This window comes from Serratia sp. AKBS12, from assembly GCF_024793895.1.
GTDB lineage: Bacteria > Pseudomonadota > Gammaproteobacteria > Enterobacterales > Enterobacteriaceae > Serratia_F.
On record NZ_JANUSB010000015.1, the window covers coordinates 1546608 to 1604278 of the forward strand.

The following is a 57671-nucleotide window of genomic DNA, read 5'->3' on the forward strand; positions in this document are numbered from 1 at the left end:
TACACGCTGGCGCATGACGACGGCATTTCGCTGCGCAACCTCGATCAGGCGCAGGTGATCCTGCTCGGCGTATCGCGCTGTGGCAAAACCCCGACCAGCCTCTATCTGGCCATGCAGTTTGGCATTCGCGCCGCCAATTACCCGTTTATCGCCGACGATATGGACAACCTGCATTTGCCCGCCGCGCTGAAGCCGTTTCAACATAAACTGTTTGGCCTGACGATTAACCCGGAACGTCTGGCGGCCATCCGTGAAGAGCGCCGTGAAAATAGCCGTTATGCTTCGTTGCGCCAGTGCCGGATGGAGATAGCCGAAGTCGAAGCATTGTTCCGAAAAAATCAAATCCGCTATCTGAACTCCACCAACTACTCTGTCGAGGAAATCTCCACCAAAATTCTCGATATCCTCGGTATGAGCCGCCGAATGTTTTAACCCTGTTCGGCAGCAAACGGCTGCCGAACATTCCTCTCCCGCCGTATTTGTCAACTTTTGTCGGTTTTGTACAACAGTTATCGCGTCGAACGGTTGAAATCGGCCGTTTTTGCGTTATTGTGATCGCCATCACTTCCCGGTACTCCTGCCGCAGCGAAGAAAAGATTCAGAGATAATCATGCATAAAACAGATGAATTGCGGACCGCGCGCATCGACAGCCTGGTTACGCCGCAAGCGCTGGCGGACAAGCTGCCAATTTCTGCGACGGTGGCGGATAACGTGACGGCGTCACGTAAACGTATTGAACGGATCCTGTCAGGCGAAGACTCCCGTCTGCTGGTAGTGATCGGCCCCTGCTCCATCCACGATCTGGATGCAGCCATGGATTACGCCGGCCGACTTAATGCATTGCGCGAACGTTATCAGCATCGCCTGGAAATCGTAATGCGCACCTATTTCGAGAAACCACGCACCGTGGTGGGCTGGAAGGGGCTGATTTCCGATCCCGATCTGGACGGCAGTTATCAGGTCAATCGCGGCATCGAAATGGCGCGTAAACTGTTGCTCGACGTTAATCAACTGGGGCTGCCGACCGCCACCGAATTTCTGGATATGGTGATCGGGCAATATATTGCCGACCTGATCAGCTGGGGTGCCATCGGTGCACGAACCACCGAAAGCCAAATCCACCGTGAAATGGCGTCTGCGCTGTCGTGCCCGGTCGGTTTCAAAAACGGTACCGACGGCAATACCCGCATTGCCATTGACGCCATCCGTGCCGCACGCGCCGGTCATATGTTCCTTTCGCCAGACAAAAGTGGCCAGATGACCATTTACCAGACCAGTGGCAACCCCTACGGCCATATCATCATGCGCGGCGGTAAAACGCCGAACTACCATGCGACGGACATCGTCGCCGCCTGCGATAGTCTGCGCGAGTTTGACCTGCCGGAACACTTGGTGATTGATTTCAGCCACGGCAACTGCCAGAAGCTGCATCGCCGCCAGCTGGACGTTGCCGAGAATATCTGCCAGCAGATCCGCGCCGGCTCTGCCGCCGTGGTGGGTGTGATGGCGGAAAGCTTCCTGGTGGAAGGCACGCAAAAAATCGTCGCCGGCCAACCGCTGACCTACGGCCAGTCGATTACCGATCCTTGCCTGAGCTGGTCCGACAGCGAGCAACTGCTGGCGATGCTGGCCGATGCGGTCGATAGCCGTTTCTAATCCGCCCTCATCGGGGCATACCTGCCCCGATGACGCTGTTTTCAATGCTCATCTATACTGGTAGCAACCGGCAAATCGCCTCCTCGCCCGAGCTACAGGATTTGGAGTTCCCTGCATGAGCCTTTCACTGTTGACCATCCCCTGCACTACGCTGCAAGGCGAAGCCAAAACCCTGTCCGACTACCCGGCACGCGCCTATCTGCTGGTCAATACCGCCAGCAAGTGCGGTTTTACACCGCAATACCGCGGCCTGGAAAATCTGTGGCAATACTATCGCCAGCGCGGTCTGGTGGTGATGGGCTTTCCATGCAATCAGTTCGGTGCACAGGAACCGGGTAATACCCTGGAGATTGCCAGTTTCTGTACCATGAACTATGGCGTCAGTTTTCCGCTGTTCAGCAAAATAGACGTCAACGGGCCGGGCGCGCATCCGTTGTTCAGTGAGTTGAAGCGCCGGGCGCCGGGGCTGTTCGGCATTCAGCGCATCAAATGGAATTTCACCAAATTCTTGCTGACCGCCGACGGTCAGCGTGTTACCCGCTTTGCGCCGATCACCAAGCCGGAAAAACTCTTCGATCGCATCGAAACCCTGCTGAAATAACCCCACGCCATATGGGCGACTGCGCGTCGCCCTCGCCGCCAGTTGCCATGTAAGCAAAAAGGTTCCAATGGTAAATAAATTTTCCTTGATGTAACTTAATGTTCACATGATAATGATTATCAATTTGATATTGATTACCATTTGTTATTTATATTTTAGGCCGCACCTATGGAAAAATCGAACCAGAATCCTGTGCCATCGGGCTCGTCAATCGCCATCCAGAGCGACCTGCCAAGGCCAAGTTACGACAGTCAGCAACTGCTGGGCGCAGACGGCATCGCCATTATTACGCATCAAGGCCAGCGCTATCAGCTGCGCCAGACCAAAGCAGGAAAATTGATCCTGACCAAGTAAAAATAAAAAACCTTCCCTGCGAGCCACCCCGATCTTTTGATCCAGGCAGCCAGCAAATCTATTGATATGTTTAACAGCATACGGAGAGTTGCCCATGCCTCTTATCTTTGCCACCAGACCGCGCTTTTCTGCCTTAAGCCTGGCTATCGCCTGTGCGCTGCCAGCGGTGGCGTTTGCCAACACCGCGGCACCCGCCAACGATGCGGCCACGAAACCCACCTCCAGTAAAGACGACACCCTCACCGTGGTCGCCACCGGCAATCAGCGCAGCAGTTTTGAAGCGCCGATGATGGTCACCGTCATTAACGGTGACAGCCCGGAAAGCCAGACCGCCTCCTCCGCCGCCGATATGCTGCGCAAGGTGCCTGGCATTACCGTCAGCGGTACTGGCCGCAGCAATGGGCAGGACGTTTCGATGCGCGGTTTCGGTAAAAACGGCATATTGACGCTGGTCGACGGTATCCGTCAGGGTACCGACACCGGTCACATCGGCGGGACTTTCCTTGATCCGGCGCTGGTGAAACGCATCGAAGTGGTGCGCGGCCCCGCGGCGCTGTTGTATGGCAGCGGCGCGCTGGGTGGTGTCATAGCCTATGAAACCGTCGACGCTGCCGATCTGTTGCTGCCGGGCCGTGACAGCGGCTACCGGGTCTTTGGCACCGCCGGCAGCGGCGATCACAGTCTGGGCATGGGTGCCAGCGCCTATGGGCGAACCGACACGCTTGACGGCCTGCTGTCATTCGGCACCCGCGACGTTGGTGACTTGCATCAGGGCAACGGTTTTGATGCACCTAATGACGAAACCATTAGCAATGTGTTGGCCAAGGGTACCTGGCATATCGACGAAAACCAGTCGCTGAGCGGCGATTTGCGCTACTACAACAACCGCGCCCGTGAGCCCAAAAACCCACAAGATGCAAACTATTCCAACACCAATCCCCTGACCGAGCGTTCGACTATCCAGCGCGATGCGGCATTGAGCTACAAGGTCAAGCCGCTGGATCAGGAATGGTTGAACGCCGTCGTCAAGGTGTACACCTCGGAAGTCAAAATCAATGCGCATAACGCCGCCTCTGCGGGCGAGTTCCGCAAGCAAACTACCAATGGTGTCAAACTGGAAAACCGCACTCGTCTGTTCGCCGATAGTTTCGCTTCGCATTTGCTGACCTATGGCACCGAAACCTATCAACAGAAACAAAGTCCGGGCGGCGCCACCACCAGTTTCCCTCAAGCGAAGATCAACTTCGCTTCAGGCTGGCTGCAAGATGAAATTACGCTACGTGATATCCCTGTAACGCTATTGGCTGGCACACGTTATGACGACTATAAAGGCAGCAGTCAGGGGCACGACGATGTTAACGCCGACAGATGGTCATCTCGTGGTGCGTTAACCTATTCGCCAACGGATTGGCTGATGCTGTTCAGTTCCTATTCGCAGGCGTTCCGCGCACCGACCATGGGCGAGATGTACAACGACTCACGCCATTTCCCCGGTAACTACTGGGTGCCTAACCCGGATCTACGACCTGAGACCACCAGTACCACCGAAACCGGGTTTGGCCTGCGCTTCGACGACCTGCTGATGGCGAATGACAGCCTGCAGTTCAAAGCCAGTTACTTTGATACCGACGCCAAGGATTACATCGATCTATATGTCACCCGTACACAAACCGCCTCGAAAAACATCTCACGGGCAAAAATCTGGGGATGGGATGCCTCCCTCAATTATCAGACCACGTGGTTCAACTGGGATGTAGCTTACAATCGCACCCGCGGTAAAGACAGGTCGCACAGCGGCGAATTGAATGGTCAAAGCGGCGACTGGCTCGCCAGCATCAACCCCGATACCGTCACCAGCTCGCTGGACATACCGATCGCCGATACCGGCCTGTCTACCGGCTGGGTTGCCACCTTTGCCGAGCGCGCCACACACGTGCCGAGCGGCAGCGCACAACAGGCCGGCTACGGCGTCAATGACTTCTACCTAAGTTATAAGGGGCGCGCCGAGTGGCAAGGCGTCACCACTACCGTGGTGCTGGGCAATGCCTTCGACAAAGAATATTACTCGCCACTGGGCATTCCGCAGGATGGCCGCAACGCCAAACTGCTGGTCAGCTACCAGTGGTAATCGCTTGATTATTCGGTGGGCCAACGCCCGCCGCTACCCCATTACGTCAGGAGATCACGAATGAACAACACGCTCTATGCCCGCTACCAGCAAGCGAAAATCGACCATCCCGGTAAATATGCCCGCGATCTGGCGGAGCTGCTCGGCGTTAGCGAGGCGGAACTGACCCATGCTCGCGTCGGTCATGATGCTCGCCGCCTGCACAGCGACGCCCGTAGCCTGCTCACACAGTTGGAACAGGTCGGCGTCACCAAGTCCATCACCCGCAACGCCTACGCCGTGCATGAACAGTTGGGGCGCTATCAGCACCAGCACCTGAGCGGTCACGCCGGGCTGATTCTCAATCCGCGTGAACTGGATCTGCGGCTATTCCTCAACCAGTGGGCCAGCGCCTTCAGCCTGAGTGAAACCAATAAACGCGGCGTGCGCCACAGCATTCAATTTTTCGATCATCAGGGAGATGCTCTGCATAAGGTGTATACCACCGAAGAAACCGACCTTGCTGCCTGGATGACGCTGGTAGAACGTCATGCCGGTGAGAGCAATCCACCGCTGGCGTTGCAGCCGGCAGCGGTAAAGGCAACCGACACCACGCCGGACAACGCACAAATCGACCGCGAATGGCGCGCCATGACCGACGTGCACCAATTCTTCGCGCTGCTAAACCGCCATCAACTGTCACGCCAGCAGGCGTTTCGAGCCGTGGGCGACGATCTGGCCTATCAGGTGGACAACCAGGCGCTGGCGCAGATCCTCGGTGCGGCACAGCAGGCGCAGAACGAAATCATGATCTTTGTCGGTAACCGCGGCTGCGTACAGATCTTCACCGGGCTAATTGAACGTCTAATGCCGCAAGATGGCTGGATTAACGTGTTCAACCGGCGTTTTACCCTGCATCTGATCGGCGGAGCCATTGCCGAAAGCTGGATCACGCGCAAGCCGACCAAAGACGGCATCGTCACCAGCCTGGAACTGTTTGCCGCCGACGGTACACAGATAGCCCAGCTATATGGTCAACGCACAGAAGGCCAGCCGGAACAGACTCAATGGCGTGAGCAGATTGCCGCTCTGCGCGCCAAGGACATCGCCGCATGAGAACCTCCATCATCCAGGCATTGGCGCTGTGCACGGCGCTACTGTCATTTGGTTCGTCGGCAACGCAACAGCGCATTGTTTCCATCGGCGGTGACGTCAGCGAAATCGTCTATGCGCTCGGCGCCGGCGATCGACTGGTCGCACGGGACAGCACCAGCCTATACCCCGCCGCGCTGCAACGGCTACCAGACATCGGCTATATGCGGCAGTTGAACACCGAAGGCATTCTGGCGCTGAAACCGACGCTGGTATTGACCAGCGAACTGGCTCAACCGGCCTTGGTGTTCAAGCAGCTCGAGGAAAGTAAGGTGCCGGTGGTACGTATTCCCGGCGATACCACGCTTGACGCAGTGCCGGAAAAAATCAACGCCGTCGCCACCGCGTTGAATCTCAGCGCCGAGGGGCAAAAGCTGACCGAACGCTATCGTCAGCAACTGGCGGCGGTCAACGCTCGACCGCTGCCGGTCAAAGTGATGTTCGTGATGAGCCACGGTGGTATCACGCCGATGGCGGCCGGCCAGCAGACCGCCGCCGACGCGGTGATCCGCGCCGCCGGCCTGACCAACGCCATGCAGGGCTTTAACCACTATCGACCGCTGTCGCAAGAGGGGGTCATTGCCAGCGCGCCCGATCTGCTGCTGGTCACCACCGACGGCGTGCAATCCCTCGGCGGGTTGCAGCAATTATGGCGCTTGCCAGGCATTGCCTTCACCCCGGCCGGCAAGCACCGTCGCGCGCTGATCGTTGACGACATGGCGTTACTCGGCTTTGGCCTGCAAACCCCGGCGGCGCTGGCCAAACTGCGTCACGCGGCGGAGCAGCGGTAATGCGCGCTCGGTCCTCGCCATGTCTGGCGATTGGCGGTCTGCTGCTGGTGCTGACGCTATTGGCGCTGGTCGCCGCCAATTACGGCGCCCTGACGCTGTCGTTCTCTACGCTATGGCGACAGCCGTTCAGCGATACTGCCTGGCACATCTGGTTCAATATCCGCCTGCCGCGCGTACTGCTGGCGGTGGTGATCGGTTGCGCTCTGGCGGTATCCGGCGCGGTAATGCAGGGATTGTTCCGCAACCCGCTGGCCGATCCAAGCCTGCTGGGCATCAGTAGTGGTGGCGCGCTGTGCGTGGCGCTGGCGATTGTCCTGCCGCTGACCCTGCCGGTGGCCATTGCCTTGTACGGCCAAATGCTGGCAGCGTTTATCGGTAGCCTGCTGGTGTCGTTATTGATCTACGGCATCAGTCGTAGCGGCCATGGCAGCCTGTCCCGCCTGCTGCTGGCGGGCATCGCCATCAATGCCCTGTGCATGGCGGCGATTGGCGTACTGTCTTACATCAGTAGCGATCGGCAACTGCGGCAGTTTTCGCTGTGGATGATGGGCAGCCTCAACCAGTCGCAATGGCCAACGCTGGCGATCGCCGCGTCGCTGATTCTGCCTGCCGCGTTACTGACGTTATTGCAGGCACGACGTCTTAATCTGTTGCAGTTAGGCGATGAGGAAGCCCATTACCTCGGGGTAAACGTTAAGCGCGTCAAACTGCAACTGCTGTTGCTCAGTGCGTTATTGACCGGTGCCGCGGTGGCGGTCAGCGGCGTAATCGGTTTTATCGGTCTGGTGGTACCGCACCTGGTGCGCATGCGCCTCGGCGGCGATCACCGTTGGCTGCTGCCTGCCTCGGCACTGGGGGGCGCCTGCCTGCTGCTGGTCAGCGACACGCTGGCGCGTACCCTGGTCGCCCCGGCGGAAATGCCGGTGGGCTTGATGACCAGCCTGCTCGGCGGCCCTTATTTCTTGTGGCTGGTGATACGCCAGCGGGAGAGACTCGGTGACTAGTGCCACCTGCCTAACGGCACAACAACTGCGTTACACCCTCGGCACGCGTCGCATCGTCAATGACGTTTCACTGAGCATCGCCAGCGGTGAAATGGTGGCGATTATCGGCCCTAACGGCGCCGGCAAATCTACCCTGATGCGCCTGTTGACCGGTTATCTGCAGCCAAGCTGCGGGGAATGCCGGCTACTCGACCAGCCGCTGGAGCACTGGCAGCCGTCGTCATTGGCCAAGGTACGGGCAGTAATGCGCCAGCACAGCAGTCTGGCGTTTCCGTTCAGCGTACAAGAAGTGATTGCCATGGGGCGCACGCCGCACGGCCGGCGAGATATGCAGCAGGCTCTGCAACAGGTGATGCAGCAGACCGATTGCCTGAGCCTTGCGCAACGCGATTATCGTCAGCTTTCAGGTGGCGAACAGCAACGGGTGCAGCTGGCGAGGGTATTGGCGCAGCTGTGGCAGGCGACTCCTTCGCCGCGCTGGCTGTTTCTGGACGAACCGACCTCGGCGCTCGACTTGTACCATCAGCAACATACGCTGCGACTGCTGCGCACGCTGACGCGCCAGCAGCCGCTGGCGGTGTGTTGCGTACTGCACGATCTCAATCTGGCAGCGCTGTATGCCGATCGCATCCTGCTGATGCATCAGGGACATCTGGTGGCCAGCGGCTCCCCGGCAGAGGTGTTGCAAGCCGAACAGCTCACCCGCTGGTATCAGGCAGACGTTGGGGTGATGGCACATCCGGAAACGACATCATTGCCACAGATTTATCTGCGGCAATAACGCCAGACGCAGCAAGGTGACCAATGCCCTCGTTACAACGCGAGGGCATTAGGCCACCAGCTCAACTCGAGCAGGATATCTCCAGGTGTTTTCCCCAATCCGGTGGCAACGCGGCGAAATCCTCATAACGCGGATCGTCGTCAAACGGCTTCAACAACGCCTGATGCAAGCGTGCCAGTTTGCCAATGTCATCCTTCTCCGCCGCCTCGATCGCCTCCTGAGCCAGATAGTTACGCAAAATCAGCTTAGGATTCACCGCCTTCATCGCCCGTTGACGCTGTTCATCACCGACCTGCTCCTGCAGCAAACGCTGGCGATACTGCAAATACCAGCGGTCGAACGCCTCGCGGTCGATAAATTCGTCGCGCAGCGGCGAACGCGTTTGCCGTTGTTCAACCTCGCTCAGCAGACGGAAGGTACGCGTATAATCTCGCCCTTCTGCCGTCATCAGGCTCAGCAGGCCAGTCAGCAAATCGTTGTCCTGTTTCTCCTGGCTAAAGAAGCCAAGCTTGGCGCGCATCTTGTCGCCATAGGCATGCATTAATGCCGGCTCAAAGGCCGCCAGCGCCGCTTCCAACTGCTCGACACTCATCAGACCGGATAGCGTCTGCGCCAGACGATGCAGGTTCCACAGCGCCACCGCCGGCTGATTGTCAAAAGCATAGCGGCCCTGATGATCCGAATGGTTACAGATGTAGCCTGGCTGATAGTCGTCAAGGAAACCATACGGACCATAATCGATGGTAATACCCAGGATCGACATATTATCGGTATTCATCACCCCATGGGCAAAACCGACGGTCTGCCAGTCGGCCATCAGTCGCGCGGTGCGCTCAACCACCTCGGTAAACCACAGCACATATTTGTCGGCGTCGTCGGCCAGTGCGGGCCAATGGCGGGCAATCACAAAATCCGCCAACTGACGCACCTGCTCCGGCTGTTTACGGTAATAAAAATGTTCGAAATGACCAAATCGCACATGGCTTTCCGCCATGCGCATCAACATCGCACCGCGCTCCGGCTGCTCGCGATACACCGGTTGGTCGCTGGTGACGATGGTCAGCGCGCGACTGGTAGGGATCCCCAGATGATGCATCGCTTCCGAAGCGAGAAACTCACGCACCACCGAGCGTAATACCGCGCGGCCATCGCCCATACGCGAGTACGGCGTTAACCCTGCGCCCTTGAGATGCCAATCCATGCTGCGGCCATCCGGCAAGCGCTGCTCGCCGAGCAAAATGCCACGACCGTCGCCCAATTGCCCTGCCCATACGCCAAACTGATGCCCGCTATAGACCTGCGCCAGCGGTTGCATACCCGGCAGCAGTCGCTCGCCGGCCCACACCGGCGCATTGTCCGGCGTAAACCAGCTGTCGTCCAATCCCAGCTCATGAGCCAGCGGCTTACTGTGATACAGCAAACGTGCCCCCTGCAGCGGGGTCGGGGTTAATTCTGTGTAGAAACCAGGCAATTGCTGGTGGTATGCGTTTTCGAACTGCGGCATAGGCCCTCCGTTCACTGTAGTGTAGAGCCAGAATGCGCTGATGAACACCGAGGAAATGCAGGGGATAAACCGCTGCCGCACAGATAGATGCGGCTAAGTCGGGCTATATGCTGCAGCAGCGCGCGGATGACTGTTACTGCGCTGACCGAATATATTTGCAACGTAAAAAGCTGGCGAGAAATAACAAACCACCAGCGGTGGCCACCGCTGCGCAACCCTATTCCTGGCTACTCGCACGGTTTAAGCGCACGATGGCGAGCCCGCCCCTGGCAGCTTGCCAAGAATACCCATTACTATATAAATAATTATTGTTTCTCACCGTTAAACACCTCGGGAACCTGGCGTAGCGAATCAAGATTATCCACACTGACGCTAGGCCATAAAAAACCTTGCAGGCCAAAAACCTCGGCATTAATCAGTTTATCCAGGTGGTGTTTATCTTCTATTCCGGCGACGATCACCCCTTGGCAAAGTAAATTGATATTCTTTAATAACGAATCAATTATCAGGTCATAGCCTTGGTGAGAAAACAGCTGCCAATAAAAACGCCGGTCTATTTTCACGTAGTCAAACAGGCCATCATACAACGCATTCAGCGGTGCCTTACCGGAGCCAAAATCATCCAGCCATAGCGTAAACCGCTCACTGAGCCGGCAAAGCGTATCATTTTTTTTGCCCGCAGACAGTTGAGGAAAACCCTCACTGATTTCTAATACAAGAAACGGTAAAAGTTGCAAACGCTGAGCAACCTGCCGATCGTTAACGATCAGCTCCGCCACGCTTTGTTCGATATTGATACTCAATAACACTCGATGCTCAATAAACCATGATGCATATTGCTCTATTAACAGCAGTTGTTCATTAAATAGCGCAATTCTCTGCGTGGGGGTCAATAAGCCAACCCCAATTTCCGTTGGCATTGCCAGATCGCCGTCAAGACTATCGAATCGGCTCAAGATCTCTACCGCTAACAACCGTCCATCGCTAGAATAAACCGGCTGGAAAACATAGCGACTAATAAAGTCGGCTTCAAATTGGATTTTCATTTTAATGCCAGAGGCCAAATGGCGAGCATCTCATCGTATATCAATACATTTTATCGATCAATCCCTGTGAGATTAATCGGAAATATCAATGTAAATACCGATAAAATCACTTTTAATTGATAGCTTAAGGCTATATGCGCTACGTCGGACGGTGATAAAGAATAGCCTACACTTAAGACAAATGGGCGCTACAAAGCCGATTTATCATCGATATTTCACTTAAGTGATATAACTGTGCTGACAATTTGACTTAGCCATCTTGTTTTTATTAGCAAAATCGGCCGAATTTTAAGAAATATCTCAGGTGGCATTTTTTATCATCTGTGCGTTTAACGTTACAATTGATTAAAACCGATTACATATCAATTCCGGCGTTTATTCTTGACATTGAGTTTGATAAAAAATGCTCACCTTGCTTTTTGCCAATCTTGTGCTCTTACATCTACCGCTGCGGTTATTTAATCACCTCGCTAAGCCACCGTTGCAGTTGCTGTAATTCGGTTGCCTGCTGCGGATAGTCAGCCAACAGTCGCTGACAGCACGCCGTCACCGCATCACTGCGGTAGGCACAGCCCACCAGCAAGGTGGCCAACTGCTGTAGCGGTGCCGGTTGCAGGCTATCGCTGAAAATTTGTGCCCGAGTAATTGCGCCCTGTTCGACGTCGAAAAAGATATCTACGCCGCCCCAGGTGAAGCGCTCATTGAGCAGATGACTGAACGCCGGCGCTTTGCCAAAATTCCACTGCCAACTACTTTGCTTGGCAAACTGCTCGGCGAAGTTAGGCAAGTCGGGGAACGCCTCGGGAGAAATCACTTCCGCCGTTGCGCTGCTGCCATAGTAGGCAAAAAAGGTCTGAATAATCGCCTCGCACACTTGCTGATGAGTAATTCCGGGGGCAAACTCCGCCAGATTGGCGACCCGCGAGCGCACCGAGGTTATGCCTTTGGCCTGTAGCTTTTTCGGATCGGGATTCAGATAGTCAACTAGCCGGTTAAGATCGGCATTCAACAACAGCGTGCCGTGGTGAAAGCCGCGATCTGCAGTTTCACGGTAGGCTGAACCAGAAATCTTGCGTATGCCGTCGGCGGTATCAATCACCAGATCGTTGCGACCCGAGGCGCTGGCGTTAATACCCAGACGTGACAGCGCCTGTAAAATAATGTCGGTTGATACCGTTTTGTCATAACCCGGTTTGCCGGCCATAAAGGTAAAACAGGTGTTACCGAGATCGTGGAACACCGCCCCGCCACCGCTACTGCGACGTGCCAGGCGGATACCGTCTTGCTCCATCCGCCGGGTGTTGCACTCTTTCCACGGGTTTTGCGCCTGGCCTATCACCACCGTTTCGGCATTGCGCCACAGGAACAGTATCACTTGCGAGTTCATCTCGCGGAAGATGCACTCCTCAACCGCCAGATTGAACCAGGGATCGTAAGAGTCGGAAATCAATAAACGCAGGGAGGTCATGGCAGTCACCGCTGAAGTAAACAGGAGATGCTGCCATTATATCGGAAAACAAAGGGTTAACTTATCGAAAAAGGCGCCGGGTCAGATGCGGCGCGCCTGCCAGTAAACCTTTTTCCAGTAGACGTTATCCAGCGAGGAACGAATCACGCCACGGCTGGTAGAGGCGTGAATGAATTGATCGTTGGTATCATAAATACCGACGTGCAGACCGTTTTCACCATGGCCGGTTTTGAAGAACACCAGGTCGCCCGGCAACAGTTCTTCGCGCGATACCTTGGTGCCCAGCTCGGTTTGTGCTTCGGTCGAGCGCGGCAGTTGCATATCGAAACGGTCGCGGAAGGTACGATAGACGAAGCCGGAACAATCGACGCCGCCGCGATCCAGCCCACCGTAACGGTACGGTGTACCGTGCCATTGGCGTAGCTGTTCGTTTAACTGCGCCACGACCACGATCGAATCCGCCAGCTTGCCGCTGGGTGGTGGTGCGTGACTGCTGCAACCGGCCAGAACCAGGCTGACCAGTAAAAATAGTGTACGCATCCTACATATCCCTTTATTGAATCCGTTGCCGTATGCTTTTGGGCATAATTTATCCCTCGCGTGAGGAAAAAGGCAAGCGTGGTGAAGGTGATAAGCGGTACGGTACGGTTTTTTGCGCTATTCGGCAGGTTTATTTGCGCCACCACGGTTAATTAACCAGACGCCGAACAGGATGCAGAGGGTTCCCAGCGTTTTCAACAGCGTTGCCGATTCATTGCACCACGGCAGCGCCACCGCGGCCAGATAGACCAGCGCATAGCTGACGCTAAGCAAGGGGTAAGCACGGTTTAGCGGCAAATGGCGCAAGGCAAAGAACCAGCACAGCATCGATAATGCATAACCGAAAATCCCGCACCCTACTACCAGCAACGGCAGAGCGTGATGGCGCAGCAACGCCGGCACGCCGTCGGCAAGCAGCACCAGCGGCAGTTGTACCATGCCCCACTTCATCAGCAATTGCGCCAACGTAACCAGCACTACACTGGCAATACCCCATCCATAGCCTTTCATGATGTATGACTCATCAGCACAATCCCCAACACGATCGATGCCACGCCGCACCAGTGTCGTAGCGTGGTTGGTTCATTGAACAACCATCGCGCAGCCAGCGTCACCGCTACCAAGTTCAGGCTGAGCATCGGGTACGCCACGCTCAGCGGTAGCCGCTGCAACACGCCGAGCCACACCAGCATTCCCAGCGCCAACAGCAACAATGCCAACGCCAGCCAGCGCAGCGCATGGCTGCGGCGCAGCTCAACCGGCAATAGCCAGCAGCGCGCTGCCTGCTTCTGGCACAGCTGACCGGCGCAGGTCAGCAGGCAGGTTATCAGCACCAGCAGATATCCCGTCATGGCTGTTGCTGATACCACAGCAGTGCAAACCGGTTCATCAATTGCAATTGATCGGCGGGCGGCAGGTTGTTCGGCACGCTTTCCCCGCGGGACAGTTGCAATACCAGCGAAACGTTGCCCTGTCGACGTGCCTGAGCCAGCCACTGCGGGAAATCGGCATCGCTGACGAAACGACTGCGCGCATCATGGTAATCCAACCCATAGCTTACTTCGCCCTGTTCGCTGTACATCAATACGTCGCTACGTTTGAGCTGCCAGGCCAAACCGGCGGCCAGCCCAACGCTGTCGCTCAAAACATAACGGCTGTGCATCAGGACCTCCTGATTGGTCCGGATAAAGTTCTGCGGCTGTTTGGAGTCAATGACCTGTTGCGGAATGGCATAGCCGATCAGCAGACAAAGCAGCAGCGGGCAGGCTGCCGCCCAGCACCAGCGCCTGGCACCGTCACGCACCGATACCACGGCAAACAACAGCCAACCGGTGAAGGCGATGATGCCAAGGATAATCTTTGGCCATTCCTGCTGACTGAACAAATGCAGGCGCGGCAACAACCCAAGGCCGATCGCCAACAAAGCCGCCATCCCCAGCAGGCCGAACGCCCCATTGATCAGCGCATTGACCCTGAACACTCGCTGGCGCAGCGCGGCGACGGCGTCCTCGGCATAGGCGGTCATCAGCAACGCCAACGGTGCCATACACGGTAGAATATAGGTCGGCAATTTGCCTTTGGCTATGCTGAAGAAAATCAACGGCATCACCACCCAGCTCAACAGGAACAACAGTTCCGGACGCCCGGCTCGCTCACGCCAGCCTTTTAGCAGTGCCCCCGGCAATAACGCCAACCACGGCAGCACGCCAGCCATCAGCACCGGTAGGTAATACCAGAATGGTGCCTTATGTTGCGCATTGTCTTCGGCGAAACGCTGAATATGTTCAATCCAGAAGAAATAGTGCCAGAAATCCGGTTCGCGCTCGGCGATAGCCAATGCCCACGGCAGGCTGAGCAACGCCGCAGTCACAATCGCCAGTGGGCCATAAATCAGCAAGTCGCGCCAACGTCGCTGCATAATGGCAATCGGCAGTACCGCGATCACCGGCACCGCCAGCGCCAGGAACCCTTTGGTCATAAAGCCCATGCCGCAGGCCAACCCCAGCAATACATAGCCGCCCAGCTTTCCCTTGATGGTGGTGGCTTTCAGCGTCAGGTAATAACTGACCATCGCAGCGGTCAGCCACATCGCGATCATCGGATCAAGCACGCTGTAAGTGCCGATGCTGAATACCAACACCATCGACATGAACATCAGCGTTGCCACGCTGGCGCGCCGGACATTGCGCCACATCAACCAGCCCAGGCTAAACACCAGCAACGCGGTAATACCGGTACTGAACACCGAGCCGAAACGCACGGCAAAATTGCTATCGCCAAACAGCCACTGGCTAATGTTATTAAACCAATAGCCGGCCACCGGTTTTTCGAAATAGCGCAAACCAAGCAGGTTTGGTACTACCCAATCGCCACGTTGCAGCATTTCACGGCTGATTTCGGCATAACGGGTTTCATCCGGCTGCCACAATAGGCGACCGTTGATTGGCAGCAGATACACCAGAGCAAAAAACAGGGCCAGCAATCCTGCCCAGATTTTCTTACATGCCTTCATTAATCATCCTTTAATGCGCTTTGACAGCCTAACCAGCCTTCTCGCCCAGGGAACGGCGCACGGATGACGCGGCCCGCCGGCAGCGTGGTCAGATCCTGTGGCAACAGGCGGCTCAGCGGACAAAACTCAATCCCCTGCCGCTGCGCCCGCTGCAATAGCTGTTCGAACATCGCCGCCTGAGACATGCCTTCCACTTCCGCATGAATGGTGTACACCGGCACCTCCCGCTGGTTTTCCATCAACTGCAAAATATAATCGTTAAAGTTCGCCAGGCTGGTCTCGCTGCCAATCACTTCATCAAACGTTGGCAGCGTTACGGGAATTTGCACCGTACCGAAGCGCCCGCTACTGAGCTGCGGGCGAAACGGCCGCGTACCGCGGCAATCGCTGTTGTAGTGGAAACCGAAGCGCTGTTTGACGTCCAGCACCCGCGTGTCGGCACGCCAACCGGCCGCCGCGGAGCATTTTACCGGCTGGCCGATGGCCGCCGTCAGCGCATCCAGCCCCAGTTGGATCTGCCGCGTCAGTTCGGCGTCGCTCCAGCGACCGGCGTTAGCCTGCCAGCGCTGATGATCCCAGGCATGCAGCCCCACTTCATGACCGGCGTCGACGGCCTGCTTCATCAATGGCGCCAGTGAACGGCCAATTTTCCGCCCTGGCCAGGCGGTGCCTGCCAGCAGAATATCCCAGCCGTACAGCGCCGTCGCGTTCGAACGCAGCATCTTCCACAAAAATCGTGGCCGCAACAGGCGCCACAGGTGGCGGCCCATATTATCTGGCCCGATGCTAAAGAAGATGCTGGCCTGAATATGGTACTGCTCAAACAGGCTCAGCAGACGCGGCACACCGTCACGGGTGCCGGTAAAAGTATCGACGTCAACGCGCAAGCCGACGCGCTTCATGCCACCTTACCTGCCTCTACGGTGGTCCGCAGGAAGTAGTCCAGCGTATCGGCCACGGTCTGCTGCATGGCGATGGTTGGCTGCCAGTCCAGTAGACGGCGGGCGTTTTTAATACTTGGCGTGCGGTGTTCAACGTCCTGATAGCCCTTGCCGTAGTAGCTGCTGCTTTCCACGTCTTTGAAACCGGCAAACGGCGGGAAGCGATCGCGCAACGGGTGATTATTGAAGCTTTCCAGCAGCATTTCCGCCAGTTCGCGAATGCTGGCCTCGTTGGTCGGATTGCCGATATTGACGATCTGGCCGTCGCAGCGGCCATCGCGGTTTTCAATAATACGGAACAGGGCTTCGATACCGTCATTGATGTCGGTAAAGCAGCGCTTTTGCGCCCCGCCGTCCACCAGCTTGATCGGCGAACCTTCCACCAGATTCAAAATCAGTTGGGTGATGGCGCGCGACGAGCCGATACGCGCGGCATCCAGGTTATCCAGGCGCGGCCCCATCCAGTTGAACGGCCGGAACAGCGTGAAACGCAGCCCTTCCTTCACGCCGTAGGCCCAGATAACCCGATCCAGCAACTGTTTGGATACCGAGTAAATCCAGCGTTGCTTGTTGATAGGCCCGACGATCAGACGTGAAGTGTCTTCATCAAACTGTTTATCGTCGCACATGCCATACACTTCGGAGGTTGACGGGAAAATGATGCGCTTGTTGTACTTCACGCAATCGCGCACGATTTTCAGATTCTCTTCAAAATCGAGTTCGAATACCCGCAGCGGGTTGCGGGTGTATTCGATTGGCGTAGCGATGGCCACCAGCGGCAGCACCACGTCGCATTTCTTGATGTGATACTCGATCCATTCCGAATGGATGCTGATATCACCCTCGACAAAATGGAAGTGTGGATTGTCCATAAAGCGGCTGATGGCATCCGAGCCGATATCCAGGCCGTAAATCTCATAGCGATCTTCACGCAACAGACGCTCGGTCAAATGGTTACCGATAAAACCGTTAACCCCCAGAATCAGCACCCGCGTTCTACGTTGCACCACGCTGTCGGGCTTCGCCGCCAGGCGTGCATCGACCATGATGCCCATTTCCTGCGCCAACCGACCACCTTGCACATACAGCCCAGCCTCACTTTGACCGGCGATGATTTCCAACGCTCCGTCACCGCAGGCAACCACCAGCGGCGCATTATCCAGTACCGTGCCCGGCTGTTTGTCGTGCTGAATATCCAGCACGCGGGAGCGCCACACCGTCATTTTACGCTGGCCGAGATAGCTGAAGGCCCCGGGATACGGTTCGGTCACTGCGCGCACCAGATTGTGGATTTCGGCGGCGGTTTTATGCCAGTGGATCTCACCGTCTGCCGGCGTACGGCGGCCAAAGTAACTGGCTTGCGCTTCGTTTTGCGCGCGGAAGGTGGCCGTGCCGTTTTTTAGCTTCGGCAATGCTTCGCGCAGCACCACCTGTGCGGCTTCGCAAACTTTGCGATGCAGCGTCAGCGCGGTGTCATCGGCGGAAATCGCCACCGCATGCTGGCCGACGATGTCACCGGCGTCCGCGCGCTTGACCATTTTATGCAGCGTGGCGCCGGTTTCCCGTTCGCCGTTGACCAGCGCCCAGTTGATCGGCGCTCGGCCGCGGTAGCGCGGCAGCAGCGAACCATGCAGGTTGAAACCGCCCTGCGGGGCCAGCGACAATATCTCGTCGCTGAGCAGGTTACGGTAATAGAACGAGAAAATGATGTCAGGCTGCAACTCGCGCAGGCGCTCAACCCACAGCGGGTGATTGACGTCTTCCGGTGCATACACCGGCAAGTTCAACTCGGCGCCAACGCGCGCAACGGAAGAGAAGAAGTTGTTCTCACCAGGATCGTCGGTATGGGTAAATACCGCCTGAATCTCATAACCCGCTTCAGTCAACGCCTTCAGACCGGCGCAGCCAATATCATGGTAAGCAAATACGATAGCTTTCATCATTCTTCTTCCTGAGTGTTGTGGCCATGCTGTTTGCCGACCACTTTTTGAACAAAGTAACGCGGACGAGCACGCACGTCGTTGTAGATACGACCGATGTACTCCCCCAATAACCCCATGCCGACAAATTGAGCGCCAATAAAGGTGAATAACACCGCAAACAGGGTAAACACCCCGCCCGCCGCCCATTCCGGCCCCAACAGCAAACGCATGACGATCAATATCACCGCCAGTAAAAAGCCGGACAATGCCACCACGCTGCCCACCACGCTGAGCAAACGTAACGGCGTAGTGGTCAGACAGGTGATCAGGTCATACATCAGATTGATAAGCTTCATCAGGCTGTATTTGGAATCGCCGAATTCACGCTCGGCGTGGGTCACCTGAATCTCGGTGGTACGACGCGCAAAGGTATTGGCCAAAATGGGAATAAAGGTGCTGCGCTCGTGGCAGTGCAGCATCGCTTCAACAATGTGACGGCGGTAAGCGCGTAACATGCAGCCGTAATCACCCATCGATTTACCGGTAGCGCGCTGGATCATCATGTTGATTACCCGCGAAGCGCTTTTGCGGAACCAGGAATCGCGACGGTTGGCGCGTACCGTACCGACCACGTCATACCCCTGCTCGGCAACGCTCACCAGCCGCGGAATTTCCTCTGGCGGGTTTTGCAAATCGGCGTCGAGGGTAATGACCAGATCGCCGCTAACCTGATTAAAACCGGCCATGATCGCCGAGTGCTGGCCATAGTTACGGTTCAGCAAAACGGCAATCACGCAACTGTCCGGCTGTTCGGCTGCGGCGGTCAGCAGTTCGGCCGAGTTATCGTTGCTGCCGTCGTCCACCAGAATGATTTCATAAGGCTGCGACAGCCGTTGGCAGGCGGCGCTGGTACGAGCCAGCAATGCCGGCAGGCTTTCCTGTTCATTGAATACCGGGATGACCACGGATACTTTTTTAATCGGTTCAACGCGCGACACAGGAAGACTCCACTATGGAAAACAGGGTATTGATAACGCGATCGACATCTGCGTCGGTCATATCAGGGAACAGCGGCAGCGTACACAAACGGCTCGTGTTCCATTCGGTATTGGGCAGCGACAGCTGCGGGTAGCGCTCGCGGTAAAACTTCTGCGTGTGCGCGGCACGAAAATGCAGACCGCTGCCGACGCCCTGCGCCTGCAGGCGTTCCATCAGAGTGTCACGGTCAATACCACAACGCTCAGCATCTACACGCACCATAAACAGGTGCCAGGCGTGGTGATGCGGGTAGTGTGGCAAGCCGAGCGGCTGGAACGGCGAATTCTGCAAAGCAGCCAGATAACGCTGCGCCAGCTCGCTACGGCGGGCGTTCAACTGCGGCAGACGCTGCAATTGCACCACAGCAATGGCTGCGTGAATGTCAGAGAGGTTGTATTTGTAACCGGGTTCTATCACTTCCGCCTGCGGCTTGCGTCCCTGACGTTGCCGATCGAAGGCGTCGACGCCCAGGCCATGAAACTTCAGACTGCGCAACCGTTCGGCCAGCGCGTCATCGTCGGTGGCTATCAGGCCACCTTCGGCACAGGTAAGGTTTTTGATCGCATGGAAGGAAAAGATTGCCGTCCCCTGAGCGCCGACCCATTGATGGTGGTAACGGGCACCAACCGCATGCGCCGCATCTTCTATCAGGGGTAGATTATGGCGTTGCGCCACGGCGCGCAGCGCGTCCAGCGGCAACGGCGCTCCGGCATAATGGACCGGCACTATCGCTTTGGTTCTTGGTGTAATTGCCGCTTCGACGTCGGCGGCGCTGACCATCAGCGTTTCGCGATCGACATCGATCATGACCGGCGTTGCGCCAAGCAGTTCAATCATGTTGAGGGTGGACACCCAGGTCTGTGACGGGGTGATCACTTCATCTCCCACGCCAACGCCGAGCGCCATCAGCACAAGATGCATGCCGGCGGTAGCGGAACACACGGCAACGGCATGCCGGCAGCCGAAGGTGTGGCAGAAATCCTGCTCCAGCCGTTGGTTCTGTGGCCCGGTGGTGATCCAGCCGGAACGCAATACTTCTTCAACCGCCGCAATTTCTTGCTCACCAATTGCCGGGCGTGAAAAAGGCAGGAATTGTTCCATAGTTAACCCCAAACGTATCGAATTTGCTTTAGCGCCACTGTAAATCTCTTTTATTTAACGGACATTAAACGCAAGAGAGAATCACTTCGGTGGTTTTATAGCCAATCTACGGGTTGAAGCTTAACTAAACCTTAAGAAAAAATTATTTCCTTAAGCCAATCCATTGCAAAACCCGCTGTTGATAAAAATAAAAAACAAACTAAAAACAAATAGTTAACTAAATAACAATTAGTTACCTAATTTCATTGAACTTAAAGAAGTATAGAAAAGATCCGATTATTTACAAGCGAGGCCGTATAACGACTAGAGGGCTGAAAATAATAACCGACAGGTTATTCTCTTATTTAAGTTATGTTTGTTTACCATCCGTTGATATTGTCATAATAATACCCTACGCCGTTTTACGCGGTACGGGTCATGATCCAGCGCTGATCGCCCACCGCATGCAAATGAAAATCAACATCATAGATTTTTGACAGGATCTCAGGCTGCATTATATCGCGCGTTGCCCCCTGCTTTATCACCTGACCGGCATGCAGCAACCATACCCGATCGGCCTGCTGCAACGTATGGTTAAGATCGTGTGCGCATACCAATGCACAGCGGCCTGTTTGACAAAACTCGCGCAGCAGACGATCCAGCGCCACTTTCTGCGCCACATCCAGGCTATTGGTCGGCTCGTCCAGCAGCAATAACTGACTGTGCGGGTTGATGGACGGCCATACCTGCAGTAACACCGACGCCAGGCGTACGCGCTGCCATTCACCGCCTGAGAGCTGGGTCAGCAGGCGTGGCAGTTTGTCCATCAGTTTCAGCCGCTGGCATAAATAATAAATAGCGCTTTCCAGCGGCCGTTCGTCAACGCCTGGTGGTTGATGCAGTGCCAGATATTGAAACACCGGCATCAGCATCACCGGTGGCTGTTGCTGGCTAAGGTAGGCGCGTCGCAGCGCCAGTTGTCCGCCCTGATAATCGGCTAGCTCGCGGCCAGCTAGTTTTATCTTGCCGTGCCCGGGCAACATCCCCGCCAGACGTGCCAGCAGCGTACTTTTACCGGCGCCATTCGGGCCGATAAGATGCACCTGCAGCCCTGCATCAATATGTGCTGAAAACGGCGCCAGACGCCCGGTGACCCCAACCTGGTCGAGCTGCAGCATGCCGTCCTCCATCGCTTACTTTGCCAACGCCATATTAATCGCATCCGTAATGATCGGATCTTGCGGTTCCATGTCTGGTGCAAAGCGCTGGATAACGCTACCGTCACGGCCGATCAGGAACTTTTCGAAGTTCCAGAGGATGTCACCACGCTGTTTTGGCCCCTGATCTTTGCTGATGCGCCGCGCCATAAATTCGCTACCTGCTGGCGCAACCGCTTCCGGAGCGGCGGCAATCAGCGCCTGGTACAGCGGATGGCGCTGCTCACCGTTGACCTCTATCTTGCTGAACATCGGGAATTTCACACCGAAGGTGCCGCGACAAAAAGCCTGAATCTGTTCATTACTGCCCGGCTCTTGCCCCAGGAACTGATTACACGGGAAACCGAGCACTTCAAACCCTTGCGAATGGTAGCTCTCATACAGGTTTTCCAACTCTTGATACTGTTTGGTCAGCCCGCATTCCGAGGCCACGTTAACCACCAACAGTACGCTGCCGTGGTATTTTTCCAGCGTGGTAGATTGATTATCAATAGTGTCTACCGGGATCTGATAAATGGGTTGCGTCATAAGAAGGTATCCTGTTGTTTTGATTGCAGGTGAACGGAAAGGTTACCTTACGCTCTTTACGCGGGTCAGTAACCAGATAAATAACGGCGCACCGAGCGTGGCGGTAACCACGCCTATCGGCAGCTCCGCCGATAGCAAGGCGATGCGTGCCACCACGTCCGCTGCCAGCAACACGCCGGCGCCGGCCAGCGCACAGCCCGGCAGCAGGTAGCGCTGGTCGGTCAGACCACTGAGGCGCAATATGTGCGGGATCACCAGCCCGACAAAACCGATCACACCGGCCAGAGCCACGCTGACGCCGACCAACCAGCCAATGGCCATAACCAGAATATTACGCCACAGATGCAGTGAAAGCCCGAGCTGACGTGCCTGCACGTCGCCCAACGCCATAAAATTAAGCGCCTTGCCCTGCCCACACAGCCACAACAACACAGGTAGCAGCGCGAATACCAGCCATTTTTGTCGCCAGTCAACGCCGCCGAACCCGCCCATCATCCAGTACATCAATTGCCGTAAATCGAGGCTGGAACTGAAATAGACCGCCCAGGTCATCACCGCACTGCATACGATGCCCAGCGCCACGCCGACCAGCAGCAAACGTGCGTTAGTCAAGCGTCGCCGACGGGCGAAGCTCAGCAACAGAAAGGTCATCAACAATGCGCCGATAATTGCACTGAGGCTCATCATGGTGACGGGCAACAGACCGTTGCCCAGCAATACCGTCAACACCAGCGCTACGCCAGCGCCGTTGGCTACGCCCAGCAACCCTGGCTCCGCCAGCGGGTTTTCAAACAGCGCCTGCATCACCGCTCCAGCCACCGCCAGACTGGCCCCTACCAACAACACCGCTAGTGCGCGCGGCAAGCGCAACTGCCAGACAAAAAGCTGTGCGGACTCGCTGAGCCACTGGGTCGGCCATAACCAAACGTCGCCGGCGCTGAGGCTAATCACAAACGCCAGCGCCACGCCAATACTCAGCAACTGTAGCTGGCGTTTATCACGCTGACGCTGGTTTTGCAGCAATACGGTAAAAGTCTGGCTGGTCGGCATACGCGCGGAAGTTCCCTGTCGGCCGTGAGAATGGCCAGATAATTGACGTCTTGGGTCAAATATTAGGGGGTTAGCGCCGCAAGGGGAAGTCTTTGTAAAGCAGAAACCAGGAAAACGGTGGCTGAGGCTGCCGGTCACCGGCCGGTGAACGCCAGATCAGCCGCCGTGGTATCAATAGTTAACCATGCGCACCGTTGCCATGCTGTGGATAAGGCTTATCATCATGCCGATCGCCGCGATCGTGTCCGTTGCCCTCTCCTCGAGCCTGGCGGTAGCTGTCGTGATTATCGCCCGCCCCTCTGTTATGGTCATCACGTTGCGAACGATGGTGATGGTCATCATGACGTTGGTCATTGCCGTGATGCCAATCATTACCCCTAGAGCCATAACCGCGCGGCGGCGATTGCTGCCAACGACCACCATCCCAATAATAACCGCGAGCACTGCGTTCGCCAAAGCTCCGTCCCTGATGGTCATGCCACCATTGTGGCGGACGCCAGTCGTAGCCATCCCAGTAGTACCCGCGATGATCCCGGTCGCCAAGATGCACGGAGGCACCAGGCACCTTGATATCGATGGCAATCTCCGCCTGTACGGCCAATGGCAGCAACAGCGGCAAACATACCAGCAACAGGATCTTGTTCATTTGTGTATTCTCACTTTAATTGCAGCTGGCTCCTTTATAGCAAGGTGATTATTTGTCGCCTATCGGCCATTGGCTTATTTTCGTATCGTTTGCAACTCCTTTACGCAATTCTTACGCTTGAGTGAGCATTATTTTATTAATATAACCCCCCTTGTATTTAACTACTCACTGCTGGACCGTACGTTCGTTCAGTCGTTATCGTTCTCCTGATCTTTAACCAGAGATATTTTTATGAAACGCATTGGACTGTTGGTCACCGTTACCCTGCTCACCGCTACGCTAAGCGCCTGCTGCTTCGGGCCGCACTGGGGCGACGGGCATCACGGCGGCCGTAACGACGCAGGGCACCATGGCGATCGTCGTTAATTCCCGGGCCGCTACGCCGCTTATTATTTAAATGAAAAAGGTCAACAAGAACACATGACAATAAGAAAAAGCTGCAATTAATGAAAAACCAAAAAATTTACGCACTAAAAGTATAATAAGAAGAAATCAATTACGGAGATTTTACTATTTACCAACCCGGTAATAAGTCGATACCAAAGAAAAAGGCCGCAATAGCGGCCTTTTTTGTTTTACGCAAGTTACTCTTTCGGGCTCGCGTTTTCCACCCGGCTTTTCAACTTTTGCCCCGGACGGAAAGTCACCACGCGGCGCGCCGTAATAGGAATGTCCTCGCCGGTTTTCGGGTTACGTCCCGGACGTTGGTTCTTGTCACGCAGATCAAAATTGCCAAAACCTGACAGTTTGACCTGCTCGCCGTTCTCCAGAGCCCTGCGGACCTCTTCAAAGAACAGTTCTACCAGGTCTTTAGCGTCCCGTTTGCTAAGCCCGAGCTTTTCAAACAGGTGTTCTGACATTTCAGCTTTAGTAAGCGCCATAGGTTCAATCCCTCAAGGATGCTTGGAATCGCTGTTTTAGAGCCTCTACACATTTTGCAACGGTAGCTGCTATCTCCTCTTCTTCCAGTGTACGAGCGGTATCCTGCAATACCAGACTGATAGCCAGGCTCTTATCACCCTCTGCCACGCCCTTGCCACGGTACACATCAAACAAGTTTACGCCAACTACCTGATTTGCGCCAACTTTCTTACACTCTGCCAAAATATCTTCTGCGGGGACGTTTTCAGCCACCACCACAGCGATATCTCGGCGGTTTGCCGGGAAGCGAGAAATCTCCCGCGCCTGAGGCACGACGCGGGTTGCGACCTTGTTCCACTCCAGTTCAAACACCACGGTACGGCCGTTAAGATCCAGTTTACGCTCAAGTTCCGGATGAACCACACCGATGAAACCGATACGTTCACCGTGCAAATAAATTGCCGCACTCTGCCCCGGGTGCAATGCCGGATTGGCCTCTGACTTGAACTGAATGTCGGACAATTTCCCCGTCAGCTCGAGTACAGATTCCAGATCTCCTTTTAAATCATAGAAGTCTACCGGCTTTCTTGCCAGATCCCAGTGTTCATCATGGGTATGGCCGGCAATCACCCCTGCCAGCATGACGTCCTGACGGATAGCCAGATTTGCCGTACTATCAGGCACAAAGCGCAAGCCGCTTTCAAACAGACGCAGGCGGGTCTGCTGGCGGTTCTGGTTATACACCACCGCAGACAGCAGGCCGGTCCACAGCGACAGACGCATCGCAGACATCTCAACCGAGATCGGGCTTGGCAAAATCAACGCTTCTTCATTCGGGTGCAGCAGCGCCTGAATTTTAGGATCGACAAAGCTATAGGTGATCGCTTCCTGATAGCCGTGATCGACCAGCATGGTTTTCACACGTTTCAGCGTTAAGTCGGCTTCATGGTGCTGGGTCATCAGCAGATCGGCGCGCACTGGCACGTCAGGGATATTGTTGTAGCCGTAGACACGCGCCACTTCTTCCACCAGATCTTCTTCGATTTCCATATCGAAACGCCAGCTTGGCGCCACCGCCTGCCAGCTGTCGCCTTGTTCGCTGACCTCACAGCCCAGACGGCGCAGGATATCGCTCACCTGCTCGCTTGGCACATGGTGACCAATCAGGCGATCCAGTTTCTCGCGACGAAGCGTAATGGTAGCGCGCGTCGGCAAGGTATTTTCATTGGTGACGTCGATCACCGGGCCAACCTGACCGCCGCAGATGGCAACCAGCAAGCGGGTAGCGCGTTCCATCGCCTGGTATTGCAAGGCAGGATCAACGCCACGCTCATAGCGGTGTGAAGCATCGGTATGCAGACCATGACGACGCGCACGACCGGCAATCGATAACGGACTGAAGAAGGCGCATTCCAGCAGGACGTCCTGAGTAGCATCGTTGACGCCAGAGTGTTCACCGCCAAAGATGCCGCCCATCGCCAACGCCTGTTGATGATCGGCGATCACCAGGGTATCGGCGTTCAGTTTGGCTTGGTTGCCATCCAGCAGCGTCAGGGTTTCGCCTTCGTGGGCCATACGTACCACAATGCCGCCGGCAATGCGGCTCAGATCGAAGGCGTGCATTGGCTGGCCCAGCTCAAGCAGCACGTAGTTGGTGACATCAACCACCGCATCGATTGAACGAATACCGCAACGACGCAGTTTCTCGCGCATCCACAGCGGCGTTGATGCCTTAATGTTGATGCCTTTGATCACGCGGCCCAGATAACGTGGGCAAGCCTCTGGCGCCTCTACGCGAATTGGCAGCGTATCGGTAATGGTGGCGGCAACCGGGCTCATGTCAGGCAGAGTCAACGCCTGCTGGTTCAATACGCCGACGTCGCGCGCAACGCCGATGATGCCCAGGCAGTCGGCACGGTTCGGCGTGACGCTGATTTCAATGGTGTTATCGTCAAGCTGCAGATATTCACGGATATCGGTGCCGATCGGCGCGTCTTCCGGCAGTTCAATGATGCCATCGTGATCGTCGGAAATACCCAGTTCGGAAAACGAGCACAACATGCCTTCCGACGGTTCGCCGCGCAGTTTCGCAGCCTTGATTTTGAAATCGCCCGGCAGTACGGCACCGACGGTGGCCACTGCCACCTTCAGGCCGCTACGGCAGTTTGGCGCGCCGCAGACGATGTCCAGCAGGCGATCGCCGCCGACGTTAACCTTGGTAACGCGCAGTTTGTCGGCATTGGGGTGCTGACCGCACTCAACCACCTGCCCGACAACCACCCCGTTAAAGGCACCGGAGACGGGTTCTACGCCATCTACCTCCAGGCCGGCCATGGTGATTTGATCGGATAATGCTTCGCTGCTGACGGCCGGGTTTACCCACTCGCGCAACCAGAGTTCACTGAATTTCATGTGATATTCCCGCCTTACTTAAACTGTTTGAGGAAACGCAGATCGTTTTCGAAGAATGCGCGCAAATCGGTGACACCGTAACGCAGCATCGTCAGGCGCTCCATGCCCATACCGAAGGCAAAGCCGGAATAGACTTCCGGATCGATGCCCACATTGCGCAATACGTTCGGGTGCACCATGCCGCAGCCCAGAACTTCCAGCCACTTGCCGTTTTTGCCCATTACGTCCACTTCGGCGGACGGTTCGGTAAACGGGAAGTAAGACGGGCGGAAACGAACCTGCAAATCGTCCTCAAAGAAGTTGTTCAGGAAATCATGCAGCGTACCTTTCAGATTGGTGAAACTGATGTTCTTATCAACGATCAGCCCTTCCATCTGATGGAACATCGGTGTGTGTGTCTGATCGTAGTCGTTACGATACACGCGGCCCGGGGCAATAATGCGGATTGGCGGCTGTTGGTTCTTCATGGTGCGGATCTGTACGCCAGAAGTCTGGGTGCGCAGCAGGCGCGTGGCGTCAAACCAGAAGGTATCGTGATCGGCGCGAGCCGGGTGATGCCCCGGAATATTCAGCGCGTCGAAGTTGTGATAATCGTCTTCAATTTCCGGGCCGGTGGCAACCGAAAAGCCCAGTTCGCCAAAGAAGGTTTCAATACGGTCGATAGTGCGCGTTACCGGGTGCAGACCACCATTTTCCAAACGACGCCCTGGCAGGGATACATCAATGGTTTCTTCCGCCAGACGGGCGTTCAACGCAGCAGACTCCAGCGTGTTCTTACGCGCATTCAGCGCATCCTGAACTTGCTGTTTTGCCTGGTTGATCACCGCCCCGGCCGCCGGACGCTCTTCTGCCGGCAAGTCACGCAGCGATTGCATCTGCAAGGTAAAATGGCCTTTCTTGCCTAAATATTCGACGCGCACCAAATCCAACGCGGCAACATCCTGGGCATCTTCTACGGCTGCTTTGGCATTGGCAACCAGCTCTGCGAGATGTGGCATTGCTTTCCTCTTCCTCTGGCCGATATGGCCCTAAGTAATTGTTATCTATTATTCGAACACGCCTTTCGCAAATCTTCAAAGAATTTCGAGTCGTCGCCAGGCGGCCAACTCGAGCACCCCCAGGATGCTTACTCAAGTAAGTGACCGGGGTAAGCGGGTGCAGCCAACAACGCTACGGCTTGAAAGACGAAGAAGACAGACAAAAACAAAAAAGCCTCCACATGGGAGGCTTAGGCGCTACTTTTCGTTTCTTTTCTTACGCGCAAAGCCTCCTGAAATCAGGCGCTAAAGTAAAAAAAGAAACGGAAAATAGCAGTGTGCATGCTTGCGTTACCTTATGTATTGATTGAACACCAGTGATATAGCGTCAGCCAATAAAAGTCAATATTTGCTGGATTACAAAGATTAAAAGAGGGAGCAAGCTCCCTCTTTTACTGACTTACGCCAGTGCTGCTTTCGCTTTTTCAACCAGTGCGCCAAAGGCCACTTTGTCGAATACTGCGATGTCAGCCAGGATCTTACGGTCAATTTCAATAGAGGCTTTTTTCAGGCCGTTAATGAATTTGCTGTAAGACAGACCGTTCTGACGGGCAGCTGCGTTGATACGTGCAATCCACAGCTGACGGAACTGACGCTTACGTTGACGACGGTCACGGTAAGCGTACTGACCTGCTTTGATTACTGCCTGGAAGGCAACACGATAAACGCGCGAACGGGCACCATAGTAGCCTTTCGCTTGTTTCAAAATTTTCTTGTGACGTGCGCGTGCAATTACACCACGTTTTACGCGAGCCATATGCTCTCTCCTAAAGTCTTATTCTTGATTCAAAAAAAGTGGCTTATGCGTACGGCAGGCACGCAGTAACCAGGACCAGATCGTTCTTAGACACCATGCCTTTTGGACGCAGGTGACGTTTACGCTTGGTTGCTTTTTTGGTCAGAATATGACGCAGGTTAGCATGTTTACGCTTAAAGCCACCGCTGCCGGTTTTTTTGAAGCGCTTGGCTGCACCACGTACAGTTTTAATCTTAGGCATTTTAATTAAATCCACTTCGCATTGTTAAACAACGAATCAGTTAGGCGAATAAAACCCGCACAACGCAAGCGCTGCGCGGGGTTCATTACTTGGAAGCCTTACTGTTTCTTCTTGGGTGCGAGCACCATGATCATCTGACGACCTTCGATCTTCGTAGGGAAGGATTCGACAACGGCCAGATCAGAATCTTCACACAGGTCTTTACGGACGCGGTTAAGCACTTCCATACCGATCTGTTGGTGCGCCATTTCACGCCCACGGAAACGCAGGGTGATTTTGGCTTTATCGCCATCTTCCAGAAAGCGAATCAGGTTGCGTAGTTTGACCTGATAGTCGCCATCATCGGTACCAGGTCGGAATTTGATTTCCTTGACCTGAATAACTTTTTGCTTCTTCTTCTGTTCTTTTGTCGACTTGCTCTTCTCGTAGAGGAATTTGCCGTAATCCATGATTCGGCAAACTGGCGGTTCGGCATTTGGGCTGATTTCTACTAAATCAACGCCCGCTTCCTCAGCTTTTTCAAGAGCTTCATTCAGACTGACAATACCAATCTGCTCGCCATCGACGCCGGTTAGGCGAACTTCTTGCGCGCGAATTTCTCTGTTAATGCGATTAGGACGCGCCGGTTGAACTCGTTTTCCGCCTTTAATACTTTATTCCTCCAGTTGATGAAGACTACGGCTGCGGATCTCTTTTTGCAGCTTGTCTACGACTTCATTTACGTCCAGGCTCCCCAGGTCTTTGCCACGGCGGGTACGAACGGCAACTTTGCCTGCTTCGACCTCTTTGTCACCGCACACCAACATGTAAGGAACTCGACGTAAAGTATGTTCGCGAATTTTAAAGCCAATCTTCTCATTTCTCAAGTCTGCTTTCACCCGAATGCCTGCATCTTGCAGTTTTTTGGTTAATTGCTGGACATAATCAGACTGGCTATCGGTGATATTCATCACCACCACCTGTACCGGAGCAATCCAGGTCGGGTAGAACCCGGCGTATTCTTCGGTCAGAATACCGATGAAACGCTCCATGGAGCCCAAAATGGCACGGTGAATCATTACCGGCACTACGCGTTCGTTGTTTTCGCCGACGTACGACGCGCCTAAACGGCCTGGTAAGAAGAAATCGAGCTGCACGGTACCACATTGCCAGGCACGATCCAAACAATCATGCAGGGTAAATTCAATTTTTGGTCCGTAGAAGGCACCTTCACCCGGCTGATATTCAAACGGAATGCCGTTTTCGGTCAGTGCGGCGGCCAGGTCTTCCTCGGCTCGGGTCCACATGTCATCGGTACCGATGCGCTTCTCTGGACGGGTGGACAACTTCACCGCGATCTTTTCGAAACCAAAAGTGCCGTACACATCATAGACCATACGGATGCATTCGTTGACCTCGGCGCGCACTTGATCTTCGGTACAGAAGATATGGGCATCATCCTGGGTAAAACCACGCACGCGCATCAGGCCATGCAGCGAGCCGGACGGTTCGTTGCGGTGGCAACTGCCGAACTCACCCATGCGCAGCGGCAGATCGCGATAAGATTTCAGCCCCTGATTGAAGATCTGTACGTGCCCCGGACAGTTCATTGGCTTGATGCAATATTCACGATTTTCTGACGAGGTGGTGAACATCGCGTCTTTATAGTTTTCCCAGTGCCCGGTTTTTTCCCACAGCACGCGGTCCATCATGAACGGACCTTTCACTTCCTGATACTGGTACTCTTTGAGCTTCATGCGTACAAAGGCTTCCAGTTCACGGAAGATAGTCCAGCCGTCGTTGTGCCAGAACACCATGCCCGGTGCTTCTTCCTGCATATGGTACAGATCGAGCTGCTTGCCGATTTTGCGGTGATCGCGCTTGGCAGCTTCTTCCAGACGTTGCAGATAGGCGTTCAACTGCTTTTTATCCGCCCAGGCGGTACCGTAGATGCGTTGCAGCATTTTATTCTTGCTGTCGCCGCGCCAGTAGGCACCCGAAATCTTCTGCAATTTGAAATGATGGCAAAAACGCATGTTCGGCACGTGCGGGCCGCGGCACATGTCGATGTATTCTTCATGGTGATACAGGCCAGGGCGATCGTCATGGCTGATGTTCTCATCCAGAATGGCCACTTTGTAGCTTTCGCCACGGGCGGCAAAGGCGTCACGGGCCTCTTGCCAGCTCACCTTCTGTTTGATGACATCGTAATCTTTGTCGGCCAATTCGTGCATCCGCTTTTCCAGCAGATCCAGGTCTTCCTGCGTCAGGGTATGGTCAAGGTCAACGTCATAATAAAAACCGTTATCGATTACCGGGCCGATGGCCATTTTGGTGTTCGGCCACAGCTGTTTGATGGCATGACCCAGCAGGTGCGCACAGGAGTGACGCAAAATTTCCAGGCCTTCTTCATCTTTGGCAGTGATAATCGCCAATTGCGCATCGGATTCAATCAGATCGCTGGCGTCGACCAGTTCACCGTTTACACGGCCGGCGATACAGGCTTTAGCCAGGCCAGGGCCGATATCACGGGCAACATCCATAGGGGAAACGGCATGATCGAAGTGACGCTGACTTCCGTCAGGAAGAGTAATAACAGGCATTAATAATTCCTTATCTACAGTGGTGACCCACACGACAGATCACATGAAGAAATACAATATCGTTTAACTACGTGAGGTTATCGACGCTATCCGGCTTTACCCTGCCGAATATATACACGCATAGGTACACAATTTAAAATGCCCTACGTTGTTACGCCATAACGGAACGGCGATTGTAGCACCCAAAGAAGCGGCGCATCCAGCCACCATTTTTGATATTCCATGCTAAATACCGTGCAGCTGCGCCGGCAGCAACCGCAAGAGACACGCCAGTGCCTGAGCGCGGCGTGCGATCACCTCGGCCGGGTCAGCAGGCAGATAATAGTAACGCACGGGAAAGTTACACGACGGTGGAGCAATAGCGTAAAGGGCCGTGCTGGCAATTGATATGTCAGGCGCCGTCGTCGAGGCGGCAGGTGGCGTAATACGGGCATTCTGTGGGGTACATGCGGCAAATATGGCAACGCCCACGTGAGTCGCCCGGCACTGCCGACGCGGGCAAACGCCAGCGACAGCCACGCCCTCCGCGCTTGCCGCTGGCCATCATGGCGGACTACCGCTGACTATTGCTTGCCTGGCTGGTTTTTTTGCTCTGTCATGCAACGCTGGCATTCCGCTGCCGAATCGTCGCAATTCCTGGTCGGCACGCTGGTCAGGCATTGCTTATGCTCGGTGCAAACCTCTGAGCAAGCCCCTTCCGTGCCTCTCGCTCCCAGAGAGCCTGGCCCTTTGATACCGCGTTCGGTAATGCCGCTGTCCTGCTCATCATTATCCGCCGCGGGCGGTGCCGAGCGGCTATTTTCGCTGGCTGGTGCCTGCGACTGCGTTTCTTCAGCACTGGCAAAGCCGGCAAATGTGGCGAACAGAATTGCGCCCAATAAAATGAGTTGTTTCATGCATGCCTCCACCTGTGATTAATCCCGTTCAGCGAGCAGGAAAGGAATAATTATAGTTGTTGGCCTGGCGCTTGACGAACTCCGGGCGGCAAGACTGTGGTCTGCCGCGCTGCCGTGACTCCGATTGCTGACCCGTGACGCAGACGATTGCCGTTTTCACCATCGAATAAATAACGGTTTGCCGCAGCGAATACACCGGCTACTCTCAATGCAGGGTAACGTTTCAGCATGTTCAGGAGATGGGGTTCGATGTACAGCATTTTGCAATTATTCCAAGCCGTGGGGCTCGGGCTGGTATTACTGTTACCTCTGGCTAACCCACTGACTACCGTTGCGCTGTTGTTGGGGCTTTCCGGCAATATGACGCGAGAAGAGCGCAACAACCAGTCGCGCATGGCATCCATTTACGTGTTCTTTATCATGACGGTGTCGTTTTACGCTGGCCAGTTGGTGATGAACACCTTTGGCATTTCGATTCCCGGGTTACGTATTGCCGGCGGACTGATCGTCGCCTTTATCGGTTTTCGCATGCTGTTTCCCCAGCAAACACCCGACGAAGCACCGGAAGTCGAACTAAAAACCACCGAGCTGCGGCGTAAATCCTCGGCCAATATTGCCTTTGTACCATTGGCAATGCCCAGCACCGCCGGGCCGGGCACCATTGCGATGATCATCAGTTCCGCGTCCAGCATTAAGGAAAATACCCTCGGTTTTGCGCACTGGGTATTGCTGGTGGCACCCGTGGCGACGTTTTTAGCGGTATCGTTGATCCTGTGGGCCTGCCTGCGCAGCTCCGGTGCGATCATGAAACTGGTCGGTCAAAGCGGTATCGAGGCCATTTCACGTCTGATGGGGTTCCTGCTGGTGTGTATGGGCGTGCAATTTATCATCAACGGCATTTTGGAACTGATCGCCACCTATACACCGGGTGTCTAACGTTCGACCACTTCGGCCGCTGTGGAAACTGCGGGAAGGCTTGGCACCCTCCCGCCGACGTCGCTGTTATCATTCCCTGCCTGGCGCCTGCGCCCCCAGAATCCCCTGACCTTCAGGCACTTCGGTAAAGCGCTTGAGGAGCTCGCTGTAGGTCTTCGCCGGGTCGAGATCCTGGAACTGGCTGGGGTAGATAAACTTGGCCAGGTATTCTAGCCCGACGATGTTGTATGGATGGTTATAGAAGTTATGATAAATGCCGTAGAAACGCTGGTCTTTGATCGCTTTGACCTGCGCAAAACCCGGCCGCTGCTTCATGCGTGCAAATGCTGCATCCACCTGAGCTTTAGTGACACCGTAACCAAAAGGCACCGCGGCGTTGGTTTTGCTGGCCCATTGCGAGCCGGAAACGATATACACATCCGGCTTCATACTGATGACTTTTTCCAATGAGACATCGCCGGTGGCGCCCGGCAGCAGTTCGGAGCCGATATTGCGCGCCCCCACCGCTTCCACCATACCGCCCCAACCGACGTGAGCATGAGTAAAGCAGCAGGATTCCAGCCCGTTCAGACCGGCCTTGGCTTCCACGAACACCAGCGGCTTGGGCTCAACGGATTTGGTTTTATCGATGATGTTCTGATAATGCCGTTGATAATAGTCGGTGTACTGCCTGGCCTCTTTTTCGCGATCCAGCGCTTCACCGAGCAAGGTGACGCTCTTCGGCGTGTTTTCTACCGGCTTGAGCATGGTATCGATAAACAGTACCGGCACTCCCAGGCTTTTCAACTGCGCCAGCACGCCAGTCTGTTCCAGTGACGGCTTGGAGCGCAACTGTGCAATCATCAAATCGGGCTGCTTGGCAATGACGCTTTCCAGATTGACTTCGCCCTTGTCGCTAAACCCCATGTCGATGACGTTGTTGGCTTCCGGCCATTTGCTTTTCAGAATGTCCCAGGTCGCCCCATCACTCTTCTTCAGCAGATTATTCCACGCCACCAGCCGGCTAAACGGATTGGCACGATCCAACAACGCCAGAGTCAGAATATCGCGCCCATCCTGTACCACCACGCGTTTCGGTTCTTGTTTGAGCGTGATGCTCTGCCCTGCGGTATCGGTCAGCGTCAGCGGATAGGTGGTCGCCAGCGCCTGAGTGGAGAAAATGCCAGCACAGGCCAGCAGCAGCGAGGTCATTCGACGTTGCACATGAAACTCCTTAGCGAAAAAATCTACCAGGGAATAGTAATGAGAATTGCTTGCATTATCAAAGTGGAGCGGTTTTTTGCGACGGTTTAATTGCAAACAGCTGTAACCGGAGGGAACGGCGCACCCGCATCAGGTGCGCCGAAAAGACTATATCAGGCCGTAAATCAGTGCCGACAGCGCAATCAGCCCCATCAGTAGCACAAAGGCGTTGCTGAGCGCGCGGTATTGGCGCATGGCGGGCACCGTGCGAACCGCATACATCGGCAGGATGAATAATATCGCCGCAATCAGCGGGCCACTGATGGTTTCAATAATATGCAACGCGCTCGGGTTCCATACCGTCGCCGCCCAGGTAAGCAGAAACAGCACCACCGCGGAAATGCGCTGCGTGGTACGCACCCCCAACGGTTTACCGATGGCGCGCGTCAGGCCATCAATCAGACTGGTTGCCCCTTCCGTTACTCCCAGCGAGGTGCCGAGAAACGATTTGGCCATCGCCAGCATCGCCATCACCGGCCCGAGATAGGCGATAAACGGGTTGGAGAATTTATTCGCCAGCGTGGTCAGCACCGTTATGTTCTGCTCTTTCGCCTGTTGCATATCGTCATAAGACAAACTGAGCACACAGCTAAAAACAAAAAACAGCACGGTAATACAGATCAGCACATAGCTATAGCGCATGATACGCGCGCAACGACGTTCGGCTTTATCGCCATACAGGCTCTTCTGCGTTGAGGCAAAAGACGAAATGATTGGCGCATGGCTGAAGGAAAATACCATCACCGGCACCGCCAGCCACAGTGAGTGCCACAGCGCTGGACTAGTAACGGGAGTGCTCGCCAAGCCACTGACAAAATGGGCAGTATTCCAATGCGGTAATAGATAAAGCGAAATACCCATCAGGAAAACCAGCAATGGGAACACCAGAATCCCCATGGCCGCGACGATCCCGTCCTTGCCGCGCAACAGCACCAGGTTCAGCACCGCCACCACCGCCAGACTCAGCCACAGGCGTGGTGGCGGCGTAACGTGAAACTGGTGGATCAGAAAGTTGTCCAGCGCGTTAGTGATCGAAATGCTGTACACCAATACGATCGGGAAGAACGCCAGCAGGTACAGCACCATGATGATTTTGCCGGCCAGCACGCCAAAATGTTCAACCACCACATCGTGAATATTGCCATCGCGACTGGAGCCCGAGAGAACAAAACGGCTCAGGGCGCGATGCGGCAAATAGGTCATCGGAAACGCAAACAGTGCCATCAGCACCAGCACCAGCGGGCCATTCAGTCCGGCATTAATCGGTAAAAACAGCGTGCCGGCCCCCACCGCCGTGGCATACAGGCCAAACATCCATACGGAGTCGGTTTTATTCCATTTGACCGATGGCGTAACCGCCAGCGTGCCTGAATCTGGAGAAATAGTACTCATGAGACAACTTACCCTAATCTGTAACGACAGCAATTGCGCTCAACGGAACATCCCTCTCCGCGAAAACTAAATAGAAAAACAACGCATTAACGCAGAATTTCATTCTTATGACTGATGAAATGACGGCAAAGGATAATTAAAAATGCAGGTTAGGTCTATATTTATGCGGCTAAGCGGCGATTTTATCAGCAACATCAACCAAAGAATGGCCATTTATTCAGCAGAAAATGTGGCATTGGCAGTAGCCAACCGACTGGCCAACATAAACCGGATGGTGGCTAAACCCGCCAAACGCGCCAGTCTCCGTGCTCCGTGACCGTTGCGTAAAGATACAATGCCAGCGAGTAAGATGAGCAATAGTCAGGTACATGGCACAGGGCCAAAACAACCGCTGCCGGATAAAACGCTACCGATAATGCTTTGCCTTTGGGAACCCAGCATTGAAAATTATCGCGTGATGCGACATTTTATCCGACTTCAATATCTGCTTTTTCACTCTGTCGGGATCGGCGCTTAGCCGGATAACCTTATGCGTATCAGATTAGCCAGTATCAATGACTTTGAGGCGCTGTGCGCCATCGATTCCAGCGCGGCAACCTGCGCAGAGCGAAGTGGGCAAATTCGACGCTGGCTCGAAACGGCATGCTGCTGGGTGTACGAGATTAATGCCCAAATCAGCGCTTACGGCGTTCTCACGCAGCATTTCTTTGGCCAGCCCTTTATCGAGATGGTAATGGTCGGCCAAAAATTCCGCCGTCAGGGAATGGGCGCAGCAATCATCAGCCATTTTCAAGCGACCGCCTCCGGGGCAAAATTGTTCAGTTCCACCAATATGTCGAACCGAACGATGCAACGGTTATTGACCCGCCAGGGATTTAAGCCGAGCGGTTATATCGATAACCTGGATGAGGGTGATCCGGAAATCATATTTTACTGTCCATTGACGCGTCGATAACCCGCGGCAAGCACGGCTCCATTGATTGCTCCAGGTAACCTCCACGCCTGACAGATTACCCAGCCTGACCCAATGAGCATACATCGCCCAATGCAGGCCACCCTCTGGCTTTTCACCAACAAAAAAGGCCTCTTTCGAGGCCTGCCAACATCCAATTATCAATATGAAATAAAAGAATTTATTTCACCCTCACGTCCACGTATTGACCACACTTCGAAAAAAGCCCCGGGTTTTTAGTCCGGGGCTTTTCGTTACATCAACATGCTTTGCTGTCCGTAGTAATTCGGGTGCGGCATCACCGGCACCACATGGCCGGGTTTGCTCTTTAACGCCAGGCTGTCTGGCCTCATAGGTGCGCCAAGTATTATAGAGAAAAATGTAGGTGACATTTTACATTAACCACCCTTAGCACTCCTTGGTTAACAAACTTGATGCTTTGATTGAGTGTCTTTTTGCGACATGACTTCTTAGACATCACGACCTTATTGATATTCTATATTATGTTAAAATCCCCAAAGGAAACATATGACATCATCATTTACTCGTCGTTTTCCTTTGTTTTATTTTTTAATAGTTATCGTTTACCTAACTTTCGCCATTTACCATTAGAGGCATACCAGGAGCGAGTTTCAATTAGAGAGAACCACATTATGAAAAACTTATTAATTTCTTTGTTATTTTTTGGGTTGAGTTTATCTGAATCTTATGCGACCGCACCAAGCGAACCAAACATAACTGAAACTCCAGGCATTGTTGACAAATATGTTATCCCTGGATTTTTTGGATTCAAAACAATAAAAAACGACCCTAACAATATTTATGAGTTAAAAAAATACGGGCCAACCTATAATATCCAAACCATAAGTTTCACATTGAATGGCAAGACAGAAAGTGTTGGTCAATACCTCAATAAAACAGGTATGCAAAGCATTATCGTGCTGCAAGACGATAATATCCTTTATGAGAAATACACTCTGTTTAACTCACCTAAAACGTTGTATCCAGCCTACTCCATAAGCAAATCGCTAACAAGTATGGCAATAGGGAGTCTCATTTATGAAAATATAATAATCAGCGAAGAAGAACCCATGGGTAAATATGCCTCGTTTTTAAATGATACAGCTTATTCAGGAGTGACATTTCAACAGGCGTTGCGCCAAAGCAGTGCTGTGGAAACATTAGGAGCATTAGAAGATGCACATATTATTGCTCACCTCAATATGCCATGGAACGGTTGGGAAAATTACCTAAAGACAAAAAAAAGAATGCCTAACCATGCCCCTGGTGACGTATTTAACTACGCAGAACTAGATCCAATTGCTTTAGCTGTTTCTTTAAGAGCGGCCAGTGGATATTCTTTGGCAGAATATTTGCAAGAGAAGCTCTGGAAACGCGTTGGTATGTCTGATAATGCCCGTTATCAGCTGGACCATCAAGGACATGAGGCTGGTGGTAATGGTTTAGAAGCGACCTTACGTGATTATGCACGATTGGGATTGCTCTATGCACATCAAGGGGAGCTCAACGGGCAAAGAGTCTTCACTCAAGAGTGGTTGGAAAAAACAATAACGCCAACACGTTATCCTAAGGGTGCGCTGAATTTTAATAAAATAAAAACTGTTGGATATGGTTATCTCTGCTGGCCATCTTTAGATGATCAGAATGACTTTCTTATGTTGGGATTGTTTGGTAAGTTTATTTACGTTGACTTGGATAGTAAAATCGTGATTGCAAAAATGGCTCATTATTTGGCCAACTCAGGAGATAAACCGACCGCCGATTATAATGGTGTCGCTTATGCTGATTCTGTCCTGGCAGTCTCTCGAACAATACGTAATGCTATTATATCTGGCAAGCACGATATGTAATTGCTATAACTTCCCATTGGTTATGGGTTTGACAGGATCGCAGCAAATCGGAGATATTCCATGATACTCCTAATGCCCTAGAGGAAATGCCCTTTACACGGGAAAATTCGCGTGGGTGGCTGTCAAGTATCAATATGAGGAGTGTTGCGGTTGCATCCACGACAACATGAGGGTTGGGAAGTCAGAGGCTGAAGGCGGATGAGCAGTGTATCGGCGGTAATTTCAGTGCAGGAAGAGACACTGAAACCTTTTCAGAAAAGAGAGGTCAGGTTAGCATTCATGGTAACGGCAGTTTTGAAAGTTCAGGGTGTGTTTTGGCGAATACAAACCTAAACGTTCTTACTGCCGTTTTATTGGTTCACGCTAAAGTGCGATAAACCATAAAAAAGGCCTCTTTCGAGGCCTTTATCACTGGCAAGCAATATTACTTCGCCGCGTCCGGGTGATCCGGCACCTGGGCGCTGCCCATGGCCTTTTCATCACGGATCATCGAGCGATCCTTGCGCACCTCGGCGACGTCGGCGGCGCTGATAGCCTTGGCGTCATTGCCCCAACTGGAGCGGATAAAGTTAACCACATCCGCCACCTGCCGATCGTCCAGACGCCAGCCGAACGGCGGCATGGTGATGTTGGACACCGCCCCCTTCACCGCAGGCGTCGTGTTGCCGGTCAATACGATGTGGATCAGCGAGGTGGCATCGTCGGTTTGTACGATCGGATTACCCTTCAATGCCGGGAAGGCGCGTTTGTAGCCCACGCCGTCGGTACGGTGACACGCCGCGCAGTTGTCAACGTACAGTGCTGCACCGGGTTTGCTGTCGTCACCGCGCCACAGATCTTTGGCCACGCTGTCCACCACCGGTGCCGCCGCCTGCTGCTTGCCGTCTTTTGGCGGCAGCGTTTTCAGGTAGCGGGCAATCGCCGTCAAATCCTCGTCGGTCAGGTATTGCAGGCTGTGCTCGACCACATCGCTCATGCCACCAAACACGATGGTCTTATCGTTGCGACCGGTTTTCAGGAACTCGGTGAGCTCCGCTTCGCTCCAACTGCCCAGCCCATCCTTATGGTCGCCCCGCAGGCTGGAAGCGACCCAACCGTCGATTGGCGCATTGCTACCGGACAGGTAGTCATCGCCCTCGTTATTGCTCAGCGCCTTCTCTTGCATGGTGATGCTGCGCGGCGTGTGGCAGGCACCACAGTGCCCCAGACCTTCAACCAGATAACGCCCACGCTCGATCAGCGGATCGGCGTTGGCATTGGCGACAAAGTCCGCCGGCGTCGGTGCAAACACGCCACGCCAGATGCTCAGCGGCCAACGCATCGACAGCGGCCACGGAATGTCGGATTCGCGGTTGGCCTCTTCCACCGCCGGAACGCCATGCATAAAGTAGGCGTACATGGCGCGCATGTCGTCTTCCTTGATCAAGGCAAACGACGGATAAGGCATCGCCGGATACAGGGTGCTGCCGTTTTTGGCAACCCCTTTACGTACCGCGTTATCGAAATCCTCAAAGCTGTAGTCACCGATGCCGGTTTTCTTGTCTGGCGTAATGTTGGTGGAATAAATGGTACCGATAGGCGTTTCCATCGCCAAACCGCCAGCGAAGGTTTTGCCGCTTTTGCCATTGGTGTGGCAAGCCACGCAGTCGCCGGCACGCGCCAGATACTCACCGCGCTTGATAAGCTCGCTGCTCACCGTCGCGTCCTGCGCGAAGGCCGACACACTCAGCGCACTGAAAACCAGTGCAGAAACAATTGATTTCATCACTCGCCGTCCTTATGCCTGCACCAATGGGCCTGGATTCTTCAGATACTGCTCGCGAATAGCCCGGGCAGACCAGTACGCCAGCGCCGCGACGGTACCAGTCGGGTTGTAGCCCAGCCCTTGCGGGAAAGCAGACGCGCCAATCGAAAACACGTTGTGCACGTCCCAGCTTTGCAGATAGCGGTTCACTGCGCTGGTCTGCGGGTTTTCGCCCATCACCGCGCCGCCGTTCATATGGGTAGTCTGGTAGCTGGTGGTGTCAAAATGGCTATCGGCGTTTTTCGGGCTGCCGATGATGTGTTTCGGGTTCATCGCCTTGGCAATCGGTGCCATCTTGTTGAACATGAACTGCGCCATCTTGATGTCGTTTTCCTGCCAGTCGAAGGTCATGCGCAGCAGCGGCTGACCGAACACGTTTTTGTAGTTCGGGTCGAGATCCAGATAGTTGTTGCGGTAAGACTGATGCGCACCGTGCGCATCCATCGAGACATGATGGGTGTAGGCATCCGCTACCGCCGCCTTCCATTCGCTGCCCCAGGCCGGGGTGCCGGCCGGGGTCGGCAGGCCCGAAATCGGCTTGGTGCCAGCCTGGTTGACCCAGAACGGCGATCCGCCGACAAAGCCCTCTTTGGCGTGATCGAAGTTGTCAGCGTTGAAATCGTCAACGCCCACGCCGTTGCCGCCCGCACCGATAAACGGATTGGTGTGCACGTTTTTATCGAAGAACGCTTTAATGGTGGTCATGTTCTGATAGGCAAAGTTACGCCCCACCACTCCTTCACCGGTCAGCGGATCGTACGGTTTGCCGATACCGGACAGCAGCATCAGATGTACATTGTGGAACTGGAACGCCCCCAGGATCACCAGATCGGCCGGTTGCTCGACTTCACGCCCCTGTGCGTCGATGTAATTCACGCCGGTAGCACGCTTCTTATCGTCGGTCAGGTTCACTTTCAGCACGTTGGCGTTGGTGCGCAGTTCGAAACGTTTTTCCATACGCAACGCCGGCAGGATGTTGACGTTCGGCGACGCTTTGGAATACATGTAGCAGGCGTAACCGCTACAGAAACCGCAAAAGTTGCACGGCCCCATCTGAGCGCCATACGGGTTGGTGTAAGAATCCGAGGTATTGGCCGATGGCAGATTATACGGGTGGTAACCGACCTCGGTCGCCGCTTTCTGGAACAGCTGCGCAGAGTAGGTATTCTTTTGCGCCGGCAGCGGGAAATCGTCGGAACGGTCGGGCGCGAACGGGTTGCCGCCCTTGCCTGCACCAACCACTTTCCCCTTGATCGACCACGCGGTGCCGGAAGTGCCAAACACCTTTTCCGCCTTGTCAAAGTACGGCTCCAGCTCGTCGTATGTCACGCCGAAGTCCTGGATGGTCATATCCTTGGGAATGAAGTTTTTGCCGTAGCGCTCTTCATAATGGCTGCGCATGCGCAGTTCGATCGGATCGACGCGGAAATGCACTCCCGACCAGTGCAGTCCGGCACCGCCCACGCCGGTACCCGGCAGGAATGCCGCCAACTGACGGTATGGCACCGCGGTCTGGCTGCTGTTATGGCGAATGGTCACCGTGCTTTTCGACAAGTCCTGGAACAGTTTGCGACGAATATTATAGGTAAGTTCGTCGATAACCTGCGGGTAGGAACCATCCGGGTAGGTATCGCGCATCGGCCCGCGTTCCAGCGCTACCACGTTCAGCCCGGCTTCGGTCAGTTCCTTGGCCATGATGGCGCCAACCCAGCCAAACCCGACGATCACCACGTCCTTTTTCTTCATTAGCGTTGCCATTGTTATCCTCTCTCCCCACGAATCGATACCGGTGGGAAGGGATAACGCTCCCCTCGCTCAACCCAGTCCATAAAGTCGGCGCGCGCACCCGGAAAATTAATCAGCTTCCAGCCAACCATGTCCTTATTGCCGCCATGGATCGGATCGCTGAAGAACCCTTCGCGGGTGTTTTGCAGCAGGTAGGAGAAAAACAGCTTGGCAGGCACCTGTTCGAACTCGGCTTCGCCGGCTTCCATCTGTTTCAGCATCGTGTCCTGTTGTGCGCCGTCCAACTGGGCAAACACTTTGCCATGCTGCTTTTTGCTGTAGCCGTCGGCGTCGGCGATGCCCAGATTGTAAATCTGCTTTGGCACCAGCGGTAACTGGTAACCCAGTTCCTTCGGTACGTCCGGGTTGAATGGCCCCTGCATATACCAGATGGCGCCGGTGGCATAGGGAGTATTCATCTGCCGATCGATAAATTCCGGCACGCCAGCCTCCAGCGCGCCTGGGCCGCGATCGTCGGCCGGGATCAACCGCGCCACTGCGGCATTGATAAATGCCCATTCTTCTGGCGTGAAGAAGGTGGGTTGATAAGCGTCAGTTGTTGCGGGTGTGTTACTGGCAGCGTTGGCGGCTGCCGGCGCGGTCAAAGCGCCGACGCTGCTGCCGCCAATCACCGCCGCGGGGATTAGGGTCATCGATTTGAGTAAAAAATCGCGCCGCGAATTGTTAGTTTTATCGTCCGACATATCACATTCCATCCAAAGATAATCACAACTATTTAACCTCAACCGTGCGGTTAATGTGGGTTTCAAACATAATTTGTAACCTTTTTGTCTATTTATTGAAGGCCAAAAAACCACCTTTAGCAAAAATGTTACCGGTAACTTATTGAATGGACGTAAAGAATTGACCACAGAGACTGAATTAACTTTTTGTGCTGTTTTTCAGGTAACGGCAGAAGAAATAACGAAAAATGAGATATTCGGCGGGGGTTGCGCGGTTAAAAAAGATAAAAACCGGCCAGGGGTCGAGCCGGTTTTTCGCGTGCTGGAATTATTGCTGCATTGCCTGATAAGCGGTAGTTACCTTCCACAAATAACGCGGCGCCTGCGGTGCCGGATGCTTCTTCTGTATGTGTTGGTAAAACTCGTCGGGGCTCATTTGGTTGATGCGATTCACCGCCACTCGCTTGTCCGAAGAGAAGGTGCGCAGCATCGCACCGGCGCCGTTGACATATGAGACAATAGTTGCGTATTGCAGAGTTTTAGGGTTGGTAATCCCGGCTAGCTGTTGGCTTTGAAGAATATTGATATAGGCCGTTCCCAGATCAATATTGACCGCCGGATCTTTTAATTCTCGCGAGCTGGGTTGCCCCTTTTTGCCCTTCATACGATAGGCATCACGCCCGGCAGTAGAGGCTTTCAACTGCATCAGACCCACGGCGTTGGAGGTGCTGACCACGCTTGGATTAAAACCGGATTCAACCTGGATAATCGCCTTGATCAGCGTTTCATCCACGCCGTAATGGCTGGCGGCCTGGCTGATATAGTCGTTGTAGGCAACCGGTGTGCCGGTGCGGTTGACCGGTGCCTGCGGCGGCGGCTGCAACCACCCTCCTTTGCCTGTGCCACTGCCCGTTGTGCTGCTGGTAGTCTGCGGGTCTTTTGCACACCCCGCCAAAAGGGTAATTGCCATTAGGCAACCAATTTTTGTTTTCACAGAATCCCTCACTCCTTTCAATGAGTTGCGTAGCAGAGGCAACGTGTAAGGACGCCTGCATTGATTTTTTGGTCTATTCTCATGCTATCCATATACCAAGAGGTGATTTATGAGTCAATCTGCGACCAGGTGTTTTGTGGTGACCTTTCGCTATCAGGAAGAAGGATTAACTGATTTGGCGAAGCTTACCGGACAATTGACCCGCGAAGGTTTCACCACCGCTTTGACAGATAAAGACGGAGTTTCACACGAGTTGGGCAGCAATACTTTTGCGCTGATAACCTCATTGGATCAATCAGATACTGAAAAACTGGCACAAGGCCTCGGGCAGGTTGCGTTAGGAAAAATGCCAGAAGTGACGATATCAACTTATGATGAGTATGTTAAACAGTTACACGCCGAGAGCTAGTTACATACGGATACATTAAATGCTATAACTCACCGGACGGTATTATTTGTTGATGCTGGAATCAACCTGTCGTCAGTTGCTTGTGACGCTTGACTTCATGATAAATGATATTGATAATCATTTTCATTTGAATAAGGAAAAGTCACCATGCCACTGAAACCAAACGCATTTCCCCTTGAGCAACGCGCCACACAATGGTTGCGCCCATTTGTTTTACCTGGGCTGCTGTTGGCCGCCGCGCTGTTCAGCCACCCTGCGCTGGCCGAAAAGAAGCTGCGCGTGGTGACTACCTTCACCATTATTCAAGACATTGCGCAAAACGTTGCCGGCGATGCCGCCGTGGTCGAATCCATTACCAAGCCGGGTGCAGAAATCCACGATTATCAACCCACACCGCGCGATATCGTCAAGGCACAGCACGCCGATCTGATCTTATGGAATGGCATGAACCTGGAGCGTTGGTTCCAACGCTTCTTTGAAAATATCAAGCAGGTGCCTGCGGCGGTGGTCACTGAAGGCATTACGCCGCTGCCGATCCGCGAAGGGCCGTACAATGGCAATCCTAACCCGCATGCCTGGATGTCACCGACCAACGCCCTGGTCTATATCGACAATATCCGCCAAGCGCTGGTGAAGTACGACCCGGCCAATGCCGAAACCTACAATCGCAATGCCAAAGCCTATGCAGAAAAAATTTCCGCGCTTGACGCCCCGCTGCGGGAGCGGCTGGCGCGTATCCCGGCGGCGCAGCGCTGGTTGGTAACCAGCGAAGGCGCGTTCAGCTACCTGGCGAAAGACTATCAGCTGAAGGAAGTCTATCTGTGGCCAATCAACGCCGACGAACAAGGTTCACCGCAGCAGGTGCGGCGGGTTATCGACGCGGTACGCGCCAATAACATTCCAGTAGTGTTCAGCGAAAGTACCATTTCCGACAAACCGGCCAGACAGGTGGCAAAGGAAACCGGAGCCAGCTACGGCGGCGTGCTGTACGTTGATTCGCTGTCTGCCCATGACGGACCGGTACCGACATATATAGATTTGTTGAATGTAACCGTGCAGACCATTGCCAAAGGATTTAATCAATGACCGCTGAGGCGTTTGTCCGACCCGAATTGAACGTCGACAATGTTACCGTCACCTACAACAACGGCCATACCGCGATTTACGACGCCAGCTTCTCGCTCACCGGCGGCGCCATCTGTGCGCTGGTCGGGGTGAACGGCAGCGGCAAGTCGACGCTGTTTAAAAGCATCATGGGGCTGGTGCGCCCCACTCACGGTCGGGTATTGCTCAGTGGCAAACCGATTGCCGATGCGCTGAAGCACAACCTTATCGCCTACGTACCACAAACGGAAGACGTTGATTGGAACTTCCCGGTACTGGTGGAAGATGTGGTGATGATGGGGCGTTACGGCAAGATGAATTTCCTGCGTATTCCTTCCAAAGACGACCGCCAGCGCGTCGATAACGCGTTGGCGCGTGTCGGTTTGAGCGAGCTGCGCAAACGACAGATCGGCGAGCTGTCCGGCGGGCAGAAAAAACGCGTGTTTTTGGCCCGGGCGCTGGCGCAGCAAGGTAGCGTACTGTTGCTGGACGAACCCTTCACCGGCGTTGACGTCAAAACCGAAAACGCAATTATTGATCTGTTACGCGCGCTGCGCGACGAAGGCCACCTGATTCTGGTTTCCACCCACAATCTGGGCAGCGTGCCAGAATTCTGCGATCGGGTAATACTCATCAACCGCACGGTGCTGGCCGCCGGCCCGACCGAAACCACCTTCACCCAGAGCAACCTGGAACTGGCATTTGGCGGCGTGTTGCGCCACATCAACCTTTCCGGCCCGGATCTGCATGACGATAACGATCCGCGTACCGTCACGGTACTGACCGACGACGAACGGCCCGCGGTATTTTATGGCCACACCAAAAGCGACCCGCCAGCGCAAAGCCAGCCAAAGGAGAAGCAACCCTGATGCTGGAAACTCTGCTGCAACCGTTCAATTACAACTACATGGTCAAGGCCATTTGGGTCAGCGCCATCGTCGGTGCCGCCTGCGCGTTCCTGTCGGCCTATCTGATGCTGAAAGGCTGGTCATTGATGGGCGATGCCCTGTCACACTCGGTGGTGCCCGGCGTTGCCGGTGCTTATGCCTTGGGACTGCCCTACGCCGCTGGCGCGTTCTTTACCGGTATGCTGGCAGCGCTGGCGATGACGCTGGTACGCCATGTTACCCGCCTGCGAGAAGACGCAATTATCGGTTTTATCTTTTCTACCTTTTTTGCCGTCGGGCTGCTGATCGTCTCGCTAAATCCGACCTCGGTTAACGTGCAGTCGATTATTTTTGGCAATATCCTCGGCATCGCCGATGAGGATGTGCTGCAGGTAGAGATCATCATCGGCGTGTCGCTCGTTATTCTGTGCCTGGTGTGGAAAGACCTATTGGCGGTATTCTTCGACGAAAGCCACGCGGTGTCGATTGGCCTGTCGCCGCTGCGGCTGAAAATCCTGTTCTTTACCCTGCTCAGTGCCTGCACCGTTGCGGCATTGCAAACCGTTGGCGCCATCCTGGTTATCGCCATGGTGATCACCCCTGGCGCAACCGCTTATTTGCTGACCGACCGCTTTAGCCGACTGGTGATCATCGCTATCGTGATCGGCGCGCTGACCAGCGGTATCGGCGCCTATTTAAGCTTCTTCCTTGATGGTGCCACCGGTGGCGTGATCGTCACCCTGCAAACCCTGATGTTCCTGCTGGCGTTCGTGCTGGCACCGAAACACGGCCTACTGGCGAGCAAACGTCGGGTGGCGCGCGCTGAACACAGCGGGGAGGAGCGCTGATGGAGATGTTGTATCAATGGCTCAGCGAGCCCTTCGCCTATCCCTTTATGCAACGGGCGATCGTTGCCGCCATCGTTACCGGAGTGGTGTGCGCGGTACTGTCATGCTATCTGGTGCTCAAGGGCTGGTCGCTGATGGGCGACGCCATTTCTCACGCCGTACTGCCTGGTATCGTACTGGCATTCGTACTCGGTATTCCATTGGCCATTGGCGCGTTTCTCTCCGGTATCTTTTGCGCGCTCGCCACCGGTTATCTAAAGGAAAACAGCCGGGTAAAGGAAGATACGGTGATGGGCATCGTCTTTTCCGGTATGTTTGCCCTTGGGCTGGTACTGTTTTCGCGGGTGGATACCGATCAGCACCTGAGCCACATTCTGTTCGGCAACATGCTCGGCATCAGCGACGGCGAACTGAAGCAAACGCTGCTGATTGCCGGTATTACGCTGGCGGTGGTGCTGCTGAAACGCCAGGATCTGATGCTGTACTGCTTTGATCCCAGCCATGCGCGGGTGATTGGCCTGCCGGTCAAGCTGCTGCATTACGGGTTGCTGTGCCTACTGGCAATGACCATTGTCGCCTCGTTGCAGGCGGTGGGGGTGATTTTGGTGATCGCCATGCTGATAGCTCCGGGGATTATTGCCTTCCTGCTGTGCAGCAGTTTTGACCGCATGCTGCTGGTCGCTACCGTGGTGTCGGTGTTTTCCTGCGTGCTCGGCACCTTGATCAGCTTCCATATCGATGGCGCAACCGGGCCATGCATCGTCATCGTACAGGCCGTGCTGTTCGTTATCGCCCTGCTCTATAGCCGCATCAAACCGTTACAACGTCACGAAAACCCATTGCTGGATGATAAATCCCGATCGTGATCCCCCATGCGCAGCGCAAGGCAAAACTAACCTTGACGCAGGAGTATTTAAATTAATCAATAGCGTATATACTTTGACCACATGTGCGACGGTGACAAATACGCCTACGGCAAAACGCGGCTGTGCGCCACATCGTGTTTTCACCACGTCAAAGACGCTAAGCTAATGAAACAGCAGGCAACACAGAGGGGGGGAATACCATGTGGCAAGCCGTTAGTCGTCTGTTAAGTGAACACCTTGGCAACGCAGAAATCCGCGAAAGGACTGAACTGCCCGGTGGCGAAATCCACCCGGCGTGGCGCGTGAAGTACGGTGACAGCGAGGTGTTCGTCAAGTGCGATGCCCGCGAGCTGCTGCCGATTTTCACCGCCGAAGCGGATCAACTGGCATTGCTGGCGCGCAGTAAAACCGTGCACGTGCCGGAGGTCTACGGCGTCGGCAGCGATCGCGAATACAGCTTCCTGCTGCTGGAATACCAGGCGCTCAAACCCCTGGACGCGCACGGTGCCTATTGTCTCGGACAACAGTTGGCACGTCTGCACCAGTGGAGCGAACAGCCGCAGTTCGGCCTCGACTTTGATAACGATCTTGCCACCACACCGCAGCCCAATACCTGGCAACGCCGCTGGGCCGAATTCTTTGCCGAGCAGCGCATCGGTTGGCAACTGCAGTTGGCGGCGGAAAAAGGCATGACCTTCGGTGACATCGATGAACTGGTGGACATCGTCTACCTGCGTTTACAAAACCACCAGCCACAACCTTCGTTATTGCATGGTGATTTGTGGCCAGCCAACTGCGCGATGACCGCCAACGGCCCAATGCTGTTCGACCCCGCCTGTTATTGGGGCGATCGTGAATGCGATCTTGCCATGCTGCCGTTGTACCCGGAACTGCCGCCGCAAATATACGACGGCTATCAAAGCGTTTGGCCGTTGCCCGCCGACTTTATCGAGCGTCAGCCGCTGTATCAGCTCTATTATCTACTCAATCGCAGCAACCTGTTTGGCGGTCAGCACTTGGTCGCAGCGCAGCGCGCCATCGACACCCTGCTACACCCTGGATCATAAAAAAGGGCCCGTGACGGGCCCTGTCTGTTACCTGAACCTTGCCCGTCGCTCAGGCGCCGCCGGCCAGGCTCCCCAACAGTTTGATGACGAAATAGGCCACCACCGCTATCACGATTGGCAAAATATACAGCGGGAAGTACTGTAAGAAAATGGTGTGGTGCGGCAGGGTAATACGCTGTTCCAATTGTACCCGCGTTAGCCCTTCACTCCCCTTGGCCTGTTCGAGGATCAGTTGATCTTCCAGACGTTCGCGGATGAACCTCACTTGCCGTGACATGCGCGCCCCGGAAGCGCACAGCGCCAGCCCGACAAAAATAAGGAAATAGATAAGGATAAACATCAGATTGCCGCCACTGAACAGGCTTTTATCAAGATTCGGCACCGGCGAGTTATACCAGAACAGATTAAGAAACGGCGTATTGAAACGCACCATATCCACCATCACATGCACAAAGTCCAGCATCACCGCATTGATGCCTTTGGTTTTTTCACTGTGTTGATAGATAAAGTTCAGCAGTGAAATCAGCGTCGACAGCAACGCCGGGATGAATACCAGCCATCCCAGGATACGTTTAATGATGGCAATACGCCCTGCCTGTTGATACGTCATGGATTCCCCTTGTTAGCGACGCAGCCGTAATGGCCTAAGTCTACCCGTTGTTGCCAGGATGCGCCCACCGTTTTCTTTACACAGATCGGGCGGAATTATCCGATATCAACAGCTTAGTGTCTAAGCACGCCGACAGCGCTGTTTTTTCGCATCGCGTTATACTGTTATCCCAACGCATGATAAAAGGAACGATAATGATTCGGCTGATCGTCTTGCTGCTCGGCGCTCAGGCACTGCACGGGCAACGCCGCGCTTTATGGTTGTTTGGCTGGTTTTGGATCATCACTGGCGTACTGATGCTGGTGGATGTGTTGCAGGACGGGCGTTCACTGCTGGCGCTGGATGCGTTGGCGCTGATGCTGGCGCTCGAGGGGCTGGTGGCCATCTCGGCTGCATTGGTGATTGGTGGCAACGGCCGGCCGGTACTGCTCAAGGGCTTCGGCTTTATTTTCATGGCATTGCTGGTGTTCGACGTGCCGGCCGACGGTAATATCATTTCCAGCGTGGTATTCGGCAGCGCGCTGCTGCTGGACGGGGTGGTGCGCATCGCATCTTCAACCGTGATCCAGCACCGCCGCTGGAAGGTTGTCGCCCTGGCCGGTAGCGGCGAACTGCTGTTGTCGCTGATGATTTTCATTGGCTGGCCGGCTCCGCATCGCATGACGGTGCCCTTTTGCTTCGGCCTGATGATGATCCTCTCTGGCTGGGCCCTGCTGCGCATTTCGCGCCGCCTGATGCACTTTGCCCTTAATCGGCACCACACCGCAGTGCCGACGCACACTGCTACACAGCCGCTGACGGTATATGTCTGGACCCCGCTTGGCTCGGCGAAAGATGCACGCCGTCGTTATATCGTTGACCGTTACATTGCCGCAGTCGACGGTGCAGGCGTGATCTCCACCGGCCATACGGCGCTGGAACTAGCTCCTGATATCTATATCAGCCACTATCCGCGCGATGACATCGATCGGTCGGCGCAAGATTTTCGCCGTTTGCTGCATGCCGGGGAACAGAACAACGTCGCCGGACGTTTTCTACCCAATTTGCAACAGGAAACGGCCGAGTGGTGCCCACCGGACAAACATATTCACTTCTGCCGCTATAATCCCAGCGCGCTGCGCGCCTTCTGGCAACACTACCGTCAAGACGACACCTACAACTTGACGCGACGCAACTGCTCTACCACGGTGATTAGCGCGCTGGACAGCGCCCTGGAAGGCGTACTGGGTGGCCAGCAGCTATGGCGTCGCTTTCTGATGTTGGCACTGGATCCTAATCTGTGGGTGCTGGCGATGCTGCGCAGTCGCGGTGAAAGCATGACCTGGACGCCGGGGTTGGTGCTGGACTATACCCGCATGCTGAAGCAGGTGACTGAACACCAGGATCAACGCTGGCTACTGAAATTACGCAAGCTGACACAGCGCCTGACGGCAATTCCCCGTAGGCAGCGGCGGCAAAAGTTTTAGTCGCGTCGGCGACAATGCTACAGTAATGCCAATTTTTCCACATGGCGCCCGCAGGAGTGACCGCTAATGGCCTATTCGCAACAGATTGAAAGCGCAATTTTTGATATGGACGGCTTACTGATTGACTCCGAGCCGCTATGGCTGCAGGCGGAGCTGGATATTTTCGGCGCGCTTGGCCTCGACCTTTCCGATCGGCACAATCTGCCAGATACCCTCGGCCTGCGTATCGATCTGGTGGTCAAGCTATGGTATCAGGCCATGCCATGGCAAGGCCCTTCGCTGGAACAGGTGTCGGCACGCATCATTGAGCGCGCCATTGAACTGGTGCACGAAACGCGTCCACTATTGCCGGGGGTACAGCAAGCGCTTGAACTGTGCCGCGCCCAGGGTCTGAAGATCGGACTGGCGTCTGCCTCACCGCTGCACATGCAACAGCAGGTGCTGAAGATGTTTGAGTTGGAACCCTATTTTGATCGATTGGTTTCGGCTGAATATTTACCTTACAGTAAACCGCACCCGGAAGTTTACCTGATCGCGGCCGAACGTCTGGGCAGCGATCCGCTGCGCTGCATCACGCTGGAGGATTCGTTCAACGGCATGATCGCCACCAAAGCGGCGCGTATGCGTTCGATAGTGATCCCGGCCCAGGAATACAGCCAGGATCCGCGCTGGGCATTGGCAGACTACCAATTGTCGTCCCTCGAACAGCTGACACCGGCACACCTGACATAATCCCCATCCTCATATCGTTTACTGCACACTGCCGACTTGGCAGTGTGTTTTCGCACTGCCAGTCAAAAACTACGACCGCCATCAAAATTAAATAAAACATTATTTCATTTTTATTGAATTCATATACCGACCACCCTATGCTGTCGCCATAACAGAAAGCGCCGGGCAGGCGGTCGCCGCTGTCACTGCCACGCAGCGTCACCGTTTGACCGGTGCTTTCTTCCTGTCACTTCAGCAAGCGAGGCATTGAGATGGACGTCCGTCAAAGCATTCACAGCGACCATGCTAAACAGCTAGATACCGCCGGGTTACGCCGCGAATTTCTGATCGAAAACATCTTTGAGGCCGATAGGTACACCATGACCTACAGCCACATCGATCGGATTATCGTTGGCGGTATCAAACCGGTGAATAAAACGGTCAGCATCGGTGACGAAGTCGGCAAGCAACTGGGCGTCAGTTATTTTCTGGAGCGCCGCGAACTGGGGGTGATCAACATTGGTGGTGCCGGGACCATCGTGGTAGATGGACAGCGCTATGAAATTGGCAATCAGCAAGCACTGTATGTGGGTCAGGGAGCCAGGCAGGTTGAATTCAGCAGCACTGATGCCAGCCATCCCGCCAAGTTCTACTACAACAGCGCGCCAGCGCATACCGCGTATCCCAACCGGAAAATAACTCTGGAAGAAGCCTCGCCGCAAACGCTGGGCGATAACGCCACCAGCAACCGTCGCACCATCAACAAATTCATCGTGCCGGATGTGCTGCCAACCTGCCAGCTCACCATGGGCCTGACCACGCTGGCGGAAGGCAATTTGTGGAACACTATGCCATGCCACACCCACGAGCGGCGTATGGAAGTGTATTTCTATTTCGATATGGACGAGGACACCGCGGTATTTCATATGATGGGTCAACCGCAGGAAACCCGACATCTGCTGGTACACAATGAACAGGCGGTGATTTCACCGAGCTGGTCAATCCATTCCGGCGTCGGCACCAAGCGATACACCTTTATCTGGGGCATGATTGGCGAGAATCAGGTCTTCGGCGATATGGACCATGTCGCCGTTAGCGATTTACGCTAATCCCCCTTTCCGAACCGCGAGAGAAGCTGGCTATGATTCTAGATTCCTTTGATCTGAAAGGTAAAGTGGCGCTGGTGACCGGATGTGATACCGGACTGGGTCAGGGTATGGCTATCGGGCTGGCGCAGGCCGGTTGCGACATCATTGGCGTTAACCGCAGCGATCCGCAACAAACTCGCGACCAGATCGGCGCACTGGGCCGGCGCTTTCTGACGCTACGCGCCGATCTGAGCAGCGTGGCGGTGATCCCGGGCTTACTGGAACAGGCCATTGCCGAATTCGGCCGCATAGACATTCTGATCAATAACGCCGGCATAATTCGTCGCGAAGATGCAATTAACTTCAGCGAAAAAGACTGGGATGACGTGATGAATGTGAACATCAAAACCGTGTTCTTTCTGTCGCAAGCGGTGGCGCGTCAATTTATCAAACAGGGGTCCGGCGGCAAAATCATCAATATCGCCTCAATGCTGTCTTACCAGGGCGGCATTCGCGTACCATCCTATACTGCCTCGAAGAGCGCGGTGATGGGCGTAACCCGCCTATTGGCCAATGAATGGGCCAAACACGGTATTAACGTCAATGCTCTCGCGCCAGGTTACATGGCCACCAACAATACTCAACAGTTGCGCGCCGATGAGGAACGTAATCAGGCGATTCTCGAGCGTATCCCTGCCGGCCGCTGGGGGCTGCCGCAGGACATGATGGGGCCTGTGGTGTTTCTGGCCTCGGCCGCCTCTGATTATGTCAATGGCTATACCATGGCGGTCGACGGGGGCTGGCTGGCACGTTGATTCCCGCCACCAAATCACACCGACCAGGGGCTCCGCAAGGAGCCTTTTTTTTGTGCCGCATGACAATCTCGTCGCCAGCAGCGCGGAAATTGTCCAACCCATTGTAAATTCGGCGATTTAAACAATTAGTTACAGCGTCACCCATTCCATTACTGTGCAAATCCCCATATACTGGATAAATTACCAGTTTAGCATCCGGAATTGCAACAGCATGACTGCGGAAGGACATCTTATTTTTTCTGTCGCTTGCGCGATCTTCGCCAAGAAAGCAGAAGTGACACCGGTGCTGGCCAACGGCGACTGGTGGCACATCATACCCGCAGCCTTGCTGACGTCTTTATTACCGGATATCGATCATCCCAAATCGGTGCTTGGCCAACGCTTGCGCTGGGTAGCGATCCCCATCGCACGTGCCTTCGGCCATCGTGGCTTTACCCACAGCCTGTTGGCCATCGTCGGCGGCGTGATGCTGTTCAACCTCGATGTACCGCGCAGTTGGCCTATCCCCCCCGATGTCTTGCATGCCATGATCATCGGCTACTTTAGCCATCTGCTGGCTGACATGCTTACTCCCGCCGGCGTTCCCCTGTTATGGCCCTGCCGCTGGCGTTTTCGCCTGCCGCTGCTAAATTCACAAAAGGGCAATCAGCTGGAACGTGTCCTGTGTCTTTGTCTAGTCGCTTTTGCCATCTACTGGCAAGGAGACTGCACCATTCCGGTGCAGTCATATTTTGAGCAGTTAAAAAATATTAGACTGTGATCACGAAATTTCGGTGTTTTTATATCCATAGTGGCGAATTATCGAGCAAAAAATTACCGTGAGTTATATCACATTCGATTTGGATATAAGGATGGTGCCGCGCAAACTGATACCATATCGTCATCGCTACATCGTGGTGCGTAGCCATTTTTAAACTATAAAAAAGATATTGGAGACACGGGGATGAATCTACCGCTCGTAATTAACGTGCTGGTTTTTGTCGCCCTCCTTTTGCTGTTGGCGCAAACTCGCCATAAGCAATGGAGTCTGGCAAAAAAAGTTCTGGTCGGTTTGGTGGTTGGCGTGGTGTTTGGCCTCGCATTGCAACTGATCTATGGCGCAGACAATCCGCTACTGAAAGAATCCATTGGCTGGTTCAACATCGTCGGTAACGGCTATGTGCAACTGCTGCAAATGATCGTGATGCCGCTGGTGTTTGTCTCAATTCTGAGCGCCGTCGCCAAACTGCATAATGCGTCATCATTGGGCAAAATCAGCGTGCTGACCATTGGTACCCTGCTGTTTACCACGCTGATCGCCGCGTTGGTCGGGGTGTTGGTAACCAATCTGTTCGGCCTGACCGCCGAAGGACTGGTGCAAGGTACGCAAGAAAGCGCACGTCTGTCGGCAATTCAGAGTAACTATGTCGGAAAAGTGGCCGATCTGACGGTGCCACAGCTGATACTGTCGTTCGTGCCGAAGAATCCGTTTGCCGATCTGACCGGCGCCAGCCCAACCTCAATCATCAGCGTGGTGATCTTCGCCGCCTTCCTCGGCGTCGCGGCACTGCAATTAATGAAAGACGATCAGGCCAAAGGCCAACGCGTACTGAATGCCATTGACACTCTGCAGTCCTGGGTGATGAAACTGGTGCGTCTGGTGATGAAACTGACCCCGTACGGCGTCATGGCGCTGATGACCAAAGTGGTCGCTGGTTCCAACATTCACGATATCATCAAGCTGGGCAGCTTTGTGGTTGCCTCCTATCTGGGGCTGGCGATCATGTTCGCAGTACATGCGCTGCTGCTGTCGTTCACCGGCGTTAATCCGGCGAAGTTCTTCCGCAAGGTCTGGCCGGTGATCACCTTCGCCTTTACCAGCCGCTCCAGCGCCGCCAGCATCCCGCTTAACGTGGAAGCGCAAACGCGCCGTCTGGGTGTGCCAGAGTCGATTGCCAGCTTCTCCGCCTCGTTCGGAGCCACCATTGGCCAGAACGGCTGTGCCGGCCTGTATCCGGCCATGCTGGCGGTAATGGTTGCCCCTACCGTCGGCATCAACCCGCTGGATCCGTTATGGATCGCCACGCTGGTTGGCATCGTCACGCTCAGCTCGGCCGGCGTTGCTGGCGTGGGTGGTGGCGCGACCTTTGCCGCGCTAATCGTGCTGCCGGCGATGGGTCTGCCGGTGACGCTGGTCGCACTGCTGATTTCGGTTGAACCGCTGATTGACATGGGTCGTACCGCGTTGAACGTCAGTGGTTCTATGACCGCCGGCACCATCACCAGCCAGTTGATGAAGCAAACTGACAAAAGCATCATGAACAGCGAAGACGAAGCGGAACTGGTTCATCAATAACCTTGCCCGCTGCAATAAAAAACCGGCGCAATCGCCGGTTTTTTTATGTCTGTCTGCCGCCTCTCGCGGGTTACAGGGCACCGCACCGTCAGAACGGGTAATCGTGATAACCCTGCTGTTGCGAGATAATACGCGCGGCGTTGTGTAGCTGCCGAACGTAATCGGATTTCGCATCTTCCGAAAAACGAATGGTCGGGAAGGAGATGCTCAGCCCGGCAATCACCACGCCGAAACGGTCAAACACCGGTACCGCGATGCAACGCAGCCCTTCTTCCTGCTCTTCGATATCCTCGCCAAACCCTTGCGCGCGAACTTTATCCAGCACTGGCAGCAGGTCTGCGGCGCTGGTAATGGTATGCTGGGTACTGCGGGTAAACTCCACCTGAGACAGGATATCGTTCACCTCCGTACGGTCACGCCATGCCAGCAACACCTTGCCGATGGCGGTACTGTGCAACGGATTACGGCGGCCGATGCGCGAATACATGCGCAGGTTATACAGGGAGTCGATTTTATGGATATATACGATACTGTCTTCATCCAGCGCTCCCAGGTGAATGGTTTCACGGGTGTGGTTGGACAGCTCACGCATTTGAATGTCGGCGCTGCGGATCAGATCGACATTTTGCAGCGACTTGGCGCCCAGTTCGAACAGCTTGAGGGTGAGAGAATACTTTTCCGATTCCCCTTCCTGCGCCACATAACCCAGCGACTTCATGGTTTGCAGGAAACGGTAGACGGTGCTTTTGGACATCATCACCCGCTGAGACAGTTCGGTAATGCCGATCTCGCGCTCCTCGCCCAGTGCCTGCAAGATACCGAACACCTTGAGCACCGATGAAACAGAATCCGGTTGTTTATCTAGATCTGCGTTAGCCATGGTCAATCCTACTCACCTATTTCTGTTTTAAGAAATTTGAACAATAGTTTCAGTATAAGCGGAACAATCCGCGCTACGCAATGGATGCCAAGGAATAATCTGCTACTCATCGCCGTTTACAATTGCCGGATAAATGGCAGATGAATTCGGCAATAAAACTGTTAGCATGGTCACCTTTTCAGAGTTTACTCATTCTCAATA

The 57671-nt window shown here is 54.6% G+C and carries 57 protein-coding genes and 1 other annotated feature (1 of these 58 only partly in view); of the genes, 25 read left to right on the forward strand and 32 right to left on the reverse strand.

Features of this window, described 5'->3' with window-relative positions:
• The 9 genes from NYE85_RS17115 to NYE85_RS17155 form a co-directional block, all read left to right on the forward strand.
• Nucleotides 1-432 carry the 3' portion of a pyruvate, water dikinase regulatory protein gene (locus NYE85_RS17115; protein ID WP_259006359.1) on the forward strand. The gene continues 390 nt to the left of window position 1, outside the view, so only the last 432 of its 822 coding nucleotides appear in the window; its start codon lies off the left edge, out of view; the stop codon is at nt 430-432.
• 178 nt (nt 433-610) lie between these two features.
• Nucleotides 611-1657, forward strand: a complete 1047-nt coding sequence (locus tag NYE85_RS17120; RefSeq protein WP_259005923.1) for a 3-deoxy-7-phosphoheptulonate synthase — start codon at nt 611-613, stop codon at nt 1655-1657.
• 115 nt (nt 1658-1772) lie between these two features.
• Entirely contained in the window at nt 1773-2258 is a 486-nt protein-coding gene (locus NYE85_RS17125) for a glutathione peroxidase (RefSeq protein ID WP_259005924.1), read from the forward strand.
• Between the two features lie 168 nt (nt 2259-2426).
• Entirely contained in the window at nt 2427-2612 is a 186-nt protein-coding gene (gene hemP / locus NYE85_RS17130) for a hemin uptake protein HemP (RefSeq protein ID WP_259005925.1), read from the forward strand.
• Between the two features lie 94 nt (nt 2613-2706).
• Complete coding sequence (locus tag NYE85_RS17135) at nt 2707-4740, forward strand: TonB-dependent hemoglobin/transferrin/lactoferrin family receptor (RefSeq protein ID WP_259005926.1); 2034 nt, start codon at nt 2707-2709, stop codon at nt 4738-4740.
• A 60-nt stretch (nt 4741-4800) separates the two neighbouring features.
• Nucleotides 4801-5835, forward strand: a complete 1035-nt coding sequence (locus tag NYE85_RS17140; RefSeq protein ID WP_259005927.1) for a hemin-degrading factor — start codon at nt 4801-4803, stop codon at nt 5833-5835.
• Complete coding sequence (locus NYE85_RS17145) at nt 5832-6662, forward strand: hemin ABC transporter substrate-binding protein (RefSeq protein ID WP_259005928.1); 831 nt, start codon at nt 5832-5834, stop codon at nt 6660-6662. The genes NYE85_RS17140 and NYE85_RS17145 overlap by 4 nt, the downstream gene beginning before the upstream one ends.
• Nucleotides 6662-7666: an iron ABC transporter permease gene (locus tag NYE85_RS17150; RefSeq protein ID WP_259005929.1), complete on the forward strand. Its 1005-nt coding sequence runs from the start codon at nt 6662-6664 to the stop codon at nt 7664-7666. Before NYE85_RS17145 ends, NYE85_RS17150 begins: the two co-directional genes overlap by 1 nt.
• Entirely contained in the window at nt 7659-8447 is a 789-nt protein-coding gene (locus tag NYE85_RS17155) for a heme ABC transporter ATP-binding protein (protein ID WP_259005930.1), read from the forward strand. Before NYE85_RS17150 ends, NYE85_RS17155 begins: the two co-directional genes overlap by 8 nt.
• Before the next feature lie 61 nt (nt 8448-8508).
• Here the strand turns inward: NYE85_RS17155 and NYE85_RS17160 are convergent, their stop codons facing one another.
• The 15 genes from NYE85_RS17160 to NYE85_RS17230 all read right to left on the reverse strand — a co-directional run bounded on the left by NYE85_RS17160 (nt 8509) and on the right by NYE85_RS17230 (nt 23939).
• Complete coding sequence (locus tag NYE85_RS17160) at nt 8509-9951, reverse strand: protein adenylyltransferase SelO (protein ID WP_259005931.1); 1443 nt, start codon at nt 9949-9951, stop codon at nt 8509-8511.
• Nucleotides 9952-10256: 305 nt separating this feature from the next.
• Nucleotides 10257-10997: an EAL domain-containing protein gene (locus NYE85_RS17165; protein ID WP_259005932.1), complete on the reverse strand. Its 741-nt coding sequence runs from the start codon at nt 10995-10997 to the stop codon at nt 10257-10259.
• Nucleotides 10998-11451: 454 nt separating this feature from the next.
• The gene (locus NYE85_RS17170; protein WP_259005933.1) at nt 11452-12465 is read right to left on the reverse strand and encodes a lipoate--protein ligase A; all 1014 of its coding nucleotides are present in this window, start codon (nt 12463-12465) and stop codon (nt 11452-11454) included.
• Nucleotides 12466-12546: 81 nt separating this feature from the next.
• A complete protein-coding gene (locus NYE85_RS17175; protein ID WP_259005934.1) occupies nt 12547-13005 on the reverse strand; it encodes an NlpC/P60 family protein in 459 nt (152 codons plus the stop codon).
• A 117-nt stretch (nt 13006-13122) separates the two neighbouring features.
• Nucleotides 13123-13515: a 4-amino-4-deoxy-L-arabinose-phosphoundecaprenol flippase subunit ArnF gene (gene arnF / locus NYE85_RS17180; protein WP_259005935.1), complete on the reverse strand. Its 393-nt coding sequence runs from the start codon at nt 13513-13515 to the stop codon at nt 13123-13125.
• Nucleotides 13512-13856: a 4-amino-4-deoxy-L-arabinose-phosphoundecaprenol flippase subunit ArnE gene (gene arnE / locus NYE85_RS17185; RefSeq protein ID WP_259005936.1), complete on the reverse strand. Its 345-nt coding sequence runs from the start codon at nt 13854-13856 to the stop codon at nt 13512-13514. Before arnE ends, arnF begins: the two co-directional genes overlap by 4 nt.
• The gene (gene arnT / locus NYE85_RS17190) at nt 13853-15517 is read right to left on the reverse strand and encodes a lipid IV(A) 4-amino-4-deoxy-L-arabinosyltransferase (protein WP_259005937.1); all 1665 of its coding nucleotides are present in this window, start codon (nt 15515-15517) and stop codon (nt 13853-13855) included. Before arnT ends, arnE begins: the two co-directional genes overlap by 4 nt.
• Nucleotides 15517-16419: a 4-deoxy-4-formamido-L-arabinose-phosphoundecaprenol deformylase gene (gene arnD / locus NYE85_RS17195; RefSeq protein WP_259005938.1), complete on the reverse strand. Its 903-nt coding sequence runs from the start codon at nt 16417-16419 to the stop codon at nt 15517-15519. Before arnD ends, arnT begins: the two co-directional genes overlap by 1 nt.
• Nucleotides 16416-18398, reverse strand: coding sequence for a bifunctional UDP-4-amino-4-deoxy-L-arabinose formyltransferase/UDP-glucuronic acid oxidase ArnA (arnA, locus tag NYE85_RS17200; protein WP_259006360.1), 1983 nt, complete (start codon nt 18396-18398; stop codon nt 16416-16418). The genes arnD and arnA overlap by 4 nt, the downstream gene beginning before the upstream one ends.
• Nucleotides 18398-19378 (reverse strand): undecaprenyl-phosphate 4-deoxy-4-formamido-L-arabinose transferase, encoded by a 981-nt coding sequence (arnC, locus tag NYE85_RS17205; RefSeq protein ID WP_259005939.1) that lies wholly within the window; start codon nt 19376-19378, stop codon nt 18398-18400. Before arnC ends, arnA begins: the two co-directional genes overlap by 1 nt.
• Complete coding sequence (gene arnB, locus NYE85_RS17210; protein WP_259005940.1) at nt 19365-20519, reverse strand: UDP-4-amino-4-deoxy-L-arabinose aminotransferase; 1155 nt, start codon at nt 20517-20519, stop codon at nt 19365-19367. The genes arnC and arnB overlap by 14 nt, the downstream gene beginning before the upstream one ends.
• Before the next feature lie 401 nt (nt 20520-20920).
• A complete protein-coding gene (gene btuD, locus NYE85_RS17215; RefSeq protein ID WP_259005941.1) occupies nt 20921-21676 on the reverse strand; it encodes a vitamin B12 ABC transporter ATP-binding protein BtuD in 756 nt (251 codons plus the stop codon).
• Nucleotides 21677-21691: 15 nt separating this feature from the next.
• Nucleotides 21692-22243, reverse strand: a complete 552-nt coding sequence (locus NYE85_RS17220) for a glutathione peroxidase (protein WP_259005942.1) — start codon at nt 22241-22243, stop codon at nt 21692-21694.
• Nucleotides 22244-22285: 42 nt separating this feature from the next.
• Nucleotides 22286-23293: a vitamin B12 ABC transporter permease BtuC gene (btuC, locus tag NYE85_RS17225; protein WP_259005944.1), complete on the reverse strand. Its 1008-nt coding sequence runs from the start codon at nt 23291-23293 to the stop codon at nt 22286-22288.
• A gap of 178 nt (nt 23294-23471) precedes the next feature.
• Nucleotides 23472-23939: a DUF2502 domain-containing protein gene (locus NYE85_RS17230; RefSeq protein ID WP_259005946.1), complete on the reverse strand. Its 468-nt coding sequence runs from the start codon at nt 23937-23939 to the stop codon at nt 23472-23474.
• Nucleotides 23940-24170: 231 nt separating this feature from the next.
• On the opposite strand from NYE85_RS17230, the gene NYE85_RS17235 reads away from it, so the two are divergent.
• The gene (locus NYE85_RS17235) at nt 24171-24305 is read left to right on the forward strand and encodes a hypothetical protein (RefSeq protein WP_259005947.1); all 135 of its coding nucleotides are present in this window, start codon (nt 24171-24173) and stop codon (nt 24303-24305) included.
• 218 nt (nt 24306-24523) lie between these two features.
• On the opposite strand, the gene ihfA is transcribed toward NYE85_RS17235, so the two are convergent.
• From ihfA to NYE85_RS17280, 9 genes are all read right to left on the reverse strand, one after another.
• Nucleotides 24524-24820 carry an integration host factor subunit alpha gene (gene ihfA, locus NYE85_RS17240; protein ID WP_004943604.1) on the reverse strand — a complete coding sequence of 99 codons (297 nt, stop codon included), beginning with the start codon at nt 24818-24820 and terminating at the stop codon, nt 24524-24526.
• 4 nt (nt 24821-24824) lie between these two features.
• Nucleotides 24825-27212, reverse strand: a complete 2388-nt coding sequence (gene pheT, locus NYE85_RS17245) for a phenylalanine--tRNA ligase subunit beta (RefSeq protein ID WP_259005948.1) — start codon at nt 27210-27212, stop codon at nt 24825-24827.
• A 14-nt stretch (nt 27213-27226) separates the two neighbouring features.
• Complete coding sequence (pheS, locus tag NYE85_RS17250; RefSeq protein WP_259005949.1) at nt 27227-28210, reverse strand: phenylalanine--tRNA ligase subunit alpha; 984 nt, start codon at nt 28208-28210, stop codon at nt 27227-27229.
• Between the two features lie 204 nt (nt 28211-28414).
• Nucleotides 28415-28538: a sequence feature (Phe leader region), on the reverse strand.
• On the reverse strand, nt 28489-28533 hold the full coding sequence (gene pheM, locus NYE85_RS17255) for a pheST operon leader peptide PheM (protein WP_121514181.1): 45 nt from the start codon (nt 28531-28533) through the stop codon (nt 28489-28491). It overlaps the preceding feature by 45 nt.
• A gap of 111 nt (nt 28539-28649) precedes the next feature.
• Entirely contained in the window at nt 28650-29006 is a 357-nt protein-coding gene (rplT, locus tag NYE85_RS17260; protein WP_004963673.1) for a 50S ribosomal protein L20, read from the reverse strand.
• A gap of 43 nt (nt 29007-29049) precedes the next feature.
• Nucleotides 29050-29247: a 50S ribosomal protein L35 gene (gene rpmI, locus NYE85_RS17265; RefSeq protein WP_004931418.1), complete on the reverse strand. Its 198-nt coding sequence runs from the start codon at nt 29245-29247 to the stop codon at nt 29050-29052.
• A 98-nt stretch (nt 29248-29345) separates the two neighbouring features.
• Nucleotides 29346-29897 carry a translation initiation factor IF-3 gene (gene infC, locus NYE85_RS17270; RefSeq protein WP_071586675.1) on the reverse strand — a complete coding sequence of 184 codons (552 nt, stop codon included), beginning with the start codon at nt 29895-29897 and terminating at the stop codon, nt 29346-29348.
• Between the two features lie 3 nt (nt 29898-29900).
• Nucleotides 29901-31829 (reverse strand): threonine--tRNA ligase, encoded by a 1929-nt coding sequence (thrS, locus tag NYE85_RS17275; protein WP_259005952.1) that lies wholly within the window; start codon nt 31827-31829, stop codon nt 29901-29903.
• Nucleotides 31830-32392: 563 nt separating this feature from the next.
• The gene (locus tag NYE85_RS17280) at nt 32393-32725 is read right to left on the reverse strand and encodes a hypothetical protein (RefSeq protein WP_259005953.1); all 333 of its coding nucleotides are present in this window, start codon (nt 32723-32725) and stop codon (nt 32393-32395) included.
• Between the two features lie 249 nt (nt 32726-32974).
• On the opposite strand from NYE85_RS17280, the gene NYE85_RS17285 reads away from it, so the two are divergent.
• Complete coding sequence (locus tag NYE85_RS17285) at nt 32975-33661, forward strand: MarC family NAAT transporter (RefSeq protein ID WP_259005954.1); 687 nt, start codon at nt 32975-32977, stop codon at nt 33659-33661.
• A 69-nt stretch (nt 33662-33730) separates the two neighbouring features.
• Here NYE85_RS17285 and NYE85_RS17290 read toward each other — a convergent pair whose 3' ends face one another.
• On the reverse strand, nt 33731-34864 hold the full coding sequence (locus NYE85_RS17290) for an ABC transporter substrate-binding protein (protein WP_259005955.1): 1134 nt from the start codon (nt 34862-34864) through the stop codon (nt 33731-33733).
• Between the two features lie 147 nt (nt 34865-35011).
• Complete coding sequence (locus tag NYE85_RS17295; RefSeq protein WP_259005956.1) at nt 35012-36295, reverse strand: HAAAP family serine/threonine permease; 1284 nt, start codon at nt 36293-36295, stop codon at nt 35012-35014.
• A gap of 529 nt (nt 36296-36824) precedes the next feature.
• On the opposite strand from NYE85_RS17295, the gene NYE85_RS17300 reads away from it, so the two are divergent.
• Together NYE85_RS17300 and NYE85_RS17305 are read left to right on the forward strand one after the other, a co-directional pair.
• Nucleotides 36825-37250 carry a GNAT family N-acetyltransferase gene (locus NYE85_RS17300; RefSeq protein ID WP_259005957.1) on the forward strand — a complete coding sequence of 142 codons (426 nt, stop codon included), beginning with the start codon at nt 36825-36827 and terminating at the stop codon, nt 37248-37250.
• A 650-nt stretch (nt 37251-37900) separates the two neighbouring features.
• Nucleotides 37901-39118, forward strand: coding sequence for a serine hydrolase (locus tag NYE85_RS17305; protein ID WP_259005958.1), 1218 nt, complete (start codon nt 37901-37903; stop codon nt 39116-39118).
• Nucleotides 39119-39542: 424 nt separating this feature from the next.
• Here the strand turns inward: NYE85_RS17305 and NYE85_RS17310 are convergent, their stop codons facing one another.
• The 4 genes from NYE85_RS17310 to NYE85_RS17325 form a co-directional block, all read right to left on the reverse strand.
• Nucleotides 39543-40883 carry a cytochrome c gene (locus NYE85_RS17310; protein ID WP_259005959.1) on the reverse strand — a complete coding sequence of 447 codons (1341 nt, stop codon included), beginning with the start codon at nt 40881-40883 and terminating at the stop codon, nt 39543-39545.
• 12 nt (nt 40884-40895) lie between these two features.
• Complete coding sequence (locus NYE85_RS17315) at nt 40896-42680, reverse strand: GMC family oxidoreductase (RefSeq protein ID WP_259005960.1); 1785 nt, start codon at nt 42678-42680, stop codon at nt 40896-40898.
• Between the two features lie 2 nt (nt 42681-42682).
• Nucleotides 42683-43411: a gluconate 2-dehydrogenase subunit 3 family protein gene (locus NYE85_RS17320; RefSeq protein ID WP_259005961.1), complete on the reverse strand. Its 729-nt coding sequence runs from the start codon at nt 43409-43411 to the stop codon at nt 42683-42685.
• A gap of 307 nt (nt 43412-43718) precedes the next feature.
• The gene (locus tag NYE85_RS17325) at nt 43719-44384 is read right to left on the reverse strand and encodes a transglycosylase SLT domain-containing protein (RefSeq protein ID WP_039992170.1); all 666 of its coding nucleotides are present in this window, start codon (nt 44382-44384) and stop codon (nt 43719-43721) included.
• Between the two features lie 109 nt (nt 44385-44493).
• Here NYE85_RS17325 and ghoS point away from each other — a divergent pair, with 109 nt between their 5' ends.
• The 6 genes from ghoS to NYE85_RS17355 all read left to right on the forward strand — a co-directional run bounded on the left by ghoS (nt 44494) and on the right by NYE85_RS17355 (nt 49565).
• Nucleotides 44494-44793 carry a type V toxin-antitoxin system endoribonuclease antitoxin GhoS gene (gene ghoS / locus NYE85_RS17330; protein WP_259005962.1) on the forward strand — a complete coding sequence of 100 codons (300 nt, stop codon included), beginning with the start codon at nt 44494-44496 and terminating at the stop codon, nt 44791-44793.
• 147 nt (nt 44794-44940) lie between these two features.
• Nucleotides 44941-45879 (forward strand): metal ABC transporter substrate-binding protein, encoded by a 939-nt coding sequence (locus NYE85_RS17335; protein WP_259005963.1) that lies wholly within the window; start codon nt 44941-44943, stop codon nt 45877-45879.
• Nucleotides 45876-46766 (forward strand): manganese/iron ABC transporter ATP-binding protein, encoded by an 891-nt coding sequence (locus NYE85_RS17340; protein WP_259005964.1) that lies wholly within the window; start codon nt 45876-45878, stop codon nt 46764-46766. The genes NYE85_RS17335 and NYE85_RS17340 overlap by 4 nt, the downstream gene beginning before the upstream one ends.
• A complete protein-coding gene (gene yfeC / locus NYE85_RS17345; RefSeq protein WP_259005965.1) occupies nt 46766-47632 on the forward strand; it encodes an iron/manganese ABC transporter permease subunit YfeC in 867 nt (288 codons plus the stop codon). The genes NYE85_RS17340 and yfeC overlap by 1 nt, the downstream gene beginning before the upstream one ends.
• On the forward strand, nt 47632-48498 hold the full coding sequence (locus tag NYE85_RS17350) for a metal ABC transporter permease (protein WP_259005966.1): 867 nt from the start codon (nt 47632-47634) through the stop codon (nt 48496-48498). The genes yfeC and NYE85_RS17350 overlap by 1 nt, the downstream gene beginning before the upstream one ends.
• Before the next feature lie 200 nt (nt 48499-48698).
• Entirely contained in the window at nt 48699-49565 is an 867-nt protein-coding gene (locus NYE85_RS17355; RefSeq protein ID WP_259005967.1) for a fructosamine kinase family protein, read from the forward strand.
• A gap of 49 nt (nt 49566-49614) precedes the next feature.
• On the opposite strand, the gene NYE85_RS17360 is transcribed toward NYE85_RS17355, so the two are convergent.
• The gene (locus tag NYE85_RS17360) at nt 49615-50175 is read right to left on the reverse strand and encodes a YniB family protein (RefSeq protein WP_259005968.1); all 561 of its coding nucleotides are present in this window, start codon (nt 50173-50175) and stop codon (nt 49615-49617) included.
• A gap of 194 nt (nt 50176-50369) precedes the next feature.
• On the opposite strand from NYE85_RS17360, the gene NYE85_RS17365 reads away from it, so the two are divergent.
• The 6 genes from NYE85_RS17365 to NYE85_RS17390 all read left to right on the forward strand — a co-directional run bounded on the left by NYE85_RS17365 (nt 50370) and on the right by NYE85_RS17390 (nt 56590).
• Nucleotides 50370-51641: an HdeD family acid-resistance protein gene (locus NYE85_RS17365; RefSeq protein ID WP_259005969.1), complete on the forward strand. Its 1272-nt coding sequence runs from the start codon at nt 50370-50372 to the stop codon at nt 51639-51641.
• Between the two features lie 66 nt (nt 51642-51707).
• Nucleotides 51708-52373 carry a hexitol phosphatase HxpB gene (gene hxpB / locus NYE85_RS17370; RefSeq protein WP_259005970.1) on the forward strand — a complete coding sequence of 222 codons (666 nt, stop codon included), beginning with the start codon at nt 51708-51710 and terminating at the stop codon, nt 52371-52373.
• Nucleotides 52374-52624: 251 nt separating this feature from the next.
• Nucleotides 52625-53461 (forward strand): 5-dehydro-4-deoxy-D-glucuronate isomerase, encoded by an 837-nt coding sequence (gene kduI / locus NYE85_RS17375; protein WP_259005971.1) that lies wholly within the window; start codon nt 52625-52627, stop codon nt 53459-53461.
• 32 nt (nt 53462-53493) lie between these two features.
• Nucleotides 53494-54255 carry a 2-dehydro-3-deoxy-D-gluconate 5-dehydrogenase KduD gene (kduD, locus tag NYE85_RS17380; RefSeq protein WP_259005972.1) on the forward strand — a complete coding sequence of 254 codons (762 nt, stop codon included), beginning with the start codon at nt 53494-53496 and terminating at the stop codon, nt 54253-54255.
• A 211-nt stretch (nt 54256-54466) separates the two neighbouring features.
• Nucleotides 54467-55015: a metal-dependent hydrolase gene (locus tag NYE85_RS17385; protein WP_259005973.1), complete on the forward strand. Its 549-nt coding sequence runs from the start codon at nt 54467-54469 to the stop codon at nt 55013-55015.
• Nucleotides 55016-55198: 183 nt separating this feature from the next.
• A complete protein-coding gene (locus tag NYE85_RS17390) occupies nt 55199-56590 on the forward strand; it encodes an L-cystine transporter (RefSeq protein WP_259005974.1) in 1392 nt (463 codons plus the stop codon).
• An 88-nt stretch (nt 56591-56678) separates the two neighbouring features.
• On the opposite strand, the gene kdgR is transcribed toward NYE85_RS17390, so the two are convergent.
• Nucleotides 56679-57470, reverse strand: a complete 792-nt coding sequence (gene kdgR, locus NYE85_RS17395) for a DNA-binding transcriptional regulator KdgR (protein WP_259005975.1) — start codon at nt 57468-57470, stop codon at nt 56679-56681.
• Nucleotides 57471-57671 lie beyond the last annotated feature (201 nt).

Bases quoted from the DNA above. Each gene is read 5' to 3' on its own strand.
- arnB (WP_259005940.1), bottom strand. From the start codon at position 20,519: ATGGAACAATTCCTGCCTTTTTCACGCCCGGCAATTGGTGAGCAAGAA.
- NYE85_RS17335 (WP_259005963.1), top strand. From the start codon at position 44,941: ATGCCACTGAAACCAAACGCATTTCCCCTTGAGCAACGCGCCACACAA.
- NYE85_RS17340 (WP_259005964.1), top strand. From the start codon at position 45,876: ATGACCGCTGAGGCGTTTGTCCGACCCGAATTGAACGTCGACAATGTT.
- ghoS (WP_259005962.1), top strand. From the start codon at position 44,494: ATGAGTCAATCTGCGACCAGGTGTTTTGTGGTGACCTTTCGCTATCAG.
- NYE85_RS17310 (WP_259005959.1), bottom strand. From the start codon at position 40,883: ATGAAATCAATTGTTTCTGCACTGGTTTTCAGTGCGCTGAGTGTGTCG.
- NYE85_RS17390 (WP_259005974.1), top strand. From the start codon at position 55,199: ATGAATCTACCGCTCGTAATTAACGTGCTGGTTTTTGTCGCCCTCCTT.
- NYE85_RS17170 (WP_259005933.1), bottom strand. From the start codon at position 12,465: ATGACCTCCCTGCGTTTATTGATTTCCGACTCTTACGATCCCTGGTTC.
- NYE85_RS17140 (WP_259005927.1), top strand. From the start codon at position 4,801: ATGAACAACACGCTCTATGCCCGCTACCAGCAAGCGAAAATCGACCAT.
- arnE (WP_259005936.1), bottom strand. From the start codon at position 13,856: ATGACGGGATATCTGCTGGTGCTGATAACCTGCCTGCTGACCTGCGCC.
- NYE85_RS17300 (WP_259005957.1), top strand. From the start codon at position 36,825: ATGCGTATCAGATTAGCCAGTATCAATGACTTTGAGGCGCTGTGCGCC.
- pheT (WP_259005948.1), bottom strand. From the start codon at position 27,212: ATGAAATTCAGTGAACTCTGGTTGCGCGAGTGGGTAAACCCGGCCGTC.
- rplT (WP_004963673.1), bottom strand. From the start codon at position 29,006: ATGGCTCGCGTAAAACGTGGTGTAATTGCACGCGCACGTCACAAGAAA.
- kdgR (WP_259005975.1), bottom strand. From the start codon at position 57,470: ATGGCTAACGCAGATCTAGATAAACAACCGGATTCTGTTTCATCGGTG.
- NYE85_RS17350 (WP_259005966.1), top strand. From the start codon at position 47,632: ATGGAGATGTTGTATCAATGGCTCAGCGAGCCCTTCGCCTATCCCTTT.
- NYE85_RS17150 (WP_259005929.1), top strand. From the start codon at position 6,662: ATGCGCGCTCGGTCCTCGCCATGTCTGGCGATTGGCGGTCTGCTGCTG.
- NYE85_RS17355 (WP_259005967.1), top strand. From the start codon at position 48,699: ATGTGGCAAGCCGTTAGTCGTCTGTTAAGTGAACACCTTGGCAACGCA.
- arnT (WP_259005937.1), bottom strand. From the start codon at position 15,517: ATGAAGGCATGTAAGAAAATCTGGGCAGGATTGCTGGCCCTGTTTTTT.
- pheS (WP_259005949.1), bottom strand. From the start codon at position 28,210: ATGCCACATCTCGCAGAGCTGGTTGCCAATGCCAAAGCAGCCGTAGAA.
- hxpB (WP_259005970.1), top strand. From the start codon at position 51,708: ATGGCCTATTCGCAACAGATTGAAAGCGCAATTTTTGATATGGACGGC.
- yfeC (WP_259005965.1), top strand. From the start codon at position 46,766: ATGCTGGAAACTCTGCTGCAACCGTTCAATTACAACTACATGGTCAAG.
- kduD (WP_259005972.1), top strand. From the start codon at position 53,494: ATGATTCTAGATTCCTTTGATCTGAAAGGTAAAGTGGCGCTGGTGACC.
- NYE85_RS17305 (WP_259005958.1), top strand. From the start codon at position 37,901: ATGAAAAACTTATTAATTTCTTTGTTATTTTTTGGGTTGAGTTTATCT.
- NYE85_RS17145 (WP_259005928.1), top strand. From the start codon at position 5,832: ATGAGAACCTCCATCATCCAGGCATTGGCGCTGTGCACGGCGCTACTG.
- NYE85_RS17360 (WP_259005968.1), bottom strand. From the start codon at position 50,175: ATGACGTATCAACAGGCAGGGCGTATTGCCATCATTAAACGTATCCTG.
- arnA (WP_259006360.1), bottom strand. From the start codon at position 18,398: ATGAAAGCTATCGTATTTGCTTACCATGATATTGGCTGCGCCGGTCTG.
- kduI (WP_259005971.1), top strand. From the start codon at position 52,625: ATGGACGTCCGTCAAAGCATTCACAGCGACCATGCTAAACAGCTAGAT.
- ihfA (WP_004943604.1), bottom strand. From the start codon at position 24,820: ATGGCGCTTACTAAAGCTGAAATGTCAGAACACCTGTTTGAAAAGCTC.
- NYE85_RS17295 (WP_259005956.1), bottom strand. From the start codon at position 36,295: ATGAGTACTATTTCTCCAGATTCAGGCACGCTGGCGGTTACGCCATCG.
- NYE85_RS17165 (WP_259005932.1), bottom strand. From the start codon at position 10,997: ATGAAAATCCAATTTGAAGCCGACTTTATTAGTCGCTATGTTTTCCAG.
- thrS (WP_259005952.1), bottom strand. From the start codon at position 31,829: ATGCCTGTTATTACTCTTCCTGACGGAAGTCAGCGTCACTTCGATCAT.
- NYE85_RS17385 (WP_259005973.1), top strand. From the start codon at position 54,467: ATGACTGCGGAAGGACATCTTATTTTTTCTGTCGCTTGCGCGATCTTC.
- NYE85_RS17175 (WP_259005934.1), bottom strand. From the start codon at position 13,005: ATGCGTACACTATTTTTACTGGTCAGCCTGGTTCTGGCCGGTTGCAGC.
- NYE85_RS17135 (WP_259005926.1), top strand. From the start codon at position 2,707: ATGCCTCTTATCTTTGCCACCAGACCGCGCTTTTCTGCCTTAAGCCTG.
- NYE85_RS17125 (WP_259005924.1), top strand. From the start codon at position 1,773: ATGAGCCTTTCACTGTTGACCATCCCCTGCACTACGCTGCAAGGCGAA.
- NYE85_RS17320 (WP_259005961.1), bottom strand. From the start codon at position 43,411: ATGTCGGACGATAAAACTAACAATTCGCGGCGCGATTTTTTACTCAAA.
- NYE85_RS17285 (WP_259005954.1), top strand. From the start codon at position 32,975: ATGTACAGCATTTTGCAATTATTCCAAGCCGTGGGGCTCGGGCTGGTA.
- arnF (WP_259005935.1), bottom strand. From the start codon at position 13,515: ATGAAAGGCTATGGATGGGGTATTGCCAGTGTAGTGCTGGTTACGTTG.
- NYE85_RS17365 (WP_259005969.1), top strand. From the start codon at position 50,370: ATGATTCGGCTGATCGTCTTGCTGCTCGGCGCTCAGGCACTGCACGGG.
- NYE85_RS17120 (WP_259005923.1), top strand. From the start codon at position 611: ATGCATAAAACAGATGAATTGCGGACCGCGCGCATCGACAGCCTGGTT.
- rpmI (WP_004931418.1), bottom strand. From the start codon at position 29,247: ATGCCTAAGATTAAAACTGTACGTGGTGCAGCCAAGCGCTTCAAAAAA.
- btuD (WP_259005941.1), bottom strand. From the start codon at position 21,676: ATGCTGCAGCTCGACCAGGTTGGGGTCACCGGGCGTCTGGCGCCGTTT.
- arnD (WP_259005938.1), bottom strand. From the start codon at position 16,419: ATGAAGCGCGTCGGCTTGCGCGTTGACGTCGATACTTTTACCGGCACC.
- NYE85_RS17280 (WP_259005953.1), bottom strand. From the start codon at position 32,725: ATGAAACAACTCATTTTATTGGGCGCAATTCTGTTCGCCACATTTGCC.
- NYE85_RS17315 (WP_259005960.1), bottom strand. From the start codon at position 42,680: ATGGCAACGCTAATGAAGAAAAAGGACGTGGTGATCGTCGGGTTTGGC.
- NYE85_RS17220 (WP_259005942.1), bottom strand. From the start codon at position 22,243: ATGACGCAACCCATTTATCAGATCCCGGTAGACACTATTGATAATCAA.
- btuC (WP_259005944.1), bottom strand. From the start codon at position 23,293: ATGCCGACCAGCCAGACTTTTACCGTATTGCTGCAAAACCAGCGTCAG.
- NYE85_RS17230 (WP_259005946.1), bottom strand. From the start codon at position 23,939: ATGAACAAGATCCTGTTGCTGGTATGTTTGCCGCTGTTGCTGCCATTG.
- NYE85_RS17160 (WP_259005931.1), bottom strand. From the start codon at position 9,951: ATGCCGCAGTTCGAAAACGCATACCACCAGCAATTGCCTGGTTTCTAC.
- hemP (WP_259005925.1), top strand. From the start codon at position 2,427: ATGGAAAAATCGAACCAGAATCCTGTGCCATCGGGCTCGTCAATCGCC.
- NYE85_RS17235 (WP_259005947.1), top strand. From the start codon at position 24,171: ATGAAACGCATTGGACTGTTGGTCACCGTTACCCTGCTCACCGCTACG.